At 67.1% G+C, this 57,215-nt stretch carries 50 protein-coding genes (1 of these 50 cut by a window edge); 26 read left to right on the forward strand and 24 right to left on the reverse strand.

All coding sequences use genetic code 11. The features are described from left to right. Nucleotides 1-183, reverse strand: partial view of a DEAD/DEAH box helicase gene (locus UN84_RS12585; RefSeq protein WP_035592930.1) — the 5' portion only. Its footprint begins 1,527 nt before the window's first position; only the first 183 of its 1,710 coding nucleotides appear in the window; the start codon lies at nt 181-183; the stop codon falls past the left edge of the window. Nucleotides 184-581: 398 nt separating this feature from the next. On the opposite strand from UN84_RS12585, the gene UN84_RS12590 reads away from it, so the two are divergent. Continuing rightward, nucleotides 582-1,031 carry a YaiI/YqxD family protein gene (locus UN84_RS12590; RefSeq protein ID WP_035592929.1) on the forward strand — a complete coding sequence of 150 codons (450 nt, stop codon included), beginning with the start codon at nt 582-584 and terminating at the stop codon, nt 1,029-1,031. Nucleotides 1,032-1,087: 56 nt separating this feature from the next. On the opposite strand, the gene UN84_RS12595 is transcribed toward UN84_RS12590, so the two are convergent. Together UN84_RS12595 and UN84_RS12600 are read right to left on the reverse strand one after the other, a co-directional pair. After that, complete coding sequence (locus tag UN84_RS12595) at nt 1,088-2,101, reverse strand: glutathione S-transferase family protein (protein ID WP_046079046.1); 1,014 nt, start codon at nt 2,099-2,101, stop codon at nt 1,088-1,090. Between the two features lie 127 nt (nt 2,102-2,228). Further along, nucleotides 2,229-3,128, reverse strand: coding sequence for a LysR family transcriptional regulator (locus tag UN84_RS12600; RefSeq protein ID WP_046079047.1), 900 nt, complete (start codon nt 3,126-3,128; stop codon nt 2,229-2,231). A gap of 100 nt (nt 3,129-3,228) precedes the next feature. Between UN84_RS12600 and UN84_RS12605 the strand changes: the two genes are divergently transcribed. The 5 genes from UN84_RS12605 (at nt 3,229) to kduD (ending at nt 9,768) form a co-directional block, all read left to right on the forward strand. After that, nucleotides 3,229-4,074, forward strand: coding sequence for a pirin family protein (locus tag UN84_RS12605; protein WP_046079048.1), 846 nt, complete (start codon nt 3,229-3,231; stop codon nt 4,072-4,074). Nucleotides 4,075-4,276: 202 nt separating this feature from the next. Next, nucleotides 4,277-5,953, forward strand: coding sequence for a peptidoglycan DD-metalloendopeptidase family protein (locus tag UN84_RS12610; protein ID WP_237022317.1), 1,677 nt, complete (start codon nt 4,277-4,279; stop codon nt 5,951-5,953). A 178-nt stretch (nt 5,954-6,131) separates the two neighbouring features. Next, complete coding sequence (locus UN84_RS12615; RefSeq protein WP_046080359.1) at nt 6,132-7,931, forward strand: ABC transporter ATP-binding protein; 1,800 nt, start codon at nt 6,132-6,134, stop codon at nt 7,929-7,931. A gap of 222 nt (nt 7,932-8,153) precedes the next feature. Further along, nucleotides 8,154-8,990 (forward strand): 5-dehydro-4-deoxy-D-glucuronate isomerase, encoded by an 837-nt coding sequence (gene kduI / locus UN84_RS12620; protein WP_046079049.1) that lies wholly within the window; start codon nt 8,154-8,156, stop codon nt 8,988-8,990. Nucleotides 8,991-9,006: 16 nt separating this feature from the next. Continuing rightward, entirely contained in the window at nt 9,007-9,768 is a 762-nt protein-coding gene (kduD, locus tag UN84_RS12625) for a 2-dehydro-3-deoxy-D-gluconate 5-dehydrogenase KduD (RefSeq protein ID WP_046079050.1), read from the forward strand. 71 nt (nt 9,769-9,839) lie between these two features. Here kduD and kdgR read toward each other — a convergent pair whose 3' ends face one another. Then, nucleotides 9,840-10,649, reverse strand: a complete 810-nt coding sequence (kdgR, locus tag UN84_RS12630) for a DNA-binding transcriptional regulator KdgR (protein WP_046079051.1) — start codon at nt 10,647-10,649, stop codon at nt 9,840-9,842. 195 nt (nt 10,650-10,844) lie between these two features. On the opposite strand from kdgR, the gene UN84_RS12635 reads away from it, so the two are divergent. From UN84_RS12635 to UN84_RS12660, 6 genes are all read left to right on the forward strand, one after another. Next, the gene (locus UN84_RS12635) at nt 10,845-11,654 is read left to right on the forward strand and encodes an oligogalacturonate-specific porin KdgM family protein (RefSeq protein ID WP_161796808.1); all 810 of its coding nucleotides are present in this window, start codon (nt 10,845-10,847) and stop codon (nt 11,652-11,654) included. A 120-nt stretch (nt 11,655-11,774) separates the two neighbouring features. Continuing rightward, a complete protein-coding gene (locus UN84_RS12640; RefSeq protein ID WP_046079053.1) occupies nt 11,775-12,260 on the forward strand; it encodes a TRAP transporter small permease in 486 nt (161 codons plus the stop codon). 2 nt (nt 12,261-12,262) lie between these two features. Then, nucleotides 12,263-13,561, forward strand: coding sequence for a TRAP transporter large permease (locus UN84_RS12645; protein WP_146908341.1), 1,299 nt, complete (start codon nt 12,263-12,265; stop codon nt 13,559-13,561). Between the two features lie 35 nt (nt 13,562-13,596). Further along, on the forward strand, nt 13,597-14,736 hold the full coding sequence (gene bglB, locus UN84_RS12650; RefSeq protein WP_046079055.1) for a beta-galactosidase BglB: 1,140 nt from the start codon (nt 13,597-13,599) through the stop codon (nt 14,734-14,736). Between the two features lie 62 nt (nt 14,737-14,798). Then, complete coding sequence (locus tag UN84_RS12655) at nt 14,799-15,800, forward strand: TRAP transporter substrate-binding protein (protein WP_046079056.1); 1,002 nt, start codon at nt 14,799-14,801, stop codon at nt 15,798-15,800. 178 nt (nt 15,801-15,978) lie between these two features. After that, nucleotides 15,979-16,821: a sugar phosphate isomerase/epimerase family protein gene (locus tag UN84_RS12660; protein ID WP_046079057.1), complete on the forward strand. Its 843-nt coding sequence runs from the start codon at nt 15,979-15,981 to the stop codon at nt 16,819-16,821. Between the two features lie 113 nt (nt 16,822-16,934). Here the strand turns inward: UN84_RS12660 and UN84_RS12665 are convergent, their stop codons facing one another. The 9 genes from UN84_RS12665 to rhmD all read right to left on the reverse strand — a co-directional run bounded on the left by UN84_RS12665 (nt 16,935) and on the right by rhmD (nt 25,833). Continuing rightward, nucleotides 16,935-18,290: a GntP family permease gene (locus tag UN84_RS12665; protein ID WP_046079058.1), complete on the reverse strand. Its 1,356-nt coding sequence runs from the start codon at nt 18,288-18,290 to the stop codon at nt 16,935-16,937. A gap of 134 nt (nt 18,291-18,424) precedes the next feature. Continuing rightward, nucleotides 18,425-18,628: a hypothetical protein gene (locus UN84_RS12670; RefSeq protein ID WP_046079059.1), complete on the reverse strand. Its 204-nt coding sequence runs from the start codon at nt 18,626-18,628 to the stop codon at nt 18,425-18,427. Between the two features lie 4 nt (nt 18,629-18,632). After that, the gene (locus UN84_RS12675; RefSeq protein WP_202020699.1) at nt 18,633-20,168 is read right to left on the reverse strand and encodes a purine-cytosine permease family protein; all 1,536 of its coding nucleotides are present in this window, start codon (nt 20,166-20,168) and stop codon (nt 18,633-18,635) included. A 37-nt stretch (nt 20,169-20,205) separates the two neighbouring features. Then, nucleotides 20,206-21,645, reverse strand: coding sequence for an aldehyde dehydrogenase (gene aldA / locus UN84_RS12680; RefSeq protein WP_046079060.1), 1,440 nt, complete (start codon nt 21,643-21,645; stop codon nt 20,206-20,208). Nucleotides 21,646-21,692: 47 nt separating this feature from the next. Then, nucleotides 21,693-22,493 (reverse strand): HpcH/HpaI aldolase family protein, encoded by an 801-nt coding sequence (locus UN84_RS12685; RefSeq protein WP_046079061.1) that lies wholly within the window; start codon nt 22,491-22,493, stop codon nt 21,693-21,695. Nucleotides 22,494-22,549: 56 nt separating this feature from the next. Beyond that, the gene (locus UN84_RS12690; RefSeq protein WP_046079062.1) at nt 22,550-23,320 is read right to left on the reverse strand and encodes an SDR family NAD(P)-dependent oxidoreductase; all 771 of its coding nucleotides are present in this window, start codon (nt 23,318-23,320) and stop codon (nt 22,550-22,552) included. 77 nt (nt 23,321-23,397) lie between these two features. Beyond that, entirely contained in the window at nt 23,398-24,288 is an 891-nt protein-coding gene (locus UN84_RS12695) for an amidohydrolase family protein (RefSeq protein ID WP_046079063.1), read from the reverse strand. After that, complete coding sequence (gene rhaM / locus UN84_RS12700; RefSeq protein WP_046079064.1) at nt 24,288-24,614, reverse strand: L-rhamnose mutarotase; 327 nt, start codon at nt 24,612-24,614, stop codon at nt 24,288-24,290. The genes UN84_RS12695 and rhaM overlap by 1 nt, the downstream gene beginning before the upstream one ends. Before the next feature lie 34 nt (nt 24,615-24,648). Next, a complete protein-coding gene (gene rhmD, locus UN84_RS12705) occupies nt 24,649-25,833 on the reverse strand; it encodes an L-rhamnonate dehydratase (protein ID WP_046079065.1) in 1,185 nt (394 codons plus the stop codon). A gap of 245 nt (nt 25,834-26,078) precedes the next feature. Between rhmD and UN84_RS12710 the strand changes: the two genes are divergently transcribed. Next, the gene (locus UN84_RS12710; RefSeq protein ID WP_046079066.1) at nt 26,079-27,029 is read left to right on the forward strand and encodes a LysR family transcriptional regulator; all 951 of its coding nucleotides are present in this window, start codon (nt 26,079-26,081) and stop codon (nt 27,027-27,029) included. Here the strand turns inward: UN84_RS12710 and UN84_RS12715 are convergent. Continuing rightward, nucleotides 27,018-28,670, reverse strand: coding sequence for a L,D-transpeptidase family protein (locus UN84_RS12715; protein ID WP_237022319.1), 1,653 nt, complete (start codon nt 28,668-28,670; stop codon nt 27,018-27,020). The genes UN84_RS12710 and UN84_RS12715 overlap by 12 nt on opposite strands. A 198-nt stretch (nt 28,671-28,868) precedes the next feature. On the opposite strand from UN84_RS12715, the gene UN84_RS12720 reads away from it, so the two are divergent. The 5 genes from UN84_RS12720 (at nt 28,869) to UN84_RS12740 (ending at nt 33,054) form a co-directional block, all read left to right on the forward strand. Next, nucleotides 28,869-29,618, forward strand: coding sequence for a murein L,D-transpeptidase catalytic domain family protein (locus UN84_RS12720; RefSeq protein WP_046079067.1), 750 nt, complete (start codon nt 28,869-28,871; stop codon nt 29,616-29,618). Nucleotides 29,619-29,912: 294 nt separating this feature from the next. Continuing rightward, the gene (locus UN84_RS12725; RefSeq protein ID WP_035592921.1) at nt 29,913-31,262 is read left to right on the forward strand and encodes a NarK family nitrate/nitrite MFS transporter; all 1,350 of its coding nucleotides are present in this window, start codon (nt 29,913-29,915) and stop codon (nt 31,260-31,262) included. Nucleotides 31,263-31,392: 130 nt separating this feature from the next. Further along, nucleotides 31,393-32,082 (forward strand): SDR family oxidoreductase, encoded by a 690-nt coding sequence (locus tag UN84_RS12730; RefSeq protein ID WP_046079068.1) that lies wholly within the window; start codon nt 31,393-31,395, stop codon nt 32,080-32,082. Nucleotides 32,083-32,115: 33 nt separating this feature from the next. Then, a complete protein-coding gene (locus tag UN84_RS12735) occupies nt 32,116-32,604 on the forward strand; it encodes a peroxiredoxin (RefSeq protein ID WP_046079069.1) in 489 nt (162 codons plus the stop codon). A gap of 21 nt (nt 32,605-32,625) precedes the next feature. Beyond that, entirely contained in the window at nt 32,626-33,054 is a 429-nt protein-coding gene (locus UN84_RS12740; RefSeq protein WP_046079070.1) for a GFA family protein, read from the forward strand. A 120-nt stretch (nt 33,055-33,174) separates the two neighbouring features. Here the strand turns inward: UN84_RS12740 and UN84_RS12745 are convergent, their stop codons facing one another. From UN84_RS12745 to UN84_RS12755, 3 genes are all read right to left on the reverse strand, one after another. Next, nucleotides 33,175-35,307, reverse strand: coding sequence for a PhoX family protein (locus UN84_RS12745; protein ID WP_046079071.1), 2,133 nt, complete (start codon nt 35,305-35,307; stop codon nt 33,175-33,177). Nucleotides 35,308-35,386: 79 nt separating this feature from the next. Continuing rightward, complete coding sequence (gene cobA / locus UN84_RS12750; RefSeq protein WP_237022321.1) at nt 35,387-36,382, reverse strand: uroporphyrinogen-III C-methyltransferase; 996 nt, start codon at nt 36,380-36,382, stop codon at nt 35,387-35,389. Beyond that, the gene (locus UN84_RS12755; RefSeq protein ID WP_082090879.1) at nt 36,339-39,149 is read right to left on the reverse strand and encodes a nitrate reductase; all 2,811 of its coding nucleotides are present in this window, start codon (nt 39,147-39,149) and stop codon (nt 36,339-36,341) included. Before UN84_RS12755 ends, cobA begins: the two co-directional genes overlap by 44 nt. A 319-nt stretch (nt 39,150-39,468) precedes the next feature. On the opposite strand from UN84_RS12755, the gene UN84_RS12760 reads away from it, so the two are divergent. The 6 genes from UN84_RS12760 to UN84_RS12785 all read left to right on the forward strand — a co-directional run bounded on the left by UN84_RS12760 (nt 39,469) and on the right by UN84_RS12785 (nt 47,567). Continuing rightward, the gene (locus UN84_RS12760) at nt 39,469-40,104 is read left to right on the forward strand and encodes an ANTAR domain-containing response regulator (RefSeq protein ID WP_307725200.1); all 636 of its coding nucleotides are present in this window, start codon (nt 39,469-39,471) and stop codon (nt 40,102-40,104) included. After that, entirely contained in the window at nt 40,101-41,132 is a 1,032-nt protein-coding gene (locus UN84_RS12765; RefSeq protein ID WP_173835010.1) for a CmpA/NrtA family ABC transporter substrate-binding protein, read from the forward strand. Before UN84_RS12760 ends, UN84_RS12765 begins: the two co-directional genes overlap by 4 nt. A 241-nt stretch (nt 41,133-41,373) precedes the next feature. Beyond that, nucleotides 41,374-42,777 carry an NAD(P)/FAD-dependent oxidoreductase gene (locus UN84_RS12770; protein WP_046079075.1) on the forward strand — a complete coding sequence of 468 codons (1,404 nt, stop codon included), beginning with the start codon at nt 41,374-41,376 and terminating at the stop codon, nt 42,775-42,777. Further along, nucleotides 42,774-45,314: a nitrite reductase large subunit NirB gene (nirB, locus tag UN84_RS12775; protein ID WP_046079076.1), complete on the forward strand. Its 2,541-nt coding sequence runs from the start codon at nt 42,774-42,776 to the stop codon at nt 45,312-45,314. The genes UN84_RS12770 and nirB overlap by 4 nt, the downstream gene beginning before the upstream one ends. 173 nt (nt 45,315-45,487) lie before the next feature. Then, nucleotides 45,488-45,862 carry a nitrite reductase small subunit NirD gene (nirD, locus tag UN84_RS12780; RefSeq protein ID WP_046079077.1) on the forward strand — a complete coding sequence of 125 codons (375 nt, stop codon included), beginning with the start codon at nt 45,488-45,490 and terminating at the stop codon, nt 45,860-45,862. Nucleotides 45,863-46,151: 289 nt separating this feature from the next. Further along, a complete protein-coding gene (locus UN84_RS12785) occupies nt 46,152-47,567 on the forward strand; it encodes a PhoH family protein (protein ID WP_046079078.1) in 1,416 nt (471 codons plus the stop codon). 95 nt (nt 47,568-47,662) lie between these two features. On the opposite strand, the gene UN84_RS12790 is transcribed toward UN84_RS12785, so the two are convergent. From UN84_RS12790 to UN84_RS12815, 6 genes are all read right to left on the reverse strand, one after another. After that, nucleotides 47,663-47,881: a hypothetical protein gene (locus tag UN84_RS12790; protein ID WP_035592910.1), complete on the reverse strand. Its 219-nt coding sequence runs from the start codon at nt 47,879-47,881 to the stop codon at nt 47,663-47,665. A gap of 145 nt (nt 47,882-48,026) precedes the next feature. Further along, nucleotides 48,027-48,695 carry an alpha/beta hydrolase gene (locus tag UN84_RS12795; RefSeq protein ID WP_046079079.1) on the reverse strand — a complete coding sequence of 223 codons (669 nt, stop codon included), beginning with the start codon at nt 48,693-48,695 and terminating at the stop codon, nt 48,027-48,029. Nucleotides 48,696-48,767: 72 nt separating this feature from the next. Then, a complete protein-coding gene (locus UN84_RS12800) occupies nt 48,768-50,537 on the reverse strand; it encodes an SLC13 family permease (protein WP_046079080.1) in 1,770 nt (589 codons plus the stop codon). 145 nt (nt 50,538-50,682) lie between these two features. Continuing rightward, the gene (locus tag UN84_RS12805; RefSeq protein WP_035592907.1) at nt 50,683-50,889 is read right to left on the reverse strand and encodes a cold-shock protein; all 207 of its coding nucleotides are present in this window, start codon (nt 50,887-50,889) and stop codon (nt 50,683-50,685) included. A gap of 121 nt (nt 50,890-51,010) precedes the next feature. Further along, on the reverse strand, nt 51,011-52,666 hold the full coding sequence (locus UN84_RS12810; protein WP_237022322.1) for a GMC family oxidoreductase: 1,656 nt from the start codon (nt 52,664-52,666) through the stop codon (nt 51,011-51,013). 93 nt (nt 52,667-52,759) lie between these two features. Continuing rightward, a complete protein-coding gene (locus UN84_RS12815; protein WP_046079082.1) occupies nt 52,760-53,359 on the reverse strand; it encodes a CBS domain-containing protein in 600 nt (199 codons plus the stop codon). 169 nt (nt 53,360-53,528) lie between these two features. Here UN84_RS12815 and UN84_RS12820 point away from each other — a divergent pair, with 169 nt between their 5' ends. Both UN84_RS12820 and mntP read left to right on the forward strand, forming a co-directional pair. Further along, nucleotides 53,529-55,169 (forward strand): FMN-binding glutamate synthase family protein, encoded by a 1,641-nt coding sequence (locus tag UN84_RS12820; RefSeq protein ID WP_046079083.1) that lies wholly within the window; start codon nt 53,529-53,531, stop codon nt 55,167-55,169. Nucleotides 55,170-55,501: 332 nt separating this feature from the next. After that, nucleotides 55,502-56,080, forward strand: coding sequence for a manganese efflux pump MntP (mntP, locus tag UN84_RS12825; RefSeq protein WP_046079084.1), 579 nt, complete (start codon nt 55,502-55,504; stop codon nt 56,078-56,080). Nucleotides 56,081-56,141: 61 nt separating this feature from the next. On the opposite strand, the gene UN84_RS12830 is transcribed toward mntP, so the two are convergent. Beyond that, nucleotides 56,142-57,098, reverse strand: coding sequence for a cation diffusion facilitator family transporter (locus tag UN84_RS12830; RefSeq protein ID WP_035592902.1), 957 nt, complete (start codon nt 57,096-57,098; stop codon nt 56,142-56,144). Between the last annotated feature and the right edge of the window lie 117 nt (nt 57,099-57,215).

Genomic DNA, 57,215 nt, shown 5'->3' on the forward strand with positions numbered 1-57,215 from the left:
CGCGGTCTTGCCGGTACCGGTCTGGGCCTGGCCCAGCATGTCGCGGCCTTCCAGCAGGGCCGGAATGGTCTGTGCCTGAATCGGAGACGGGGTCTGATAGCCGAGGGTCTCGATGGCGGAGAGAACGGCAGGCAGCAGGGCCAGATCGCCGAAACTCGGCGAGGCGACGGAAGTCGAGGTCATGAATCACACCTTGGTAGGCCGGCATCGCCGGCAAGAAACATCGTGGCGCCCCCGACGCGGTAATACGCTCGGGGATCCTGCACGAGGCAGGTCGTCGTCAACATCGGAGTCGGGGACGCCGGTCGCACCTGGCATCGGTTCGAGCCCGCCATGGCAGGCGAACCGTCGTGGCGACCGTCTGCGCCGAATTCGCCCGGGTGGCGAACTCTCGGCGGCGCTCCATCTTCACAGTCCGAACGCGTTGGGCGGTTGGCCCGGCGTCTTCGCGAGCGTCGCAGTCACGATTCGTGAAGCGGCGCTGAGTATGATGGTGGGGTCAGCACATGCGAGGAAGCGCGCATGCTACCATCGCGGCCCCAGGCTGGCCAGCCTTTTCCGCCTTACCTCCAGGAGCCCCCATGCCGAACCTTTGGGTCGACGCCGATGCCTGCCCGCGGATCGCCCGCGAGATCATCGTGCGCGCCGCCGAACGCACCGCCACCCCGACCACCTTCGTCGCCAACCACCAGGTGCCGCTGCCGCCCTCGAAGTGGGTCAAGGGCATGGCGGTCAGCCACGGCTTCGACGCCGCCGACGACGAGATCGTCGACCGCCTGGCCAGGGGTGACCTGGTGATCACCTCCGACCTGCCGCTGGCCCTGGCCGCCATCGAGCGCGGCGCCAGCGTGATGACCAGCCGCGGCGAGGCGCTGAACGAGAGCAACATCCGCGCCCGGGTTCAGATGAGGGACTTCATGGAGACGTTACGTGCCAGCGGCGAGCACACCGGCGGACCCAAGGGCTACTCGGACGTCGACCGCCGGGAATTCGCCAACGCGCTGGACAGATGGTTGGCGAAACAGCAGTAATGAAGTGAGGTGTGAGGAGGAAGGAGTGAGGCACTCCCCCCTCACTCCTCTTCTCCTCACGCCTTACCGACCTTATCGCGAATCCCGCGCCCCGGCAGACGCTCACGGTCGTGGGGACGCTCGAGGCCGAGCAGCGGTCCGGCCGGCACGATGCCGTTGGGGTTGATGGTCTTGTGGCTCATGTAATAGTGGCGCTGGATATGATCCATGTTCACCGTCTCGGCCACCCCCGGCCATTGGTAGAGCTCGCGCACGTAGTTCGAGAGGTTCGGGTAGTCCTCGATCCGGCGCAGGTTGCACTTGAAGTGACCGTAATAGACGGCGTCGAAGCGCACCAGGGTGGTGAACAGGCGAATGTCGGCCTCGGTAAGCCACTCTCCCGCCAGGTAGCGCCACTCGGACAGCCGCGTTTCCAAGCGGTCGAGCGCGGCGAACAGCGCCTCGACGTGGCGCTCGTACACGTCCTGCTCGGTGGCGAAGCCGGCCTTGTAGACGCCGTTGTTGACGTGGTCGTAGACGTCGGCGTTGACGGCATCGATGGTCTCGCGCAGATCCGTCGGATAGAGGTCCAGTCGATTGCCGGTCAGCCCGTCGAAGGCGTCATTGAAGATGCGTACCAGGTCCGCCGACTCGTTGCTGACGATGCGCTCCTCCTGCCGGTCCCACAGCGCGGGCACCGTGACCCGACCGGTATAGTGCGGGTCGGTCAGGGTATAGAGCTGATGGTGGAAGTCGACGCCGTTGAGCGGATCGCCGCTCGAGCCTTCGTCACGATGATAGGTCCAGCCCTGGTCGAGCATCAGCGGGCTGGTGTGCGAGACACCGACCAGCGGCTCGAGCCCCTTGAGGCGACGCATGATCAGCACGCGATGCGCCCAGGGACAGGCCAGCGACACATAGAGATGGTAGCGGTCGGCCTGGGCGGCGCACGCCGGGCGCCCGTCGGGGCCGGGGCTACCATCGGGCGTGATCCAGTCGCGCAGCTTGGCGGATTCGCGCACGAACTCGCCGCCGTGCGCCTTGGTGTCATACCACTGGTCGTGCCACTGGCCGTCGATCAGCAAGCCCATCTCGATTTCCTCTTTCAGAACTTTTGCACCTAGCCTAAACCGAGTAAATCGAAGCTCAAGCGCAGTTTTTGGCCGTCATTGTTCGTTTTCTTCGAAAGATCAGGCGGCACGGCGACGCTACGCCGCATCATTCCTCACCGCCGCCGACCTCGCGCACGCTGTCACGCAGCTGCTGGGCCATGGCCCGAGTGGCCGGCCCGGCGCGGTCCTGGTCGCGATGGATGAGCTGGATGGGAATCTCGCGCACCCCGCCGGCCGTCAGCGGCAGCGGCTTGAGCCGCCCGGCCTCCAGGCTGTCGCCGAGCCGCGTCTCGGGCACCCAGGCGAAGCCGAGGTTACGCTCCAGCATGCCGATGGAGGTGTCGAGGTGGCTGACCGTCCAGCGCTGCTCGGCCTTGAGCCAGCCGGAATCCTGGGAGCGGCCCTGGGCGGAGTCGCGCACCACCAGCTGACGGTATTGCTCGAGGTCGCGCAGATCGAGCTCGCGCCCCAGCCGATGCAGCTCGTGGTCGGGGTGGGCCACGGCGATGAACCGCACCGTCACCAGCGGCTCGCCCAGGAACCCCTGGGCGCCGAGCCCCGAGATCAGCAGATCGGCCTCGCCGTCCTGGAGCATCTCGACGCCGCCGTTGAGCACCGTCTCGTGGAGCTGCACGCGCACATAGGGAAAGGCCGCGGAGAAGGCATCCAGCGCCCGCGCCAGGGCATCCGGCGGGAAGATCTGGTCGATGGCCAGCACGATCTCGGCCTCCAGGCCTTCGGCCAGGCGAGAGGCCACGTCCTCCAGCGACGCGGCGTTGTCGAGCAACTGACGAGCGCGTCTCAGCAGCATCTCGCCGGCCTCGGTCAACCGCACCTGGCGCCCTATCGGCTCCAGTACCGCCACCCCGAGCTGCTCTTCCAGCTTGTGGACCGCATGATTGAGCGTCGAGGGGCTCTTGTGGATGGCTTCGGCGGCCCGCGAGAAGCCGCCATGATCGACCACCGCGGCCAGCATCTGCCACTGAGCGAGGGTGACACGGGACATGTTCGATTTCCTCGAATGTAATGCGCGAAACGTTGCGCTTAATCTTCGAAAAAATCGGCCTAGAATGCCAGTCATTCCATTCCCCAGGGAGATCGAGACGATGACCCAGCCCATCGACCGCCGCCCCCAGCGTCGCCTGAAGAGCCATCCCAGCCAGGACGGCGACGGCGTCGCCATCCACCGCCTGCACGACTTCGGCGGCGGCCTGGATCCGTTCCTGATGCTCGACGAGCTCGAGGCGGCGCCCCACGACAACGCCATCGGTGGCTTTCCGCCGCATCCCCACCGCGGTATCCAGACCCTGACCTACGTCCTCCACGGCGGCCTGCGCCATGAGGATCACCTCGGCCATCACTCGAGCATCGGCGCCGGCGGCGCCCAGTGGATGCATACCGGCCGCGGCATCATCCACGGCGAGACGCCCTTCGCCGACGCGCATGGCCTGCATGCCTTCCAGCTGTGGCTCAACCTGGCCGCCAGCAACAAGATGAGCGAACCGACCTATCGCGACGTGCCCGGCGACGAGATGCCGCACCTGGCCCGGCCGGGCGCCCGGCTAACGGCCCTCGGCGGGGACTGGGTAGCGGCCGACGGCGAGCGCGTCAGCGGCCCTCTCGATGCCCTGGCCGGCCGGGCCGGCGTGGCCCACGTCACCCTAGAGGCCGGCGGTGACATCGCTCTCGAGGCCGACGCCAGCACCCTGCTGGTGTTCGTCTTCGCCGGCCAACTCGAGATAGCGGGCGATGGCGTCACCCGGGGCGAACTCGTGCGCCTCGGTGATGGCGGACGACTGTCCCTGGCAAGCGACGCCGGTGCCCAGGCCCTGCTGCTGGCGGGCGAACCCCACGGCGAGCCGATCGCCCATTACGGCCCCTTCGTGATGAATCACCGCCACGAGCTCGACCAGGCACTGCGCGACTATCGGGATGGCAGTCTCACCGACTAAGCCGGAAGCAGGGTTGCCGAAGGCGGGTGAAGCATGGCAAGGTCGAATTAATAAACACTGTTCACGGACTCGGCTCGCCCGCTCTCGGGCCGGGTCCGCGCTCTGCTGTATAGGTGTACAGCCTAGGCACCCTAATCGTCATGGGTTAAGGTTCTAGTGCCTTTTTATGCGTTTACACCTATTTCACACGGCTAAAACCATCATGCGAATCCTTCGTTCGCTGCCCCGCACGCACAAGTTGCTGCTGTTGCCCGTTGCCACCATGGTCACCGTGCTGGGCGCCCACAAGATTCTGACTTCCGTCGAGGATGCCCGCCAGGGCCATCAGAATCAGGACACCGTTCTGGTTCCCCTCGGCGAAGACGCCAGCCCCGGCGTTCCCTCCATCGCCCTGGATCGCGCCCCGGTCGCCGAGGCCATCGAACTCGCCTCGCGCGCCCGGGATGCCACCCGGGAAGCCATTCCCCTCTCCGAACTGACCGCCTCCGAGATCGTCGACGTGGACTTCGCCCGCGCCGCGCAGGCCAGCGGCGAGGTCGACGACGCCGAGGTCACCGCCCCGCAGATCGACGACACCGCGCGCCACCTGGCCATCGTGATCGGCACGATCGGCAACGGCATGCTGACCGATGACGAACAGGTGGTCGCCGACGCCACTTCCTACGAGGACGTCTCCTCGGACGAACTCGAACTGTTCGACGATGGCCCCATCGTGCTCGAGGACGAGATCGACGCCGACGAGCCCTATGTGCCCGAGTGGCTGGCCTATACGGTCGAGCCCGGCGATACCTTCGCGATCATGGCGCAGGAAAACCTTGGGCTGGGCTACAGCGAGGTCACCGCCCTGCTCGAGACGCTCCCGGAGCCGCGGATGCTCACCCACTGGCGCGCCGGCGACCGCTTCGAGTACCAGCTCGACGAGCAGGGCAAGCTGCTGTCGATGCGCATGATGAAGAACGCCCGCGACGGCTATCTGGTCAAGCGTGACGACGAGGGCGCGCTGGACGTGGCCACCATCGAACGCACCGGCGAGGCCACCCAGCGGCTCTATGCCGGCACCGTCAGCGGCAGCTTCGCGCGCTCGGCCCAGGCCACCGGCCTGAACAGTGCCGAGGTGGCCGAGCTCTCCCACGTGCTAGAGAAGAAACTCGATTTCCGCCGCGACACCCGTCGCGGTGATCGTTTCAGCGTGCTGGTGGAATCCGACCTGATCGACGGCGAGGACCTCGATCCGCGCGTGCTGGCGGTCAGCTACGAAGGCTCGCGCATGGACCTGACCCTGGTGCGCAACGCCGAGGACAATCGCTTCTACACGCCGGATGGCGAGAGCCTGGACCCGGCCTTCGACCGCTACCCGTTCAGCGGCCACTATCGCATCAGCTCCAACTTCAACCTGCGTCGCCATCATCCGGTGACCGGGCGCATCAGCCCGCACAAAGGCACCGACTTCGCCATGCCGAGCGGCACGCCGGTGGACGCGCCGGCCGACGGTCGCGTCGAGCTGGTGGGCAACCATCCCCTGGCCGGCCGCTACATCGTGATCCGCCACGACAACGGCTACAAGACCCGCTACCTGCACCTCTCCAAGCCGCTGGTCAGCCGCGGCGAGCGGGTGACACGCGGCGAACGCATCGCGCTCTCCGGCAACACCGGACGCAGCACCGGTGCCCACCTGCATTACGAGGTGATGGTCAACAACACCCAGGTGGACGCCATGAAAGTGGAACTGCCGGAGCATCAGGGCCTGAGTGGCGATGCCCTGGTCGCCTTCCAGCGCGAGGCCGAGCCCATGCTGGCGGCCCTGGAGAGCGGCGAGACCGGTACCACGGTGGCCAGTACCGGCACCGAGCCGAGCGACGCCTCCGACGATGGCAGCTGACCGCCAGGCCTTGCCGCCGGCCCCATGACGACGCCCCGCCCCGTGCGGGGCGTCGTCGTATCGTCCCTCTCTATCGTCGGCCGCGGCCTCCGCTAGACTGGGGCTTTCCTGCCGACAACGGAGCCCACCCTTGTCCTCGCGCGCCGCACCGCCCTCCTCCGTCTCTTCCCCCCTGGCCATGCTCGGAGTGTTCCGCTACAGCCACCGGGCGCTGGGCCTGGTGTGGCAGACCTCGCGCCGCCTGACGCTGGGGCTGGCCCTGTGCACCCTGGTCGCCGGCGTGATGCCCGCCGTGGCCGCTTGGGTCGGCCAGCTGATCGTCGACGGCGTGGTCGCCGGCATGGAACGCCACCAGGCCGGCACGCCGCTCCTGCCAGAGCTGTGGCCGGTGCTGCGCTTCGTGCTGCTGGAAGCCGGCGTGGTGGCGCTGATCGCCCTGGCCCAGCGCGGCCTGGCCGCCCAGCAGTCGCTGCTGCGCGCCCTGCTCGGCCAGAAGGTCAACGTCATGATCCTGGAGAAGGCCGGTCGCCTGTCGCTTGCCCAGTTCGAGGACTCCGAGTTCTACGACAAGCTGACCCGGGCCCGGCGCGAAGCCTCGACCCGCCCCCTCGGGCTGGTCAACAAGACCTTCTCGCTGCTTCAGAACGCCATCTCGCTGGCCAGCTTCGGCGTGCTGCTGGTCGGCTTCTCGCCCTGGGCGCTGCTGGTGCTGGTGATCGGCGCCCTGCCGGTGTTTCTCTCCGAGGCACGCTTCTCCGGCGACGCCTTCCGACTGTTCCGCTGGCGTTCGCCGCAGACCCGCATGCAGATGTACCTGGAAACCGTGCTGGCTCGGGAGGACAGCATCAAGGAGGTCAAGCTGTTCGGCCTCGAGCCGCTGCTGCTCGACCGCTACCGGCGCATCTTCGAGACGCTCTATGCCGAGGACCGGCGGCTGACGATCCGCCGCGAGACCTGGGGCTTCCTGCTCGGCCTGCTGGGCACCCTGGCCTTCTACGCCGCCTACGCCTGGGTGGTGGCGGACACCGTGGCCGGCCGGCTGACGCTGGGCGAGATGACCATGTATCTGATGGTCTTCAAGCAGGGCCAGGCGGCGCTATCGGCAAGCCTGACCGCCATCGGCGGCATGTACGAGGACAACCTCTACCTCTCCAACCTCTACGAGTACCTGGAGCAGCCGGTGCCCGAAGAGACCGGGCATCTCACCAAGGGCGTCCGACCCGGCGACGGCATCCGCTTCGAGGGCGTGGGCTTCACCTATCCCGGGGCCGAGACGGCGGCGCTCTCAGGCATCGACCTTCACTTGGTCCCCGGGGGCAGTCTGGCGCTGGTCGGCGTCAACGGTTCGGGCAAGACGACCCTGATCAAGCTACTGACCCGCCTCTACGATCCCACCGAGGGGCGCATCCTGCTCGACGGCAGCGACCTGCGCGACTGGGACCGGGCGACCCTGCGCCGGCGCATCGGGGTGATCTTCCAGGACTTCGTGCGCTACCAGCTCAAGGTCGGCGAGAACCTCGGCGCCGGCGACGTGGCCGCCTTCGAGGACGAGACCCGCTGGCAGGAGGCCGCCCACCGCGGGCTCGCCGAGGACTTCATCGCCGACATGCCGGGCGGCTACCACACCCAGCTGGGGCGCTGGTTCAAGGGCGGGCAGGAGCTCTCCGGCGGTCAGTGGCAGAAGATCGCCCTGGCCCGCGCCTACATGCGCGAGGAGGCCGACATCCTGGTGCTCGACGAGCCCACCGCGGCCATGGACGCCGCCGCCGAAGCCGCGGTTTACGCCGACTTCCGCGACCATGCCCGGGACAAGATGACGGTACTGATCTCGCACCGTTTCTCCACCGTGCGCGCCGCCGACCAGATACTGGTCATCGACGGAGGACGCATCCTCGAGCGCGGCGACCACGCGAGCCTGATGGAACTCGACGGCCGCTATGCCGGGCTGTTCCGGCTGCAGGCTCAGGGGTATCGCTGAGCGGCCTTCTCGGGGTATCAGCCCAGGCTTTCATGGCACCTGTGTCGCCCCCGCCTCCCCCTCCACGCGTCATGTCAGGCCCATTCTGCGACCTGCTACGCCGCCTAGCCGTTTCCGCAAGAAGAACCTTGACGCGTCAGCAGCGCGCTTGAAGCAGACACGTGCAGGTGATATTTTGAACCTTCGTTTTGATTTTATAAAACCAACGGTTCTGGAGGACGCATGGAGATTCGTCAGGCGATTCACAGCGAACATGCCAAGACCCTGGATACCCAGGGCCTGCGCGACCAATTCCTGATCGAGGAGTTGTTCGTCAACAACCAGCTCAAGCTGGTGTACAGCCATATCGACCGCATCATTGTCGGCGGCGCACAGCCCGTCGAGGAGCCGGTGGTAGTGCCCGCTTCGCTGGGCAAGCAGACCGGCACCGACTACTTCCTCGAGCGCCGCGAGCTCGGCACCATCAACATCGGCGGCCCCGGGGCGGTCGTCGTCGACGGCACCCGCCACGAGATCGGCACCCACGAAGGACTCTACATCGGCAAGGAAAGCCGGGATGTCCAGTTCGAGAGCACGGACCCAGCCACCCCGGCGGCCTTCTACATGGCCTGCGCCCCGGCTCACCAGGCTCACCCGACACGCAAGGTGACCCTGGAGGATGCCTCGCCCCAGACCCTCGGCGACACCGCCAACAGCAACAGGCGCACCATCTACAAGTTCCTGGTGCCGGACGTGCTGCCCACCTGCCAGCTGCTGATGGGCATGACTCGGCTCGAGGAAGGCAGCCTGTGGAACACCATGCCTTGCCATACCCATGAGCGGCGCATGGAGGCCTACTTCTACTTCGACATGGCCGACGACAACCTGGTCTTCCACATGATGGGCGAGCCCCAGGAGACCCGGCACCTGGTGGTGCGCAACCGCCAGGCCGTGCTGTCGCCGAGCTGGTCGCTGCACTCCGGCGTCGGCACCGGCAGCTACACCTTCATCTGGGCCATGGTCGGCGAGAACCAGACCTTCCCCGACATGGACCATGTCGCCATGGCGGACCTGCGCTGAACCGCGAGGAGGACCCATGAGTGCATCGCTTTTCGACCTGAGCGGCAAGACCGCCATCATCACCGGCTGCAACACCGGCCTCGGCCAGGGCATGGCGCTGGGACTGGCCGCTGCCGGCTGCAACATCGTCGCGGTCAACCGCCGCGCCCCCGAGGAGACCCAGCGCCGCGTCGAGGCACTGGGCGTGGGCTTCCTGGCCGTGGACGCCGACCTGGCCAGCACGGCACCGATCGACGACATCCTCGCCCAGACCGAGGCGCGCTTCGGCGGCGCCGACATCCTGGTCAACAACGCCGGCATCATCCGCCGCGCCGACAGCCTGGAGTTCACCGAGCAGGACTGGGACGAGGTCCTCGACGTCAACCTCAAGAGCCTGTTCTTCCTCTCCCAGGCCTTCGCCCGCCGCTGCATCGACGGCCGGCGTCGGGGCAAGGTCATCAATATCGCCTCCATGCTGTCATTCCAGGGTGGCATCCGGGTGCCCTCCTACACCGCCTCCAAGAGCGGCGTACTGGGGCTGACCCGTCTGATGGCCAACGAGTGGGCGGCCCGCGGCATCAACGTCAATGCCATCGCCCCCGGCTACATGGCCACCAACAATACCGAGGCCCTGCGCCACGACCCCGAGCGCAGCCGCGAGATCCTGGGTCGCATCCCGGCCGGGCGCTGGGGAGATCCCGAGGACCTGGCCGGCGCCGCGGTCTTCCTGGCCTCCTCCGCCGCGGATTACGTCCATGGCCATACCCTCGCCGTGGACGGCGGCTGGCTGGCACGGTAAACGCCATGCCCCGTCACCAACGCATGACGCGGCCCGAAGGCCGCGTCATGCGTTGCACGGAGGAAGACGACTCAGGCCGTCTCGGCGACACCGGCAAAGGCATAATCGTGGAATCCCAGACCATCGGAGATACGCATGCCAGCCCGGTGCAACAGGCGCACGTATTCCGCCCGTTTCTGCTCGTCATAGCGCACCACCGGGAACGACAGGCTGAGCGCCGCCACCGCATGGCCGAAACGGTCGAACACCGGTACCGACAGGCAGCGTACGCCGAGCTCGGCCTCCTCACGGTCCTCGGCAACCCCTTCCTCACGAATCGACGGCAGCTCGTCCATGACGGCCTCGACGCTGGCCAGAGTGTGCTGGGTATGCGGCACGAAGTCGATCGTCTCCAACACCCCTCTCGCGCGCTCCGGCTCCATCCAGGCCAACAGGGTCTTGCCCATGGCGGTGGAGTAGACAGGGTTACGACGACCGATGCGCGACTGCATGCACAGGTTGTACTGAGAATTGTACTTATGGATGTACATGATCTGCCGGGGATCGTCATCAAGAACCCCCAGGTGGATAGCCTCGTGGGTCGCTTCGGAGAGATTGCGCATCTCAGCATCGGCCAAACGGGTCAGGTCCACATTCTGCAGCGCAGTGGCTCCCAACTCGAAGAGCTTGAGAGTCAGCGCATACTTCTCGGACTCCTCCTCCTGGGTCACATAGCCCAACTCCTTCATGGTCTGCAGAAAGCGATAGGCGGTGCTCTTCGACATGAAGGTGCGCTGGGAAAGCTCCGAAAGACCGATATCTCGCTGCTCGGCCAGCCCCTCGAGGATCGAGAACACCTTCATGACGGCCGCCACATTGTCGGGTTTTTGCGATGTAGCCATAACCCTCAGCACCTCGTTTCATAAAAATCGGAATATCGGTCTAAATTTAACGCAAAACGTCTTCCCTCGCTACTCCCTCCCATGCTTCGGCCCCCAAGACACCAAACGACTATCGACCAAAGTCTATTAGGAACGGCGTTTCAATTTTATTGGCACTTCGATACATTTTATTTGGAGCAACATGCCGAAAAGAAGATGGCGCCCACGCTGGTACGCCAGGAGCGCCTGCTCGGACAACCCACAAGAAACAACAATGGAGACGACATGCGAGCCACCCACACGTCGAAACGCGTCACCGGTGCCGCCGCGACCTGTTTGGCACTAACCATGACGGGGCCTGCCGTAGCCGCCGAGAACATCCTGACGATGAAACTCGAGCACACGACCAATGACCATGCGCTGACCTTGCCCAAGATCGCCATAACTCGCGTGTTCGACGACACTTCGTCGCTTACCCTGGAAAAATCCTGGTTCTGGCAGGAAGACGTTCACGAGAGCGGCTGGCCTAAGCATGATGAAGGTTTCGTCAACTATTCCCTGCCCCGATGGACATTTGGCAGCCAGGAGCAATGGTCGCTGACGCCACAGATTGGCGCCAAGTTTCGCTCCAACGTGACACGCGCCCTGGCCGCTCTCAAGCTCGGCTATCGGGGAGAGGGCTGGAGCCTGTCGGGCCGATACCGTTACGAGCACGAGACGACTCACGAAACAGCCGTCGAAGGACGCGCTGGGCGTATCGACCTCTACGCCAGTTATGCTATCGCTGACGACTGGACGCTGCTCTATAACCCCCACTACCACTTCAAGCAGGAAAGCGACTCTCCCGATTTCGGCAGCGGTGACCGCGATTATATGGAACACGAGTTCCTGGCCTTTCATAAGCTGAATGACCACAACACCGTCTTCGGTGGCTATATTCGTCGCGCCCGGAACAGCAGCCAGTCCGCCACCGACCCTAACCAGCGAGTCAACTCATGGCTAATCGGCTACCAATACAAGTTCTGATCTCAATCGAGCCAGGGAAGGGGTATCCCCTTCCCTGAAATTCATGAGATGGACGAGAGGAAGGTGACATGATACGAGACATGAATCACTTTAAATCCTCCGCTCAATGAGGAAGTCAGAATGGTACACATGCGCAGCCTTCTTGACAGGTTCATTCAGGCCGTTTGCTGTGGACTTTTTATCGTCATGGTGGTAGCGGCAAGCTGGCAAGTCATCAGCCGTTATGCCCTCAACAGTCCCAGCACGATATCGGAAGCCTTCCTTCGCTTCTCGCTGGTATGGCTATCAATGATCGCCATCGCGTATGTAGCGGGGCGACGTGAGCATGTGAGCCTGACCTTGCTGACGGATAGGCTAAGTGGAATCTGGAAAGCCACTCTGGATATGTCCATCGAGATCCTGTTCATCGCGTTCGCCGGTTTGGTGATGATATATGGCGGTGCACAGGCGGCCTCCAACACCATGAGCCAAATCTATCCCATGCTGGAAATACCCAAAGGTTTCCTCTATCTATCGCTACCAGCTTCTGGCTCCATTATCGTGACTTACTGCCTGATGAACTGCCTTGATCTTTTTCACGCCTGCCACCTATCCAGGAGTCAATAATCATGATCTTGGATGCCGGTTTAGTATTGATCTTATCGTTTCTCGGACTCCTGATCGCCGGAGTTCCCATCGGAATCTGCATCGCTGCCTCATCAGCGGTAACGGTTCTCCTGGCACTTCCTGTCGATGTCGCCATCTTCACCACGGCACAGAAGATGGTCTCCAGCCTCGACAGCTTCACCTTGCTGGCGGTGCCCTTCTTCATACTCTCGGGTGTGCTGATGAATAATGGTGGCATAGCCCTAAGACTGGTCAATTTCGCCAAGTTGTTTAGTGGAAGAATTCCTGGCTCACTGGCCCATACCAATATCGTGGGCAACATGATGTTCGGGGCCATCTCTGGCTCGGCAATCGCCGCCTCGACATCCATCGGTGGCGTCATGGTTCCCATGGGGGAGAAAGAAGGCTATAGCCGGCCCTTCTCGGCATCTGCCAATATCGCCTCGGCACCGACAGGCATGTTAATTCCCCCGACGACCGCCTTCATTCTTTACGCCCTGGCCAGCGGTGGCACCTCTATATCCGCCCTTTTTGCCGGGGGACTCGTCGCGGGTTGTCTATGGGGTGGTGGTTGTATCCTGGTGGCCTACCTGATCGCCAAGTCCCGGAATTATACGACGAAGCTGAACCTGCGGGATAGCTCGGTGCAGGCGGTTATCGCTCAGGCCATGCCCAGTCTGATGCTGATCGCAATCATCATCGGCGGCATCGTCTTCGGCATCTTCACCGCGGTCGAGGCATCGGCCATCTCGGTCATCTACACCATGTTTCTGACGATGGTCGTCTATCGGACCATCGACCTCAGAGGCCTCCTGGTCTCGTTGATCAAGGCAACCGAGACTACCGGCGTCATCATGTTTCTTCTCGCCGCGTCCTCCGCGATGTCGTTCGCCATGTCCATCACCGGCCTACCCGCCGCCCTGAGCGACGCGATCCTTGGACTCTCCGACAACCCGGTCATCGTCCTGCTAATCATCACGGCCATGTTGCTGATCATCGGCTGCTTCATGGACATCGGGCCGGCGATATTGATCTTCACGCCAATCCTGCTGCCGATCACCTCGGCAATCGGCATCGACCCGATACACTTCGGCATCATCATGGTATTCAACCTCTGCATCGGCACCATCACCCCACCCGTGGGAACGGGACTCTTCATCGGCGCCGGAATCGCCAAAGAAAAAGTCGAAAATTTATTACTCCCACTTCTTCCATTCTATTTGGTGATCCTGGTGACGCTGCTACTGATCACCTACATCCCATCGATCACGATGTTCCTTCCCCGCGCCATGGGGCTTTGAAACACATCAAATCCACACCCATACGTGAGAAAGACATGAAAACATTCAGCGTTAGCCATAGCCCACTGCTCAGGCAGGAAGAACGCTTCATCAGTCAAGGTGACGTAAAAAGACTGATCAAGCGGACCATCGACAACTTGGTCAACATCCAAGATGACACAGGAGAATTCCTGCTCCACCTTGACGATGGGCGTACGATCGATACCAAGGGGTGGGCCGGCTGGGAGTGGACTCATGGCATCGGCCTGTATGGCATCTACAGATACTATGAGCAGACCGGCGACACCGAGGCATTATCCATCATCGACGACTGGTTCCATGACCGGTTCCAGGAGCGCTTGGCTACCAAAAACGTCAATACTGTGTGCCCATTTCTGACCCTCGCCTACCGATACGAGGAAACGGGTCGCAAGGAGTGGTTGCCGTACCTGCAAGCCTGGGCCGACTGGGTCATGCATGATATGCCTCGCACCGACAAGGGTGGCCTTCAACACGTCGTCTACAACAGCGAAAACCACCAGCAGCTGTGGGATGACACCCTGATGATGAGCGTGCTTCCCCTGGCCAAGATTGGACGACTGCTCGGCCGTGAAGACTACGTCGAGGAGGCAAAGTACCAGTTCCTGATCCATGTGCAGTATCTGATGGATCGCGAGACAGGAGCCTGGTTCCATGGCTGGACATTCGACGGTCACCATAATTTCGCCAAAGCCCGTTGGGCGCGTGGCAATAGCTGGCTGACCATCGTCATCCCCGAGTTCCTTGAGCTCCTCGATCTACCGGCCCGAGATCCCTTTCGTCGCTACCTGATTCAGGTCCTGGAATCACAGGTCGAATCGCTCGCCACATGGCAAGCAGATTCTGGTCTCTGGCACACACTGCTCGATGACCCCTCCTCTTATCAGGAGGCGTCGGCCACGGCCGGTTTCGCCTACGGCATCCTCAAGGGTATTCGGATAAGATACCTCGATGCCACCTACTACGAAATGGCGGAAAAGGCCGTTCAAGGGGTAATCGACAACGTCAATGAGGACGGGGAGATAGCGCAGGTCTCGTTCGGCACTGCCATGGGCGACGACCTTGACTACTACCGGGATATCCCACTGACATCCATGCCCTACGGACAGGCCATGGCCATCCTATGCCTTTCCGAATACATGAGAACGTATCTCTGATTTTCTCTTCGATTGGAGAGAAATGATGCTCGAACCAACAAGACAAAACCAAGGAGTCGACCATGAACACGCCACATCACGCCAAGACCATCCTGGCTGCAGCCATCGCTACCCTGTCGCTGGTGTCCGTCTCGTCACAGGCCGATGACAACGTCAATCTCAAGCTGGCCTATTCTCAGAACTCTCAACCTGTCAAGGATGCCTTGGCCAGGTTCGGCGAACTCGTGGAGGAGAAATCGGATGGCTCTATCACGGTCACTTATTTCCCGGACAGCCAGCTTGGGGGAGAGAGCGAACTGGTCGAGATGTTACAGACGGGCGCCATCGATATGACCAAGGTATCTGGGGGCCTGATGGGAAGTTTCTCTCCTCTCTATGAGGTCTTCTCCATGCCTTACTTGTTCGATGACCAGGATCACTTCTACAGAGTCATGAAGAGAGAGGCCATCATGGGTGACGTCTATCAGTCCACCCAGGACCAAGGCTTCGTCGGTGTGGGCTGGTACGACTCTGGCCAGCGCAACTTCTACACCGCGGAGACCCCGGTCGATGAAGTTTCGGATCTAGCGGGCAAGAAGATACGGGTGATGCAGAGCCAGACCGCGGTCGACACCATGGAGCTGCTGGGAGCCTCACCTGTCGTGATGGCTCAGGAAGAAGTTTATACGGCCCTCCAGCAGGGCATTCTGGATGGTGCCGAAAACAACGAATTCGCTCTTACCACGGCGCGTCATGGCGAGGTAGTCGGTCATTACTCCCTGGATGGTCACACCCGTATTCCCGATATCATCCTGTTCAACAGCAACACTCTCTCCAGGCTGTCGGATACCCAGCGTGCCGCCGTCATGGAGGCTATCGAGGCATCGACCGAGTTCCAGACCGAGCGCTGGTCGGAGGCCGTCGCGGCGGCGCGTGATCGGATCCGCAACGACTTCGGCGTCGAAATCAATGACGTCGATATTGCACCCTTCCAGGAGGCCGTTCAACCGATGTACGACCGTCTTCAGGATGAGCCAGAGAAATATGCGCTCTATCAACAGATCAAAGAGTTGAGCGACAAGTAACCCCACGACCGAGGGCGGCCCGTTCCATTCGGCAGCCCTCGGTCACTTTCCATGGCATGGGCTCACTTTGAGTCATGCATAGCTGTCGAGAATGCCGTCAGTCGATGCGACAACGTATGGGCTCACTTCGACCGCAGGCATCGCTAGCCACCTAGTCACAAGCCAACAGGAGGAAAACGTGAACATTGGCATTAGGGCACACGATCTGGAGACACAGCCCCTTGACGATCTGGTCGCGGACATCGCGCGACGCGGGCTCGGTTCGGTCCAGTTGGCGCCGAGCAAGTCATTCGACATTCCCACCCCACCCGGCAGCCTCACCCCCGGCCTGGCTCATCGTATCGCCAGTGCTTTTCGTCGCCAAGATGTGCAGATCGCCGTGCTGGGATGTTATGTCAATATCATTCATCCCGACCCGGATGAGAGACGCAGCGCCTTGACTCGCTTCAAGGAACACCTGCGCCACGCCCGTGACTTCGGCTGCGGCATAGTGGGCACGGAGACCGGCAACGTCAATGCCGATATCGTCTATACCGAGGACAATTTTCGCGAGGCTCCCTTGCAAGCGGTCATCGAGAGTGTCAGGGAGCTGGTCGAGGAGGCGGAACGCTTCGGCGTGATCGTCGGCATCGAGCCTGGGGTCAACCACCCCGTCTACTCTCCCGAGACCGTGACGCGACTGCTGGACAGCGTGGATTCTCCCAACCTGCAGATCATCTTCGATCCGGTCAACTTCCTCACCATCGATAACTACGCACGGCAGCGGGATATCTTCCGCGAGGCGCTCGACTCATGGGGGGATAGAATTGCCGTGATGCATGCCAAGGACGTTCGCATATCGGATGGCGCTCTACGACCCGCTGCCGTCGGCCAGGGCTTGCTCGATTATGCCTTCCTGTTCGAGTGGCTGGCCCCTCGCAAGCCGAATCTCAACGTCATCCTGGATGAGGTCGAGCTTGTCGATCTCGAGGACGTCATGGCTTTCCTGAATCGCTTCCAACCCGACTTCGCCCGACTGTAATCGAAGGTGGAGGCGGCCACTGTCTTGTCATTGCCCCCTGACGCGACGCCAAGGGAGCCCCAGACTGGAGCACTTCTGCGCCCCAGTCTGGGCTCGACGACGGTCGGGCAGGCTCAAGACCAGAGCGTGGCGCCGACCAGCGTCAACGCCAGGATCATCAGCGAGACCAGCGCCTCGCCCAGGGTGTAGGTCTTGAAGCCACCGCGGACGCTGAAACCGGCAAGCTGGGTGGTGATCCAGAAGCCACTGTCGTTGACGTGGCCGATGCTGATGCCACCGGACAAGGCAGCCAGCGCGATCCACAACGGGTCAACGACGCCCGTCGATGCCGCGCCAGCCATGATGGTCATGGCGGTGATGCCGGCGACGGTCCCCGATCCCTGGGCGATGCGGAAAATGGCGGCAAGGGCGTAGGTCAGCAGGACCATCCCGAGCGCCGACTGGGTCTCCTGGAAGAGGCTGTCGACCAGCATCTGGCCGATCTGGGTGGTCTCGATCACCTTGCCCAGAGAGCCGCCCGCGCCGGTGACCAGCAACACGACGCCGGCGGTCTGCAGACCGCGCGAGGCCGAATCGTCCCGGGCCTGACGTCCCATGTCTCGCGCCGCAACCGCATAGGCCGCCAGGGCGCCGGCCATCAGGGCGACGATACGGTCACTCAGAAAGGCGATGAACGCGGGCAGTTCGTCGCCCGCCACCAGGCCCAGTTGCTGACAGTAGTCGTAGACGGTGCCACTGAGGATCAACAGGATGGGCAGGGCCACCGGCGTGAGGGCCATCCACAGCGGGATATCGGGGATCTCCCGACGGCTGTCGTCTTCCGGCGCCTGCTGGGCCACGCCCATCTCATCCTTGCGCTGATTCCAGATCCCGCAGTCCAGCAGCAGGAAATAGAGTTTCATCACGATCAACGAGGTGATGAGTCCAACGCCCAGGCCGGCGAAGGTCATGACCCCGATATCGAAGTCCAGGATCGTGGCGGCGGCAAGAGGGTTGGGCGTGGGCGGCACGATGGTATGCGACGTCGCGGCCCCGATGACCAGGGCACCGATGGCATAAGGCAGCGGCTTGCCCAGCGTTCGGGCCAATGCCACCCCGAGCGGTACCAGGATCACGAAGGTGACGTCGAAGAATACCGGGATCGACAGCAGGAAGCCCGTCAGCCCCAGCACATAGAGCCCCGCACTGCGCGGCGCACTCGCCACCAGAGTGTGGGCGATCTTGTGGGCCGAGCCCGAGTCGCTCATCAGCTGGCCGATGATCACGCCGAAGCCGATCGGTAGCCCGATTCCGGCCATGATGCCGCCGAAACCACTGCTGATGGCATCGACCGTGCCGGTCATGCCCAGCTGCATGGCGAGCCCCAGATAAAGGCTGCCGATGATCAGGCTGATGGCGGCATTCAGCCTGAGGTAAAGGATCAGTAGCAGGATCAGGGCGATGGCGATCGCCAAATGCAATATTTCCATATCCGTGGTGCTCCAGTGATGCGTTATTGGCGTCCCATGGCAACAGGGAATCCCGCCCTCGCCGGACTGGCGAGGGCATGAGAACGTGTATCGAGTGATCGGGAAGTGCCGCGATGCCGGCGATCCCGGGGCGGTTATTCTGCGGTAGGCGCTCCGGCCGCGGCGGCGTGGTCTTCCCTGCCCATCCACAGCGGCGTGACCGCGAACCAGACGACCGTGACCACCAGCATGGCCCACTTCATCGCCGTTTCACCCATGGCGTCGACCAGGTAGAGCACGGGGAACAACACGGTCAATACCAGCATCGCGATCGAGATGGTCTGAAGCAGCTTGCGCATGGGGTTACTCCTTGCTCGAGGCGTTCGTGGCGATGGGAGACGCGCTGCCGGCCACCCGGATTCCCTCGCTGGCAGGGTGAGCGCTCGATCGCTGAGCCATCAGGCTCAGGCCGATGAACAGCGCCGCGGCGATGAACCAGCCCGGCAGGGCGACGAAGAAGATCTCGATCTCGGCGAACTTCACCAAGAACAGGCAGATCGCCAGGGTGATCAGCCAGGTGCCTAGCACCGGATAGGTGATCCGGCGACCGGCATACTCGGCATAGAAGCTCTTGAGCCCCAGCTTCGGCAGCACCCAGAAGTCGATGAAGATCACCGCGCCGATCGGCATCAGCAGCAGGCCATAGAGCGCCACGAACCCCAGCAGCTGCATCGCCACGCCCGGGAACATCGCCACGAAGGTGGTCAACAGGCCGGTGCCGATGGTCACCTTGAAGCGGGAGACCCGGGGAATCACCGCCTGGAAGGCCAGCCCGGCGCGGTAGATGGTCGGGTTGGCGGTGGTCCAACCGGCGATGATCACGCAGATCAGTCCCGCAACGCCCAACGCCTGATCGGCCAGGGGCCCGGGCAACGGATTGGGGATCTGCCCGGCCTCTGCCGCGGCGATCATGGCGCTGTCGGAGGTCAGCCCCGCCTCATACATCTGGAACGCGAACAGCATGGAAGCGGCCAGCCAGGCCATGAAGTGGCCGACGTACATACCCGCCGCCGAGGCGATGCTGTACCAGCTCTTGCGGGCGAAGCGCAGCACCGAGAGGTCGGACATGCCGACGTGCATGGCCATGTTGGCGAACCAGGCGAAGAAGATCACATGCCAGATCGAGAAATCCGGCTGCCCGGGCACCTGCACCCCGGTCCAGATCGCCGTCTCGGCCAGCGCCCACAGGTCGGCGGGAGATCCCCCCCCGGTGCCCGTGGCATCGATGAACCACTTCAGCGAGACGATGCCGAAGCCCAGGAAGATCAGCACCATCCAGGGTGCGGCGATATTGGCGAACCAGGAGACGAAACGATAGCCGTAAGCGGCCACCAGGGTGATGACGATGCCTACACCGAGCACGCTCAGCACCCAGCCGACGCTGTTGGGCATCAGATCCGAGAGCGTCGGCAGCGGGAAGCCGAACCACACCCCCACGGCCGTGGCGGACACCGTGATCATGGCCCCGGCCAGGAAGCAGAAGGCCAGGCCGTTGGCCAGGTTGTAGAGGATCACGGTATAGCGACCGGCGATCTTCTCGAGCTGATAGTAGAGCGTCAGGCGTACTCGCGTGGCGATGGGTGCGGTAAGCAGCAGCCAGCTCAGCACCGCCAGGGCATTGCCGATCAGCAGCCCCATGACCACGTCGAAGGCGGCCACGCCCGCCAGCACGAACAGCGGCCCGATCATCAGCTCGGTGCCGGCGGTATGCTCGCCGGCGTACATGCCGAGAAAGCTCTTGAAGCCCATCCGCGCCTGGCCGGGGACGGGATGTCGTTCGTATTCGCCGCCGACGGCGGGGGTCTCCCCCGCCGCCGACGCCTGCATGTCGTCACTCATGGCGTGCACCTCTCGTTATTGTTGGGAAGGCGGGCCCTCAGGCCTCGAGGTAGACCACATGGCTGTGGGTGTACTCGTAGAGGCCGTGCTTGCCGTCGGCACCGCCGATGCCCGACTTGCGCACCCCGGCGTGGAAGCCCTGCATGGCCTCGAAGTTCTCGCGGTTGATGTAGGTCTCGCCGTAGTCGATCTCGCGGCAGGCTCGCATGGCACTGGCCAGGTTCCGGGTGTAGATCGACGAGGTCAGGCCGTAGTCGGAGTCGTTGGCCAGGGCGATGGCCTCGTCCATGTCCTCGACCACCTGGATCGGCAGCACCGGGCCGAACACCTCCTGGCGCATGATCTGCATGTCCTGCCGGCAGCCGGTCAGCACGGTGGGCTGGTAGTGGTAGCCGCGGGGTTGGTCGCCGAGGCCGCCGCCGGTGACCAGCTCGGCGCCGTCGGCCAGCGCGGTCTTGACCATGGCACCGACCTTGTCGAGGCCTGCCTGGTTGATCAGCGGGCCCATCTCGACGTCGGGCTGGGCCAGCGGATCGCCATAGGTGGTCGCCCCCATCGCCTTGGCCATGCGTTCGATGAACTCGTCGGCGACGCCGCGCTGCACGTAGACCCGCTCGGCACAGTTGCAGACCTGGCCGCTGTTGATGATGCGCGAGCCACGGATCGCTCGGACCGCCTGGCCGATATCGGCATCGTCGAGGACGATGGCCGGCGCCTTGCCGCCCAGCTCGAGATTGAGCTTGGTGATGTTGTCGGCGGCGCTGGTCATGATCCGCGAACCGGTGGTGACGCTGCCGGTGAAGCTGATCATGTCGACCTCGGGGCTGGCGGTCAGGGCATTGCCGGTGGTGGCACCGCTGCCGCTGACCACGTTGAACACCCCCGCCGGCAGGCCGACCGTGTCGAGCAGCCTGGCGAACTCGAAGCAGTTGTTGGGGGTTTCCTCGCTGGGCTTGATGACGATGGTGTTGCCGGTCACCAGCGCCGGCGCCATCTTGCGGGCGATGAGGAAGAACGGGAAGTTCCAGGGCAGGATGCCGGCCACCACGCCGAGCGGCTTGCGGAACAGGAAGATGTTCTCGTTGGGGCGATCGCTCTCGATGATCTCGCCCTCGATGCGCCGCGCCCATTCGGCCATGTAGTCGAGGTAGTCGGCGGTGAAGTTGACCTCGGTCTCGGCCAGCGCCGTGACCTTGCCCTGCTCCTGGGTGATGATGCGCGCCAGGCGCGGCACGTCCTCGCGTATCTTCGCGGCGATCTGGCGCAGGTAGGCGGCGCGCTCGACGGCGGGCCTGGCCGCCCAGGCCTTCTGGGCGCCACGGGCCGCGGCCAGGGCACGCTCGACGTCCTCACCGCGCGACTCGGGTACCCGCGACAGCGTCTCGCCGGTCGCGGGGTTGAGGACCTCGAGGTGCTCGCTGGCCGACTCGAAGGTGCCGTTGATGTAGTTCTGGTAGACCGGTTGCTGGCTGGACATGACGGAGTCTCCGTTGGCGTTGTTGGCGGATGTGATGCGTGTCGGCCTCAGTACAGGCGCGAAGGCGCAGCGGCCTCGCCCTGCTCCCGGTAGCGTCCCAGGTTGGCGATGGCGGCCTGGCGCAGCAGGCTGATGTCGATGCCCACGGCGATGAAACGACAGCCCTGAGAGGCGTAGTGGCGAGCGTCGTCCTCCTGGGGCGCCAGGATGCCCACCGCCTTGCCGGCGGCCTGGCCCACGCGAATGACATGGGCGATCTGCTCCTGCACCGCCGGATGCCCCGGATCACCGGGATAACCGAGGTTGATGGACAGGTCGGCGGGACCGACGAACACCGCGTCGACGCCCTCCACGGCGGCGATCGCCTCGGCGTTCTCGACGCCGAGCCGCGACTCCACCTGGACGATCAGGCACAGCTCCTCGTGGGCGGTGGCCAGGTAGTCGGCGACCCCGTCCCAGCGTGTCGCCCGCGCCAGGCCGCCGCCGACGCCGCGGATGCCGTGGGGCGGGTAGCGCATGGCGCGCACCAGCGCCTCGGCCTGCTCGGCGCTCTCGACCATCGGCACCATCAGGGTCTGGGCCCCGATGTCGAGCAGTTGCTTGATCAGCGCGGGATCCTGGCTGACGGTCCGCACCACCGGCGACGTGTCATAGGGCGCCACGGCCTGCAGCTGGGCGAGGACGGACGGCACGCTGTTGGGGGCATGTTCGCCGTCGATCAGCAGCCAGTCGTAGCCGGTGGTGGCACAGATCTCGGCGGCATAGCCGGTGCCGAAACCGGCCCACAGGCCGAACTGGGTGTCCGCCCGGGTCAGGGCGGCCTTGAAAGCGTTGGGGGGCATCTGCATCGGGTGTCCTCGGCGCGCGGCCAGCGAATGAGCAAAGGTAAGACGTGTCGACAGGCTTACTGCAGGTTGACGAACATCCCGCCGTCGACCAGCAGCGAGGCGCCGGTGACGTACTGCGACATGTCGGAGGCCAGGAAGACGATGGGCCCGGCCAGGTCGTCCGGGCGCCCCAGGCGCCCCAGCGGGGTGCGGCTGGCCATGTACTCGCGCTTCTCGACGTCGGCCAGGTCGTCCTTGTTGATGTCGGTCTCGATGGTGCCGGGCAGCAGCGCGTTGCAGCGGATGCCGTAGGGCCCCAGGGCGATGGCGCAGGATTGCATCAGCGACAGCAGGCCGGCCTTGGTCGGCGTGTAATGCGTCTGCATGCCGCCGCCCACCAGGGCGCTGATCGAGCTCACGGCGATGATCGCGCCACCGCGCCCCTGTCGCTTCATCTGGTTGGCGGCCGCCTGAACGGCGAAGAAGGCGCCGTTGAGGTTGGTGTTGACCGTCTCCAGGTAGAGTTCCTTCGGCATGTCGAGAAAGGCGTGGAAGGGGCAGATGCCGGCGTTGTTGACGAAGACGTCGACGCCGCCGAAGTGCTCCACCGCCGCCTCGACGAGCCTGTCGCCGGTATCCGGATCGCCGGCCGGAGCACCGACGGCACAGGCGCGGCGGCCCAGCGCCTCGATCTCGGCGATCAGTTCCTCGACGGCAGGACGGCTGGAGGCGCTGCCGCTGTAGCCGATGACCACGTTGGCGCCCTGGCGGGCGCACTCCAGGGCGGCGGCCCGCCCGATGCCACGTGAGGCGCCGGTGATGATGACGGATTTATCGTTGAGCAGCATGACGGGCTCCTGAAACTGGCGGTTGAGGCCGGTCCCGCCCCTCGGGGACAGAACCGGATGCAAGGGGGTTGTCGTTCCTACAGGCGATAGAGGCGTCGGGCGTTGTCCACGAACAGGGCCCGCTTCTCGTCCGGCGAGCCATCGGCGACGATCTCGGCATAGGCCCGCCAGATCGCCGGATAGCGGGCATAGAGGCCGTCCACCGGAAAGTTGGAAGCGAACATGCAGCGCTCCACCCCGAAGGCATCGAGCGCCTCGAGGATCAGCGGGCGGATGCTGCCCTCCGTCCAGTGGTGATCGAGCATGCCGAAACCGCTGAGCTTGAGACTGACGTGATCGTGCTCAGCCAGCCGGCGCAGGCCGTCGCGCCACTCGCGCCAGCCGGCCACTCCATGGCGATCCACGTACATGCCGGCATGATTGATCACCAGCGGGATCTCGGGATGGGTTTCGGCCAGGCGCGCCGCCTGCGGCATCTGCGAAGGGTAGAGCTGCAGGTCGAAGGACAGCTCATGACGCGCCAGCAGGGCGAAGTTGTCGCGCCAGGTCGACTCGCCCATATAGTGGCGGCCAACATAGTCATACAGCGGGTCGGCATGGACGTTGAGGATCTGGCGCACGCCGCGCACCCGCTCGGACGCCAGACACTGGGCCGCGAGCCGTTCGCCGGCGTCCGGCCGGGACAGGTCGGCCCCCACCACCAGGGCGTTGGGCAGCCCCGGCGCGGTGCCCTCGTCGGCCAGCCCGGCCAGCCAGCGGGTCTCGGCCAGCGGATCGACGGCATCGGCCTCGACGTGAACGGCGCCGAGCAGCTCGATGTCGCCGGCGTCGGCCAGCAGCTCCCGCAGGCCATAGTCACGGGCCATGGGCGAGTAGTCACCGAGCAGGTTGGGAGACGGATGCTCGAGCCAGGGCTGGTTGCCCTGGGCAAGGTCCCAGAAGTGCACATGGGGGTCGATCACTTGCATCATTGGTCTCCGGGCCGGAACGCGAACAGCTCGTCGAGCGGCACGCTGACGGGGGCGTTGTCCTCATGAGTGTCCATGATGTCGGCCATGTAGTCCCACCAGCGGCGCATCACCGGCAGCGCCTGCAGCGACTCGACACGGTGATCCTCGCGCAGCACCATGATGGCGAACAGTCGGTGCGTCTCGGCATCGAGGAAGATGCGATAGTCCTCGATGCCGGCGTCGCCCAGCGCCGCGGCGAGCTCCGGCCACAGGGCATCATGCCGACGCCGGTACTCGGCTTCCTGGCCGGGATGCAGGGTCATGCGAAAGGCGTGGATCGGCATGTCGTCCTCTCCTGCTCGTCGTTGTCATGGCGGCTCAGTGGGTGTAGGGCCGCGCCAGCTCGCAGTCGGGGTTCAGGCGCACGCCGAAGCCGGGCTTGTCGAGCTTCGAGGCCGCCATTCGGCCGTTCTCGGGCACCGGCTCGTCGAGCAGCAGCGGATTGAACATCGGCACCACCTCGTCCGCCTTGGGCGCCATCATCAGGAACTCGGCGAAGGGGCTGTTGTGGCGGGTGATCACGAAGTGGTAGCTGTAGACCGAGGAGCCGTGCGGCACCACCAGCTTGTTGTGGGCATCCGCCAGCGCCGAGATCTTGATCAGCTCGGTGATGCCCCCGCACCAGCCGACGTCGGGCTGGATGACGTCGCAGCAGTCCATCTCCATCAGCAACCGGAAGCCCCAACGCGTCGCCTCGTGCTCGCCGGTGTTGACCAGCATGCCCTTGGGCACGTCCCGCTTGAGCTGGGCATAGCCCCAGTAGTCATCGGGCGGCAGCGCCTCCTCGATCCACTTCAGGCCGTACTCCCGGGCGCCCTGGGCCAGGCGGGTCGCGTAGTTCACATCGAGACTCATCCAGCAGTCGTACATCAGCCAGAAGTCATCGCCCACGGCGCTGCGCATCTCGGCCAGGTGCTCGAGGTTGCGGCGGAGCCCCTCCTCGCCCTCGGCGGGGCCATGGACCAGCGGCATCTTGCCGCCGATGAAGCCCATGTCCTTGGCCAGATCGGGCCGCGCCCCGGTGGCATAGAAGGTCAGCTCGTCGCGCACCGGGCCGCCCAGCAACTGGTGCACCGGCTCGCCGCGCACCTTGCCCAGCAGGTCCCACAGCGCCAAGTCGACGCAGGAGATGGTGTTGATCACCACCCCCTTGCGGCCGTAGAACAGCGTGGCATTGAACATCTGGTCCCAGATCTTCTCGATGTCGGTGACCCGCTGACCCTCGATGAAGCGCGTCAGGTGCTTCTCGACGATCCAGGCACCGATCTCGCCGCCGGTGGTCACCGCGAAGCCGGTGGTCCCGTCGCTGGCCTCCAGCTCCACCACCAGGGTGCCGAGCACGTTGAGGCCGAAGCTACGGCGATTCATGCGGTACTCCGGATACTTGCTCATCGGCGTGGCGATCTGGGAGTCGATCCAGTGGCCCTCGGCCTGGTCGTGGTAGTCCGCCCCGCCACCGCGAACGGTGTAGGCGCGAACCTGCTTGATGGTGACCTCGCTCATGGGCTTCCCCTCTGGAGTTGGACGCAAGTAGGTGCTGGGGGAAGTTCTACCCAAGGGTGTCGAGGGCGACCAATGAGAATCACGGCCCTTTTGATACCTTTTCGTTATCGGAAAGCCGTAGCCCGCATGCTAGGCTGGCTGAGGCTGATTGCCACAAGACTCCGCTTTATTCGGCATTCGACCAATGTCGTAGCCGAAAAGACGAGTGACACTCCATAATTTCCAGGTATCGAAGAGGTCGCACGATGGAGGGCTATCAGGCGCTATTGAGCCGCCTGCGCTACAAACACCTGCTGCTGGTGGCGACGCTGGGGCGGTTGCGCAACCTGCACCAGACCTCGGCGGCCATGCACATGTCGCAGCCGGCGGCCACGCGCATGCTGGGAGAGATCGAGAAGGTGTTCGGCTGCCGGCTGTTCGAGCGCACCGCCCGCGGCATGACGCCCACCACCGTGGGCGAGATGCTCATCGACTTCGCCGACAATGCCCTGACCCGCCTCGACCGCTGCGCCGAGGAGATCCACCGCTACCAGCTCGGCGGCCGCGGCCAGTTGACCGTGGGCACCATCATGGGCGCGGCCCCCGATCTGGTCGCCCAGGCGGTGATCCAGCTGAAGCGCGAGCGCCCGATGCTGCAGATCCGCCTGATGGGCGAGACCAGCGACCAGCTCGTCGAGCTGCTCGAACAGGGCAAGATCGACATCGCCATCGCCCGCTACGCTACCTCTATCCAGCACAACCAGTTCGACTTCGAACCGCTGGGTAACGAGACCCTGGTCACCGTGGTGCGTCGCGATCATCCGCTGTGCCAAGCACCGCTGCCGCCGCTGGCACAACTGCTGGAGGAATGGCCCTGGCTATTGCAGCCCATGGCCACGCCGGCCCGCCAGGCGCTGGAGAAGGAGTTCGAGTCGGCGGGGCTGGTCTCGCCCCGCGACATCATCGAGTGCGGCTCGATCTTCGCCGCCCTGCAGCTGGTGCAGCAGAGCGACTGCCTGATGGTGATGGCGGAAACCGTGCTGCGCGACCACCTCGATGCAGGCCTGATCACCCCCCTGCCGCTGTCGTTGGGACGCGCCCTGGCCCCCTTCGGCCTACTGACCCGCAAGGACACGTTCCAGGGCGAGCCAGTCAGTGGCTTCTGCGAGATCCTGCGCCGCACCGCCGCCGACTGGCATCGCGGATCAGCGGTCTGACGGATCGACGACTCGCCGTGCCGTCGGCGGCCCGGCCAGAGCGGCGATCAGCGCCGGGTCGCGATCGTAGATGTCCGGCCGGAAGCTCGCCAGGCCGCTCGCGTCGCCCTGGACGGTCCGGTAGTGGAGGGCCAGCGGCACCGGCCGGGCCAGGGAGACATTGCGGGTCTCGCCGGTGGCGAGCAGCCCGCCAAGGTCGATCGCGGAGCGGCTGTCGGCGATCAGCAGCCGGGTCAGGTCGGCGACGCCTTCCACGCGGATGCAGCCGGAACTCAGCGCCCGCCGGGGTTCGCCGAACAGGTACGGCGACGGGGTGTCGTGCAGGTAGACCAGATGGTCGTTGGGGAAGCGCAGCACCAGCCGACCCAGCGGATTGCGCGGGCCGGCGCGCTGGCGCAGCATCACCGCGCCCGGCCGCTGCCAGTCGATGGCCTCGGGGTCCAGGCGTCGGCCCTGCGGATCGATCGCCTCCATGTCGTGCTCGGCCAGATAGTCGAGGTCCCGACGCACCGCGGGCAGCACGTCCTCGCGCATGATGGTCGGTGGCACCGTCCAGGTGGGGTTCAGGGTCAGGTAGGTGATCTCGGAGCGCAGCACCGGCGAGGCGCGGCCGGGCTGGCCGACGATGACCCGCGCGCCCCAGCGCTCGCCATTCGGGCGATGGTAGTCGAGACGCTGTCCGGCCAGATCGACCTCCAGCCGCCACCCGGAGCGCTCGCCGGAGAGCCAGCGGGCCCGCTCCAGATTGGCACGCAGGGCCTCGATCCGCACCCGGGCCGGCACGTTGAGCGCCGCCCGGGTATTCGGCCCGATCACGCCGTCCTCCGCCAGCATGTGCCGGCGCTGGAAACGCCTCACCGCCGCCGCCAGGGTATCGTCGTAGCGATGCTGGCCCGGCGACTCCAGGGCGATGTCGGGATGGTTGGGCAGATAGTGCGTGACATCGGCGGCCATCACCTCGAGCTCGCCGATCATCGCCAGGCGTCGGCGCAGCAGGGCCACGTCCTCGTCGACGTGGCCCGGACGCAGCGGCGCCTGGCGCGCCGGCAGCATCGGCCAGCCGCCCAGCCCGGCGATATGGCGATAGCGCGTCAGCGCCCGCTTGAGGCCGGCGTACTCCTCCCCTTCGGGGCGCGCCAGGGCCAGCACCGTCTCCACGTCGCCATCGGCGATGGCCCGTTCGATGCCGACCAGGTCCAGGCGCGGCGGGGCCACCGGAATCTCCCAGTCGGGGTAGACATCGCGCGGGTCGAGGCGCCCACGCTGCAGCTGGGTCAGGGCGTCAAGCAGGGTGCGGCTGGCGTCCAGATCGAAGCGCATCCGGGCAGCTTCCGAGGCCGCCGGGTCGAGCGCGGCCTCGGCCTCGCGCGCCAGGCGCTCGGGGCGGTAGTCGGCGGGGTCGAGACCGTCGCCCTCGAGGGCCTCGAGCAGCGCGACCAGGGTGGTCACCGCCGCACGATCTTGCCAGGCTGGCAGCCCGCCGTGCAGCGCATAGAAACGCGCCAGCCGCGGCGAAGCCGCTTCGAGACGCTCGTCCAGCAGAGACGCCGGGGCGGCCGACTCGTCGACGGCATCGGCGTCAGCCTCCGACGCCGTCTCCGCGTTCGCCGTGATCGGCAACAACGCCACCAGCATGATCATGCCGCCTCGGCGTAGATATCGTGGTAGGACGTTCGCGACTCGCATGATGTGGCCTCCTGGCATTCGGCTGACGAGACTGGTCTTCCTGACCGCCTTGTCCATAATACGACAAACTGACGCCTCTACGCCCGACAAGACCGATCGGCGAGGCCCCGAACACCGACAGATGAGCTTTCACCTTACGACATGAGACGCCGTATGCCCTTGCCGCGTTCAAGGGGCCGACGCCTGGCCCCGCTGCTGGCCGCCGCCCCGCTGCTGGCCGCCGCCCTGCTGCTGGCCACGCCCGCCTCGGCGCGGGACTTCCTCTCCCGGGCGGTCACGCCGCTGGCACCGCCTTCCCCGCTGGCGAACCGCCTGACGCACCTCGCCCCCACCGCCGACCCGCAGGTCCTGCGCCTGGCGGCCCAGGCCCTCTCCTGCGCCGATCCCGGCGCCGAGCGGCTGGCGGTGATCGACTTCTCGCTGCCCTCCACCGAGCAGCGGCTGTGGGTCTTCGACCTGGTCCGCGACCGGCTGATGTTCCGCGAGCTGGTCTCCCACGGCCAGGGCTCCGGTGACGCCATGGCCAGCGAGTTCTCCAACGTGCCGGAGAGCCATCAATCGAGCATCGGCCTGTTCCGCACCCTCAACAGCTACGAGGGCAGCAACGGCTACTCGCTGCGCCTCGAGGGCCTGGAGCCCGGCATCAACGACCAGGCCTTCCAGCGCGCCATCGTCATGCACGGCGCCGACTACGTCAGCGAGGCATTCATCGAGCGCACCGGCCGCCTGGGGCGCAGCCACGGCTGTCCGGCGGTGCGCGAGGAGATCGCCGTACCGCTGATCGACAGCCTCAAGGAAAGCCAGTACCTCTTCACCTACTACCCCGATCCCGAGTGGCTGGCCGACTCGGCCTTCCTGCGCTGCCCCCGAGACGACCGTCAGCTGGCGTCCGTGACGCGCTGACGTCTCCCAGCCACGTCTCGCTGCCACAAGCACCACATCGGCGCATGACCGGGCCAGACCGGCCCGGTCATGCGCCATACCGCGCCGTCCTCGGCGCCCCCGCTCTCCCGGAAAAATATCTAACGTGCTGAATAAGCGGAATTCCCGACACCCTGGCAATGCTTATGCATAAGTATCGGCAGTAAGCGCCAGACGTGGACCAGGCCCCTCGGGGTACGAGTGCGTCGGACCCGACCTTCAACGGCGAAGGCCCAAGAGATCGCGTGTTCGAACGTCATTCGACGAGGTACCCCCATGGAAATCCGCAACAAGGCCAACAGGATCCGTCTGCTCAACGGGAAGATGCCGCAGATGCGTGCCTTCCACTTCTCGTGGTTCGCCTTCCACCTCTGCTTCTTCGGCTGGTTCGGCATCGCCCCGCTGATGGCGGTGGTGCGAGACGACCTCGGGCTGACCAAGACCCAGATCGGCAACACCATCATCGCCTCGGTGGCCATCACCATCGTGGTGCGCCTGGTCATCGGCGTACTGTGCGACCGCATCGGCCCGCGCCGCGCCTATACCTGGCTGCTGTGCCTGGGGGCGCTGCCGGTGATGAGCATCGGCCTGGCCGACAGCTTCGAGACCTTCCTGCTGGCGCGCCTGGCCATCGGCGCCATCGGCGCCTCCTTCGTGATCACCCAGTACCACACCTCGGTGATGTTCGCCCCCAACGTGGTGGGCACCGCCAACGCCACCTCCGCCGGCTGGGGCAACCTCGGCGGCGGCACCACCCAGATCGTGATGCCGCTGATCTTCTCCGGCATCCTGATGCTCGGCGTCAGCGAGACCCTCGGCTGGCGCCTGGCGATGGTCGTGCCGGGGATCGTGATGCTGCTCACCGGCATCGCCTACTACCGCTTCACCCAGGATGCCCCGGACGGCAACTTCGATGAGCTGCGCGCCCGCGGCGAGCTGCCGCCGGCCAGCGGCGAGCACGGCATGGGCGCCAGCTTCAAGGCCGCCGCCAAGGACGTGCGCGTCTGGGCCCTGTTCGTGGTCTACGCCGCCTGCTTCGGCGTCGAGCTGACCATCAACAACATCGCCGCCATCTATTACTTCGACAACTTCGACCTGAGCCTGGCCACCGCCGGCATGATCGCCGGCCTGTTCGGGCTGATGAATCTCTTCGCGCGCACCCTGGGCGGCATCTTCTCCGACCTGTTCGCCCGCCAGGGCGGGCTCAAGGGCCGGGTCCGCTGGCTGTTCATCGCCATGCTGTGCGAAGGCGTGGCACTGATGTTCTTCTCGCAGATGCATGTGCTGGCGCTGGCCATCGGCATCATGCTGGTGTTCAGCCTGTTCGTGCAGATGGCCGAGGGCGCGACCTTCGGCGTGGTGCCCTTCATCAACAAGAAGGCGCTGGGCGCGGTGGCAGGCATCGTCGGCGCCGGCGGCAACGCCGGAGCGGTCGCCGCCGGTTTCCTGTTCCGCGCCGAGTCGCTCTCCTACCAGCAGGGGCTGTTCTATCTCGGCATCGCCGTGATCCTCGCCTCCCTGTGCGCCCTGGTGGTGCGCTTCTCGCCCGAGGTCGAGGCCGAGGAACAGGCCGCCTACCGCGAGGCCGCCAGCGGTGCGGAAGAAGGCGCGCTGTCGCTGCGCTGAGCCCTGTCTCGTCCCGCCGGCGCCCCCGTCGTTCCGCGACGGGGGCGTCATCGTTGGCAGGCCACGGGTTTGCAGACCCCGAGGGATATGGCCATTCTGGAAGACACTGTGCCCCGGCAAGGAGAGCGGAATGGAACAGGTACTGTTGATCACCGGCGCCTCCAGCGGCATCGGTGCGGCCACGGCCCGCGCGGCATCGCGCGAGGGCTACAAGCTGGTGCTGACGGCCCGGGCGCGCGAGCGCCTCGAGCCCCTGACCCAGGAGCTGGGGCCGGAGAACGTGCTGAGCGTGGCCCTGGACGTGACCGACATGGCCGCCCAGCAGGCCATGGTGGAACAGATCCTCGAGCGCTTCGGACGCCTCGACGCAGTCTTCGCCAATGCCGGCCGCGGCGGCTCGCCCGGCGGCTTCAGCGGCGCCGATCACGAGGCCTGGCGAGAGATGCTGCTGACCAACGTCTATGGCCTGGGGCTCACCGTGCAGGCCACCCTGCCGGCGCTGCGAAGGACGCGCGGCCACATGCTGCTCACCGGCTCGGCCGCGGGTCGCGCCACCATCCCAGGCTCGATGTACAGCGCCACCAAGTGGGCGGTGACAGGTCTCGGCTATAACCTGCGGGAAGAGTTGCGTGGCAGCGGCATTCGCGTGACCCTGATCGAGCCGGGCATGGTCGACACGCCCTTCTTCGACGAGCCCCCCGAGCATGCCCTGGCGGCCCGCGATATCGCGGCGGCCGCGCTCTATGCACTCGGCCAGCCGGCACACGTGGACGTCAACGAGATCCTGGTTCGCCCCACGCCGCCGCTGTCCGACGCGTGATCCCGATTTCCCCTCATCACAAGGAGCTACCCCATGACGATCGCCACCGGTGACCGCCTCCCCGACGTCACGATCAAGACCAACGGTCCCAAGGGCCCCGAGGACCTCGCCATCGGCGACTTCTTCGCCGGCCGCAAGGTCGTGCTGTTCGCCGTGCCCGGCGCCTTCACCCCGGGCTGCTCCAACACCCACATGCCGGGCTTCGTGGTGCACGCCGATGACATCCTCGCCGCCGGCGCCGATGCCATCGCCTGCATGGCGGTCAATGACGCCTTCGTGATGGATGCCTGGCAGAAGGACCAGAACGCCCAGGCGATGACCATGCTGGCCGACGGCAACGCCGAGTTCACCCGCGCCCTGGGCCTCGACATGGACGCCAGCGGCGGCGGCATGGGCACGCGCAGCAAGCGCTTCGCGCTGGTCGCCAACGACGGCGTGGTGGAATATCTGGGCGTCGACACCCAGAAGGGCGTGATCGAGGCCAGCAGCGCCGACGCCATCCTGGCCCATCTCAAGGGCTGAGCCGGCCCGAGGAGGCATGCCATGCACGACGCCATGACCCTGACCGGAAGCTGCCTGTGCGGCGCCGTGGCCCTCAAGGTGCAGGCCTCGCGCCAGAACATCGGCGCCTGCCACTGCCAGATGTGTCGCACCTGGGGCGGCGGGCCGCTGCTGGCGCTGGAATCAGTCTCGAGCGTCCATCTCGAGGGCGAGGACAACGTCACCGTCTTCGCCTCCTCGGACTGGGCCGAACGCGCCTTCTGCCGCCACTGCGGCACGCATCTGTTCTATCGCCTCAAGACCGGCGAGCACTATGCGGTGCCGGCGGGGCTGGTCGATGTAGGCCAGGCCTGGACCTTCGACAGCCAGATCTTCATCGACGAGAAGCCCCCCTGGTACGCCTTCGCCAACGACACCCGCGACCTCACCGGTCGCGAGGTGTTCGAGGCCTTCGAGCGAGGCGACGACTGAAGCCGTGCCTCGGCTAGGTTTCGGCCCCAGCCGCCTGCTCGACGAAACGAAGCGCCCCCGGCAGATGCCGGGGGCGCTTCGCATTGGGACAAGGAAAGGGGCATGGAAGAGGCGGCGCGATCAGACGCCGATGCGGCCACCGTCCTCGCGCTGGATCACCACCGTGGAGGCCCGCGGCCGCACGCTGCCCTGGGTCTCGGCGGTGGCGTCATCGCCGGCTGGCCAGTTCCCGGGGTGCTGGATGTTGATGAACATCGCCGTCTTGTCCGGCGTGAAGCAGATGCCGGTCACCTCGCAGCCGTTGGGACCGACCGCGAAGCGCTTGAGCCGGGCCTGGTCACCGCCGCCGATCACCGAGGCATCGCCCTCGGCCTGGCTGACGTTCTGAGGCACCACCGCCAGCACCTGATCGTTGGTGTAGTCCGCCACGCCCGCGTAGCCGTTGTCGGTCTCGATCCACAGGATGCCCTGGCCGTCGCCGCGGTCGTCATAGTGCAGACCGTCGGGGCTGGCGAACTGGTTGAGCTCGGTCAGCCCGGAGAGGTTATCGGCATCGCCGGCCGCCGCCCCGAACACGAACACCTCCCAGTCGAAGCGCGTCGAGCCGGCATGCTCGCGCCAGCGAATCACCTGGCCACCCTCGTTCTCGGCCCGCGGGTTGGCGGCGTTGGTCGGCGCCGTGGCATAGCCCACACCCGTTTCCTGAATATCGTCGCCGTCGTTGGTGTAGGTCGCGGCAGTACCTTCCTCGGTGCGCTGGGAGTTGTTGGTCAGGGTCATGTAGACCTCGCCGGAGGCCGGGTCCACCGCGCCCCACTCCGGGCGGTCCATGGGCGTAGCGCCCATCAGGTCGGCGGCGTCGCAGGTGTGGATGATCACGCCGGCCTGATCGTCCGCGGCCAGGCCCAGGGCCTCGGCCAGGGTGCGCCCGTCGCGGGTCTCGGCGTCCGGGGTCAGCGGCAACCACTCGCCGGAGCCGTCGGCATCGAAGCGGGCCACGTAGAGGGTGCCCGCGTCCATATACTTGGCGCCGAGCGCCAGGCGATCGACGTCGGCGCCCGGGCGGTTGGCATCCGCCGGGTCCCAGAGGTCCTCGGAGACGAACTTGTAGATGTACTCGTTGCGCGAGTCGTGACCGGTGTAGAACACCACTGGCTCGCCGGCGACCAGCTTGCCCGGCCAGCAGCCCTCGTGACGGAAGCGCCCCAGGGCGGTGCGCTTGACGGCGCGTTCGCCGGTGTAGGGATCGATCTCGACGATGTAGCCGAAGGTGCGCGGCTCGTTGCGATAGTCGTCGAGGGCCGAGTCGCCCGTCGGGGTGGCATTGAAGCGAGCGAACTCGTCGTTGCGCTCGCTGGCATCGCCGGCGGCGGTTTCCCAGCCGTAGCGGCCACGCCCGGTGGAAATCCCGAGGCGATCGTCGTCGAGCTGGCGGTCGGTATTCTTTACGAAGTAGCCCGGCCAGTTTTCCTCGCAGGTCAGGTAGGTCCCCCAGGGGGTATAGCCGTTGGCGCAGTTGTTGTTGGTACCGCGCGTCAGGGTGCCGTCAGGGGAGTACTTGGTCTTGACGTAGTCGCTGCCCGCCACCGGGCCACTCAGCGCCATCTCGGTGGCGCTGGTATAGCGGCGGTTATAGGAGGAATCCGCCACGTGGCCCCAGCGACCGCCGTCCATCTTCTGCAGCTCGACCACGGTCACGCCATGGGCGTTGATCTCGGTGCGCACCTCCTCGGCCGGACGCTTGCCTTGCTCGGCGTTGGTGGGCCCGCCCTTGGGCGCCCAGAGGGCGGCCTGGTCGATGTACTCGTTGTTCATCGCCAGCAGGAAGCGGCGCGAGGCAGAGCCCTCGTCCAGGGCGAAGTTGTGCATGCCGTCGTGGTGCATGCCGACGCTGTTGGCCTGGATGTCGGCGGTAAAGGCCAGGTCCTCGCGCCAGGCCGGGGCCTGGCCGTTGAGCGGCGTCCCCCAGGGAATCAGGACCTGGGCGGTATAGCCGGCCGGCACGACCACGGCGTCGGTACGTGAACCACGAATGGCCTCGAAGGCCAGCGACAGCGGCGTCTTCTCGGCGCCCGCGGCCTCGGCACGCCCGGCCAGACCGCCCATGCCGAAGCCGCCCAGCATCGCCATGGCCGCCATGCCGAGTCCGCCCTGCATCACGCGACGGCGCGAGACATGCTTCTCCAGCACCGAGGAGAACGGCTCGTTGCTGCTCGGGTTCAACAGGCGATGATCTTCGATTTCCTTGCTCATCCTGGTCTCCTCACGGTCAGACGTCTTCTTATCCGGCCGACGATGAGACGCCTTCCTGCACCGCATCGTCGGCATCGAGTCAGACTCGGGATGATGCGCCACGGGCGTGACAGGAAGATGACGCACGCTGGGCCAGCGGCGAGGCCCACGCCGGCGGCCACGGGGCCGGCGTCCAATCGGCCATGCGCACCACGCTGCCCACCACGATCAGGCAGGGGGACGGCAGCGGCGTCTCGGCGAGGCGCGCCGGCATGTCGCCCAGGGTGCCGACCAGCGCGGCCTGCTCGGGCTGGCTGGCGTTGGCCACCAGCATGATCGGCCAGTCGTCGGGCAGCCCGGCGCCACGTAGCCCGGCACAGATCGCCTCGACCTTGGCCAGGCCCATGTAGAACACCAGGGTCTCGTCACGGCGGGCCAGCGCCTGCCAATCCGGCGCCCCGCCCTCGCGGCACAGCTGCGCGGTGATGAAGCGCAGCTGCTGGGCATGGGCGCGATCGGTCAGCGGGATGCCCATCGAGGCGCAGGCCGCCGAGGCGGCGGTGATGCCGGGGACGATCTCCGCCGAGACGCCGGCCTCGGCCAGGGCGGCGAGCTCCTCGCCCATGCGGCCGAACACCCCGGGATCGCCGCCCTTGAGACGCACCACCGACTTGCCCTGCCCCGCCAGCGTCACCAGCAGCGCGCCGATCTCGTCCTGGGGCACGCTGTGGTGGCCGCTGGCCTTGCCGACATAGTAGCGCTCGCGGCCGGCGGGAATCAGCGCCAGCACCTCCTCGCCGACCAGCCGGTCGTAGACCACGGCATCGGCCTGAGCCAGCAGCCGCGCGGCCTTCAGCGTCAGCAGCTCGACGTCGCCGCTGCCGGCGCCGACCAGATAGACCCGCCCGGGGCGACACTCGCCGCGCAGCGAGAGACGCGCGGCATCATCCTCCGCTTCGCCGACGCGACCGGACCTCCAGCGGGGCGACAGGCCCAGCCCCAACCTAGCCGAGCCCAGCCGTGCCAGGGCAGAGAAACCGCGGCGCAGGGCGTCAGGCGACGCGAACGGGGGTCTTGGCTTGCTCGGAGCGCGCATGGCCACTCTCCTCTTGTGTATTGGCATCGGGCGTCTGGGAATCGGTATCGGCGCCGGCGTCGACGGTGTCCGAAGCATGCTCCTCTAGCAGCGACTTGAGCTCGGGAATGCAGCTGCCGCACTGGGTGCCGCAGGCGAGCCGCGCACCCAGCGCCTCGACGCTGGCGTCGCCGGCGCGGATGGCCTCGACGATGGTCGTCTGGCCCACCTGATGGCAGCTGCACACCAGCGGGCCGACATCGGCCTCGCCGGCGTCGCAGCCGGCCAGCAGCCGACGGCGCGCGTCGCCCTCGAGCGCGTCCTCGGCGAAGCGCGCGTCGAGCCAGGCCAGACCCGGCAGTTCGGCGGGCGGCGCCACCATCAGCCACCAGCGCAGCCGGCCGCCCTCGAGGCCCGCGGCGCGCAGCCGGCCGCCGGCCGGATCGTCGCTCCACAGGGTCGGCGCCGTAGGCAGCCAATGGCGTGCCCAGGCCAGCCAGTCTCTCTGGTCGCCAGGCTCGCCCCCGGCCAGCTGCCAGCGCTGGCAGTGGGCCAGCGGGATGCGCGCCCAGTAGGCGCCGTCGTCGCGGCCCTCAAAGTCGCCGGCCTCGCCGGATTCGCCGGGGGCGATCAGCAGGGTCGCCTCCCAGCCCACCGCCAGCGGCGCCAGGCTCACCGCGCCGTGCTTCGATTCAGGCTGGCCGGAGATCGGGTCGAGATGGGCGGCGAGCAGGCTGCCGGTGCGCGCCGCGCCGCTGAAGCGGTCGGTCCAGTGCATGGGCACGAAGGCCTCGCCGCGGCGCTGGCCCTTGGTCAGTCTTACCCGGGCGCTATACTCGCCGCCGGCGCCGGTCAGCTTCGCCAGCTGCTGGTCGCCCACGCCGAACGCCGCCGCGTCTTCCGGAGTGATCTCGATGAAGGGCTCGGCGCGGTGATTCATCAGCCGCGGCGCCCGGGCGGTGCGGGTCATGGTGTGCCACTGGTCGCGCACCCGGCCGGTGTTGAGGCGCAGCGGGCGCTCGGCGCTGAGCGCCTGCTCGGGGCCGCGCGGTCGCACCGGCAGCAGTCGTGCCCGGCCGTCCGCGGTGGCGAAGCGGCCGTCCTCGAACAGCCGTGCGGTGCCACGGGGCGATGCGGCGGTCACCGGCCACTGGATCGGCGCCAGGGCGTCATAACCGGCGCGGTCGAGCTCCGCCAGCGCCGAGATGTCGAACAGCCGCGCCTCGCTGCCCGGGACGCCGGGGGCGTTCTCGAAGCCGGAGAGCCGCGCGTGCTCGGCGAAGATATCGCCGGGGTGGCTGTAGTCGAAGGCCTCGCCGAAGCCCAGCCGGCGCGCCGCCTCGCAGACGATCCACCAGTCGTGGCGCGCCTCCCCGGGCGGCGGCAGCATGCCGCGCTGGCGCGAGATGCGCCGCTCGGAGTTGGTCACGGTGCCATCCTTCTCCGACCACGACGACGCCGGCAGCACGATATCGGCATAGGGCAGCAGGTCGGTGTCGGCCATGCATTCGGAGACGATCACCAGCGGGCACTTCTCGAGCGCCGCCCGCACCCGATTGGCGTCGGGCAGGCTGACCGCAGGATTGGTGGCCATCACCCACAGCGCCTGGATCTCGCCGCGCTCGATGGCCTCGAACAGCGCCACCGCCTTGTGCCCCGGCGCCTCGGGCAGGCTCGGCGTCAGATGCTCGGTGGCCCAGAAGCGCGTCACGCGGTCGGGGGCGCCGACCGAGTCGTAGTCCATGTGGGCGGCGAGCTGGTTGGCCAGCCCGCCCACCTCGCGGCCGCCCATGGCGTTGGGCTGGCCGGTGATCGAGAAGGGCCCGGCGCCGGGCAGGCCGATCTTGCCGCCGGCCAGGTGGCAGTTGATGATCGCCTGGCACTTGTCGGTGCCGCTGGACGACTGGTTGATGCCCTGGGAATAGAGGGTCACCACGTGCAGCTGGCTGGCGAACCAGTAGAAGAAGGTCTCCAGGCGCTCGGCGTCGACGTCGCAGTCGGCGGCGATGGCTGAGATGGACACGTCGTCCTCGCGGGCCGCGGCCAGGGCCTCGTCGAGCCCGGCGGTATGCTGCACCAGATAGACGTCGTCGAGCCGGCCCTTGTCGGCCATCCACGCCAGCAGGCCGGTGAACAGCCGGGCATCAGTGCCGGGCCTGAGTCCCAGATACAGGTCGGCGATCTCGCAGCTGTCGGTGACCCGCGGGTCGATCACCACCACCCGCATCAGCGGGTTGCGGCTCTTGGCGGTGCGCAGCCGCTGGTAGAGCACCGGGTGGTTCCAGGCCAGGTTGGAGCCCACCAGCACCACCAGCTCGGCCTCCTCCAGGTCCTCGTAGCTGCACGGCACGGCATCGGCGCCCAGCGAACGCTTGTAGGCGGCCACCGACGAAGCCATGCACAGCCGCGAGTTGGTATCCAGGTGCGGCGTGCCGAGAAAGCCCTTGAACAGCTTGTTGGCGACGTAATAGTCCTCGGTCAGCAGCTGGCCGGAGAGATAGGCCGCCACGGCGTGATCGCCGGCGGATGCTCGGGTGGCCTGGAGGCGGCTGGCCACCGCATCGAGCGCGGTGTCCCAATCGACCTCGACGCCATCGACCCGTGGCCGCGTCAGGCGGCCATGATCGCCCAGGGTCTCGGCCAGCGCCGCCCCCTTGACGCACAACCGCCCGTGGTTGGCCGGGTGGTCGCCGTCGCCCTCCACGTCGGTGATTCGTCCGCCCTCGATGTCGGCGGTCACGCCGCAGCCGACGCCGCAGTAGGGGCAAGTGGTGCGCGCCTGTTGCATGGTGCTCTCCTCGATCGCGATCGCAGGTCCCGAAACGACGACGCCCACCGCCGCGCCGGGTAAGCGCGGGGGTGGGCGTCGTTGCCGTGGATCGCCGCCATGGCGATCCGGGAGTCTCTTTCCCCGATAGAAGCAATCGGTGTGCCAGACGGACGAAAAGCGCCGCTTCTCAGACCGGCGCGTCCGGGGTATCGACGTCGCCTGCACCAGACTGCCGCGTTTTCCACCGCACTCCGCGCCCTCATGGTGCAGGATTCGACACAACGCGGATGCCTCGCCGCCCGGGCATTGGCGACGCAGATGCTGGAACGTCTCTTGCATGACCAGGGTTGACCGTTTCCGCCATCACGAGCCCTATGCCATGCCCCAGCCCTTGCGAATCCTGCTGGTCGACGACGAGAGCGTCCGCGCCGCCATGGTCGAGGAGGCCCTCGGCCAGGAGGGGCACGAAGTGATCTGCCACCTGCAGAGCCCGGCCAGCCTCAACGACATGGTCGAGCGCCACGCCCCCGACGTGGTGATCATCGACATGGAATCCCCCGACCGCGACACCCTCGACAGCATGTCGCAGCTGCACCGCCAGAACCCGCGGCCGGTGGTGTTCTTCGCCGACCAGCACGACCCCGACTCCATGCAGGCCGCCCTCAAGGCCGGCGTCAGCGCCTACGTCGTCGACGGCCTGGTGCCGACCCGGGTCCGGGCGATCCTCGAGGTCGCCGTGGCCCGCTTCGACGCCTTCCAGTCGATGCGCCAGGAGCTCGACCGCACCCGCACCCAGCTGGCCGACCGCAAGCGCATCGAGAAGGCCAAGGGAATGTTGATGAAGCACCAGGACTGCGACGAGCCCCAGGCCTATCAGACGCTGCGCAAGCTGGCCATGGACCGGGGCCAGCGCATCGGCGAGGTGGCCGGCAACGTGATCGATATCCTCGAAGGACTGGAGAAAGGCCTATGAGCATGTCCCAAGCCCCCGAGCTTTCCCGCCTGACCCTGGGCATCGTGCCACTGCTGGACGCCGCCCTGCCGATCGTCGCCCGGGAAGGCGGCTTCTTCGCCGCCGAGGGGCTCGAGGTCACGCTGTCGCGGGAGAGCGCCTGGTCGACCCTGCGCGACAAGCTCGCCGCCGGGCTGCTCGACGGTGCCCAGCTGCTGGCCCCGCTGCCGCTGGCCATGAGCCTCGGCGCCTCCGGCACGCCCTGCGACGTCCTGGCGCCGCTGGTACTCGGCCGCCACGGCAATACGCTGGTGCTGTCCCCCTACTGGTCGGAGGGCATGGCCGCGCCCCTGGACGACTCCCCCGGCGGCCGGGATCCGGCCGTCAACGCCCGCGACTTCGCCGAACGGCTGCGCCGGCGCGGCACCACACGCCCACGGCTGGCCATGGTGCATCCCTTCTCCAGCCACCACTACCAGCTGCGCGACTGGCTGGCCCTGGGTGGCCTCGACCCCGACACCGACGTCGAACTGGTCGCCCTGCCGCCGTCGCGCATGGTCGAAGCCCTCGAACAGGGCCGCATCGACGGCTTCTGCGTCGGCGAGCCCTGGGGCAGTCAGGCCGCACAGCGCGGCGGCGGGCGCATCGTCGCCACCGGCGCCGCGCTGTGGCCGGGCCATCCCGAGAAGGTGCTCGGCGTGACCCATGACTGGGCCGAGCGCCACCCGGCCACCCTCGCGGCCCTGATCCGCGCCCTGATCGCCGCCGCCGGCTGGCTGACCGAGGCGCCCGAGCACCGGCGCCTGGCGCGCGACTGGCTGGCCCTGCCGCCCTACCTGGACCGCGCCATGGATCATCTGCCGACGCTGCCGCTGGACGAGCCGCCGATCGAGCAGCGCCTCACCGGGCTGCGCCCCGGGGCCGACGAGCTGGCCCGGGTGGTGGAGCATCTGGCCCGCCAGCTCGGCGAGCCGCTCGACCGTGCCGCGGTCGAGACCTGCTACAGCCCCGTGCATATCGATGCCGCGACGCACCAGGAGCGTGCATGACGACCGCGACTTCATCCGTCCCGCGCCGGCCATCGCCCGGGAGATTTCACCCAACTCACTGACATTGCAGTTCTTTACTGGCGACTGGCCCGATCCTTGATAGGAACAGGTCAGAACGGCGGGCCCAGGCCCCCGGCGGTCAACGGCGATCGCACCTCGAAGTATCAGACGAAGACGTCTCCACGCTCCCCAATGCCGGGGAGCGTCGAGGCGTCTTCTGCGTTTATGGAGGGAGTCCGTGATGCACTCCGATGACCCGACACCCGATGCCCCGTCGCGCGACGAGGGGCCGCCGACCATCGATCACCTGGTGATCGTCGGCAGCGGCATGGCCGGCCAGCGGCTGGTCGAGGCGCTGGTCCAGCGCGAGAGCGCGCCGCGCCGCATCACCCTGATCGGCGCGGAGGCCTGCCCCGCCTACAACCGCATCCTGCTGTCGCCGCTGCTGGCCGGCGAGATGGAACGCGAGGCGCTGACTCTGCGCGACGCCGACTGGTACGCCGAGCACGGCGTCGAGCTGGTGCTCGGCGAGCGGGTCGAGCGCATCGACCGCGCCGCGCGCCGCCTGACCACCGCCGGCGGCCGCGAGATCGCCTACGACCGCCTGGTGCTGGCCACCGGCTCCACCCCCGCTCTGCCGCCGGTCGACGGCCTTGAGCTCGACGGCGTCCACGCCTTTCGCGATCTGGACGACGCCGCCGCCCTGACCCGCGTCGCCGAGCGGGGTGGCCGCGCGGTGGTGATCGGCGGCGGCCTGCTGGGCCTGGAGGCCGCCGAGGGATTACGTAAAAGAGCGCTTCACAAGCGCGCCCGAGAACAGGACGGCATGTCGGTGAACGTGCTCCAGCGCGCCTCGCGGCTGATGAACCGCCAGCTCGACGCCACCGCCGCCGGCCTGCTCCAGGCCGAGCTCGAGGGCCGCGGGCTCGAGATCGTCACCGGCGCCGACCTGGAAGGCCTGGAGGACGACGGCCGGGGCCGCGTCTGCGCCGTGCGCCTGGCCGACGGCCGGCGGCTGGCCGCCGACTGCGTGGTGCTGGCCATCGGCATCGCGCCCAGCGTCGAACTGGGTCGCCGGGCCGGTCTCGAGGTCCACCGCGGCATCGTCGTCGACGACAGCCTGACCAGCAGCGACCCGGCCATCCACGCGCTGGGTGAATGCTGCGAGTTCGAGGGTCGGACCTATGGCCTGGTCGAGCCGATCTGGCGTCAGGTCGAGGTGCTGGCCGCCCACCTGTCACCTCATTCCAGCAACACGGCGGCCGGCGACACGACGCCGCGCTACGTCGAGCGGCCCACCGCCACCAGGCTCAAGATCAGTGGCATCTCGCTGTACGCCTTCGGCCCCATCGAGCCCGACGCCACCCACGAGGTACTGACCTACCACGACCCGCAGCATGGCGACTATCGCCGGCTGCTGCTGCGCGACGGCCGCCTCGAGGGCGCCGTGCTCTACGGCGATACCGCGGCCGGCCCCTGGTACTTCGAGCAGTCGCTGGCCGGCCGCGACCTCGGCGCCTGTCGCCAGACGCTGCTGTTCGGCCCGGCCGATGCCAGGGCCCTGCTCGACGCCACGCATTCCGCGACACCGAATCCCGCCACGCCCCACGCCCAGGACCGCTCCCCGCAGGAGGAAGCCGCATGAACACGTCCAGCCAAGCGAATCCCCCGCTGATCATCATCGGCAACGGCATGGTCGGCCATCACCTGGTCGAGCAGCTCATCGAACGCGGCGCCACCGAGCACTACCGCATCACGGTGTTCGGCGAGGAGCGCCATCGCGCCTACGACCGCGTTCATCTCTCCGAGTACTTCGCCGGCCGCGATGCCCAGTCCCTGGCCCTGTGCGACGCCGACTTCTACGCCGAGCACGGCATCGAGCTGCGCCTCGCCGAGGAGGTCACCGCCATCGACCGCGACGCGAGCGAGGTGATCACCGACCGGGGCCGCTATCCCTATGCGCGACTGGTGCTGGCCACCGGCTCCTTCCCCTTCGTGCCGCCGATTCCCGGCCACGAGCGCGACCACTGCCTGGTCTACCGCACCCTGGACGATCTCGACGCCATCCGCGCGGCCGCCGCGGACGCCACCACCGGCGTGGTGGTCGGCGGCGGCCTGCTGGGCCTGGAGGCCGCCAACGCCCTGCGCGGCCTGGATCTCGACACCGCCGTGGTCGAGTTCGCCCCCAGGCTGATGCCGATGCAGGTCGACACCGAGGGCGGCGAGCTGCTGCGCGAGAAGATCGAGGCGCTGGGCGTGCAGGTGCTCACCGACCGCGCCACCCAGCGCATCGAGGACGGCCAGGCCAGCTTCCACCGCATGGTGTTCCAGGACGACAAGGTGCTGGAGACCGACCTGATCGTGTTTTCCGCCGGCATCCGTCCCCGCGACCAGCTGGCCCGCGACTGCGCGCTGGACATCGGCGAGCGCGGCGGCGTGGTGATCGACGACCGCTGCCTGACCAGCGACCCGGCGATCCTCGCCGTCGGCGAGGTGGCGCTGTGGCAGAACAGCATCTTCGGCCTGGTGGCCCCCGGCTATCAGATGGCCAAGGCGGCCGCCGATACCCTGCTGGGCGGCGAGCTGACCTTCGACGGCGCCGACATGAGCACGAAGCTCAAGCTGCTCGGCGTCGACGTGGGCGCCATCGGCGACGCCCACGGCAACCGGAATCCCGGCGCCCGGACCTTCCGCTACCTCGACGAGCTCAAGCAGGAATACCGCAAGCTGGTGGTCTCCGGTGACGGCAGGAAGCTGCTCGGCGCCATGCTGGTGGGCAACAACGACGCCTACGACACCCTGATGCAGGTCTACGCCAACGGCCTCGAGCTGCCCGAGGATCCGGCGGCGCTGATCGTGCCGTCCTCCGAGGGCGCGCCGACGCTGGGTGCCGACGCCCTGCCCGACGAAGCCACCATCTGCTCGTGTCACAACGTCACCAAGGCCGCGATCTGCGAGAGCCTCGACGCCGGCGCCATGGACCTCGGCGCGGTCAAGGCCGAGACGAAGGCCAGCACCGGCTGCGGCGGCTGTGCGGCGCTGCTCAAGAACGTGGTCGACCACGAGCTCGAGGCCCGCGGCGTGGAGGTCGATCAGTCGATCTGCGAACACTTCGCCCACACCCGCCAGGCGCTCTACGACATCGTGCGGGTCGAGGGCATCCGGACCTTCGGCGAGCTGATCGACAAGCACGGCGTTTCGGAAACCCCGGGCCTGGGCGCTTCATCAGCCCCGACACTCGGCTGCGACATCTGCAAGCCGGCGGTGGCCTCGATCCTGGCCTCCTGCTTCAACGAGCCGATCACCGACGCCGCGCACATCCCGCTGCAGGACACCAACGACACCTTCATGGCCAACATGCAGAAGAACGGCACCTACTCGGTGGTGCCGCGGGTGCCGGGCGGCGAGATCACCCCGGACAAGCTGATGGTGCTGGGCCAGGTGGCGCAGAAGTACGCGCTCTACACCAAGGTCACCGGCGGCCAGCGCATCGACCTGTTCGGCGCCCGGCTGGAGGACCTGCCCGACATCTGGGGCGAGCTGATCGCGGCCGGCTTCGAGACCGGCCACGCCTACGGCAAGTCGCTGCGCACCGTGAAGTCCTGCGTCGGCAGCACCTGGTGCCGCTTCGGGGTGCAGGACAGCGTGGGCATGGCGATCCGGCTCGAGCATCGCTACAAGGGCCTGCGCTCGCCGCACAAGCTCAAGTTCGCGGTCTCCGGCTGCACCCGCGAGTGCGCCGAGGCCCAGAGCAAGGACATCGGCGTGATCGCCACCGAGCACGGCTGGAACCTGTACGTCTGCGGCAACGGCGGCATGCGTCCGCGCCACGCCGAGCTCTTCGCCACCGATCTCGACGACGCGCAGCTGATCACGATCATCGACCGCCTGCTGATGTTCTACGTGCGCACCGCCGACCGCCTGCAGCGCACCTCGGTGTGGCGTGAGAACCTGGAGGGTGGCCTGGACTACCTCAAGGCCGTGGTGCTCGAAGACAGCCTGGGGATCAATGAGGAGCTCGAGGCGCAGATGCAGACCGTGATCGACAACTATGAGTGCGAATGGGCGGGCGCCATCAACGACCCGGAGAAGCTCAAGCGCTTCCGCAGCTTCGTCAACGATGCACGGCCCGATCCGGACATCATCGTCACCGAAGAGCGCGGCCAGCTGAGACCCGCGTAAGGCATCGCGCTTCCGATAGCTGGATCGACGCCGGGGACAAGCCCAAGCGAGGGGTTTTTGGCCATGGATGGCCAAAGTAGCGCCCAGGGATGGGTTCATAGCGCCCTCGCGTGGCTTGTCGCCGGAGAGTCGACCGCCATTGATACCTGGCCATTCGCTCCCGAGGAATATCCATGACCACCGCAACCGCAGCAGCCCCGACCATGACCCAGACCTGGCAGACCCTGTGCACCCGAGCCGACCTGGTGGCCCACTCCGGCGTCGCCGCCTGGATCGAGACCACCGTGGGAACGGCCCAGGTGGCCCTCTTCTACCTTCCCGGCCACGCCACCGAGCTCTACGCCGTGGATCACCGCGATCCCTTCTCCGGCGCCAACGTCATCGCCCGCGGCATCGTCGGCGATGCACGGGGCGAGCCGGTGGTGGCCTCGCCGCTCTACAAGCAGCACTTCCGTCTCAAGGACGGCCAGTGCCTGGAGGACGAAACGGTCCGCCTGCGCACCTGGCCGTTGCGCCTCGAAGGCGACGCGGTGCAGATCCTGGCCTGACGCTGACCGCACGAATGACGACGACCGGCGCCGGGGGCGCCGGTCGTTCTCGTTGGTACGTTGAGAAAACGTCGATTGTGCAAAGCAGCAGATTTGACCCATGCTGGAATCGAAACCCGCCTATGACGGTCTGATGAAGAGATCGCTGCCATCAAACGAGGAGGTGAGCCCGGAGCCCAGGCCTGCACGTCGCGTCTGTCACGGAACCGACATCCCGCGCTGACAGTGTCGACATCGAGGCGTCATCTGTTGTGACGTCGTCCCGGTGACAATCAGGAGAGCCGCGCCGATGGTACGCATCGACAAGAAAGCCACCCGGCTTTACGTGCTGGACACCAATGTCCTGATCCACGACCCCGCCGCCCTCTACCAGTTCGATGAGCACGAAGTGGTCATCCCCATGACCGTGCTCGAGGAGCTCGACAAGCACAAGAACGGCATCCGCGAGATCGCCCGCACCGCCCGGCAGGTCAGCCGGACCCTCTCGGACCTCACCGCCAACGTCGATCTCAGCCAGATCCGCGAAGGCATTCCCATCCCGCGTCTCAACGGCCCCGAAGGCCGGCTGCGGCTGCTCTGCTACGACGACCTCGAAACCCCGGATCACCTGGAGAACAGCCCCGACAACCGCCTGCTCACCGAGACCTGCCGGCTGCGTGATGAGCGCGCCGACGCCTCGGTGATCCTGGTCACCAAGGACATCAACCTGCGGGTCAAGGCCGCCGCGGTGGGCGTGCCGGTAGAGGACTACCTCACCGATCGCGCCTTCGACGACAGCGACGCCATGCTCGGCGGCGCCCGCGTCTATCCCGAGGCGGGCCACGACGGCCGCGGCCTGTGGGAGAGCCTCAAGGCCGACGTCAAGGTCGAGCGCGACGACAGCGGCCAGGTGGTGTATCGCCTGAGCGGCGAGATCCCCGCCGACTGGCACCTGGGCATGCTGGTTTCCGACAGTGACGACGAGGCCAGCTTCGAGGCTATCGTGCGCGACCTGGGGCCAAAGCACGCGCATCTGGAGCTGCTCACCAACTATCGGCACGGCGCCAGCGTGTGGGGCGTTCATGCCCACGACAGCCGCCAGAACTTCACCCTCAACCTGCTGATGGACGACGAGGTCGACCTGGTCACCATCGCCGGCAGCGCCGGCACCGGCAAGACCTTCATGACGCTCGCCGCCGCCTTCCAGCAGACCCTCGACTCCAAGCGCTTCGAGCGCATCGTGTTCACCCGGGCACCGATCTCGATGAGCGAGGACATCGGCTACCTGCCCGGCACCGAGGAGGAGAAGATGTCGCCCTGGATGGGCGCCTTCCACGACAACATGGACAACCTGCTGCGCGACGAGCACGACGGCAGCACCACCTGGAACCAGGAGGCCACGCGCCAGCTGCTGGGATCGCGGGTGCAGATCCGCGCCCCCGGCTTCATGCGCGGCCGCACCCTCAACGACACCTTCCTGATCATCGACGAGGCACAGAACTTCACGCCCAAGCAGCTCAAGTCACTGCTGACCCGGGCCGGGCGCAACACCAAGATCGTCTGCCTGGGCAACGTGGGCCAGATCGACACGCCCTACCTCACCGCCAACACCTGCGGCATGGCGGCGGTGGTGCAACGCTTCCGCGACTGGCCTCACGCCGGCCACGTCACCCTGAAGAGCGTCGAGCGCTCGCGTCTGGCCCTGGCCGGCGAGGAGCTGCTCTGACCCCCGAACGTCTCGCCTGAACGACCCGGGCCGGCACCTCTCGGTGCCGGCCCGTTGTCATGCAGACGGCGTCTGGCGCCGCGACGAGAGCCGCATCAGTGCCCGCGGTTGAAGGCCTTCTCGATCAGCGCCTCGCTCTCGCTGCCGGCCCCCTTCCGGAGCACCGTGCAGGCCTCGTGATAGAGGCAGACGAAACGCTGGCAGGATGCGCAGTGAACGCGATCGTCAGGGTTCTTGATGCTGGACACCCTCATCACATGGCTACCACAGGCCGGGCAGGCCACCGGTAGGCGAAGGTCTTCGGACAGGGTCATCGGCTTCTCCTTTCCTCGGGATTCCGTGAACGACATCCTGACGCACTCGCCGCGCGTGTGCCACAGGTTCAGAGTCCGATCACGCGATTGAACACGCCGCTCGGCAAGGCGCCGCGGTGGCGACGCCGAACGCGCCGCCCCACTTTCAGCGGCCCAGCCGGGCGGCGATCCAGGGACCGATATCGGCTACCTGCTGCGGGCAGACGGCATGGGGCATCGGGTACTGACGGTAGCGGACCGGGTAGCCCAACGCCTCGAGACGGTCGCGGGCGGCCTGACCCAGCGCCTCCGGCACCACCGGGTCGGCGTTGCCGTGGTGGATCTCGATGGGCAGGTCTCGGTTGGCCGCGGCGGGCTCGAGGCTGTCGACGGTGGCCAGGTAGGTGGACATGGCCAGCAGGCCGCCCAGCCGCTCGGGAAAGGTCAGCGCTGCCTGATAGGCCACGGCGCCCCCCTGGGAGAAGCCGGCGACGATGATGCGCTCGGCGGGTACGCCCTGGGCGATCTGCTCGTGCATCAGGCCCTGAATGCGCTCGGCGGAGGCCTTGAGCTGCGCCTCATCCACGCGGCGATCGAGACTGGCCTCGAGAATGTCGTACCAGGCCGGCATGGTCATGCCGCCGTTGATGGTCACCGGCAGGCGCGGCGCGTGGGGCAGGATGAAGCGGACGTCGAGATCGTCCGGCAGCCCCAGGGCCGGCACCAGGGGCTCGAAGTCGTGGCCGTCGGCGCCGAGGCCGTGGAGGATGAACACGCAGGCTTCGGCGGGTCGTCCGCTGCGTGGCTCGATGATCAGCTCGTCGGGTGCGCTCATGGCTCGTCTCCAGCACAAAAGCGCCACCCTAGCGCAAAGCGTCCGCGTCGGCGAGAGGCGTCAGGCGGCGAACTAGAACGGCCAGATGAGGGGAATCAGCCCCAGCGCCACCGCCGCGGTCAGCAGGTTGAGGGGCGCGCCCACCCGCAGGTAGTCACTGACCCGGTAGCCACCGGGGCCGTAGACCATCAGGTTGGTCTGATAGCCGACCGGGGTCAGGAAGCTGGCCGAGGCGGCGAACATCACCGCCACCACGAAGGGCATCGGGCTCACGCCCAGGTGCTCGGCCGCGGCAACCACCACCGGGAAGCTGATCACCGCCGCGGCGTTGTTGGTCACCAGCTCGGTCAGCAGCGCCACCAGCAGGTAGGTGCCGATCAGCAGCCACCAGGGATTGCCGTCGGCCCAGCCCAGCGCCGTCTGGGCCAGCGCCGAGGCCGCGCCGTTGGCCTCCAGCGCGTGGCCAAGGCCGAAAGAGGCGGCGATGGTCAGCAGCACCTGGGTGTCCATGCCGCGCTTGGCGGCACCGATCGAGCAGCAGCCGGAGAGCACCGCGGCCGCCGCCCCCAGCATGGCCGCGCTGAGCAGGCTGGTGATACCGGTGGCGGCGAGCAGCACCACCAGGGCAAGGATGCTCCAGGCCAGCCAGGCGCGCTCGTGGACCGGCCGCGCCGAACCGTTGACCTGGCTGATCAGCAGGAAGTCCCGGGACTGGCGGTGGCGCTCGATGAACGGTGGGCGTGCCTCCAGCAGCAGCACGTCGGCCGGCTGCAGGCGGATCTGCCCCAGGTTCCCCGCCACCCGTTCGCCGCCGCGGCAGACCGCCAGCACCGCGGCGCCGTAGAGGGTGCGGAAGTGGCCGTCGCGGATGCGCTGGCCGATGAACTGGCACTGATCCGAGACCACCGCCTCCACCAGGCGGCGCTCCTTGAAGTCCTTCTGCAGGCTCGACTCGGCGGGATGCGAGGGCACCAGCCCGCGGATCTGCTGCAGCTCAACGGCGCCCGCCGAGGTGCCGGCGAACACCAGCCGGTCGCCGCCCTTGAGGCGCTCGCCTGGACCGACCACGCTGACCACGTTGCCGTCGCGCTCGATCTCGACCAGGAACAGCTCCTGCAGGTGGCGAAGCCCGGCCTCCTCGACGCTCTTGTCGACCAGCGGGCCGCTCGGGGCCACCTCCATCTCGATGGTGAACTCGCGGGGGTTCTCGAACACGTCGCCGGCGCCGATGCGCGGCGGCAGCAGACGCCGCCCCACCAGCAGCAGATAGGCCAGGCCGACCGCCGCCACGGGCACGCCGACCCAGGCAATGTCGAACAGCTCCATGGACAACGAGGGATAGCGCTCGATCATCAGGCCGTGCACCACCAGGTTGGTGCTGGTGCCCATCAGGGTGATGGTGCCGCCGAGGATGGAGGCGAAGCTGAGCGGCATCAGCAGGCGATGGGCCGGCAGGCCGAGGCGTCGGCTCCAGCTCAGCACCGCGGGAATGAAGGTGGCCACCACGGGAGTGTTGTTGAGAAAGCCGCTCAGCCCGGCCACGGGCAGCACCAGCCGCGCCAGGGCACGTTGCTCGCCCTTGGGACGTCCCAGCACGTAGCGGATGATCAGATCGATGCCGCCGGTCTCGCGAATGCTCGCGACCAGCACGTACATGAAGGCGACGGTGAACAGTCCACTGCTGGAGAAGCCGGCCAGCGCCTGGTCGGGGGAGACCGCGCCGAGGCCGATCAGCAAGACCAGCGCCCCCATCAGCACCATGTCGGGGCCGATGCGGGTCAACGCCATCATCGGAAAGACGGCGGCGACGACGATGAGCGAGATCCAGGCGTCCGGGGACATGGCGGGCATTCCAGGGAGAGTACGAACTGCCCTATTGTGCCGGTCGCCACATATTCTAAAAAGTTATTTTTAGAAATTCACTTAGATGAAAAGTGAATGATGGCTCGCCCCGCCTCGGCGACGGGGCCAACCGTTACGCAACGTCTCAGCCGATGGCCTTGATGTTGGACGCCTGCAGGCCTTTCTTGCCCTGGGTGACGTCGAAGGAGACCTTCTGGCCTTCCTGGAGAGACTTGAAGCCATCGGCCTGGATCTCGGAGAAGTGGGCGAACAGGTCGTCCCCGCCGTCGTCCGGAGAAATGAAGCCGAAGCCCTTGGTGTCGTTAAACCACTTGACGGTACCGGTCGCCATTTTGCATGCCTCGCATTGCCTGTTGAATCCGCGCGGTGAAGGCGTTTCGCCGCTCCACGGCACGCGGCCTGCGCCCCGATGAGCGCAGACCTGACACTATACCTCAGTCATGACGGCCCCGTTACAACGTTTTGTCGCGCAGCCAGGCGGCGGCCTTCTCGGCGATCATCAGCGTCGGTGAATTGGTGTTGCCGCTGGTGATGGTCGGCATGACGCCGGCATCCACCACCCTGAGGCCGTCCACGCCGCGCACCCGCAGGCGCGAATCGACCACCGCCATGGGGTCGTCGTCACGCCCCATGGCGGTGGTGCCCACCAGATGGAAGATGGTCGTGCCGATCTCGCCGGCCAGCCGCGCCAGGTCCTCGTCGCTCCGGTAGTGCGCGCCGGGCTTGACCTCCTCCGGTGCATAGCGGGCGAAGGCCGGCTGGGCAACGATCCGCCGGGTCAGGCGCAGCGAGTCGGCGGCCACACGGCGATCCTCCTCGGTATCCAGGTAGTTCGGCGCGATGCGCGGCGCCGTGGCCGGATTATCGGCGGCGATGCGTACCGAGCCGCGACTGGTGGGATTGAGGTTGCACACGCTGGCGGTGATCGCCGGGAAGTCGTGCAGCGGCTGGCCGAAGGCTTCGAGGCTCAACGGCTGGACATGGTACTGAAGGTTCGGATGAGGACGCTCCGGCGAACTGCGGGCGAAGGCGCCGAGCTGGGAGGGCGCCATGCTCATCGGCCCCGAACGCTTCAGCAGGTACTCCAGACCGATGCGGGCCTTGCCGCCCCAGCTGGCGGCCAGGGTATTGAGCGTGCTGGCCCCGGTGACCCGATAGACGGCTCGGATCTGCAGGTGGTCCTGCAGGTTCTCGCCCACGCCCGGCAGCGCGTGAATCCTCGGGATGCCGTGCTCGGCGAGCAGTCCCGCCGGCCCGATGCCGGAGAGCTGCAGCAGCTGCGGCGAGCCGACGGCCCCGGCGCACAGCACCACGCTGTGGCGTGCCCGGGCCTCGACGAGCTCGCCCTGGCGGGCGACCCGCACGCCCTCGCAGCGCGGCCGCCCGCCCTGCCCCGCGCCGAAGGTCAGCCGCTGTACCTGGCTGGAGTGCCACAGGGTCAGGCCGTCGCGCGCCTCGGCCTCGCGCAGGAAGGCCTTGGCGGTGTTCCAGCGCCAGCCCCCGCGCTGGTTGACCTCGAAGTAGTCGACGCCGGCGTTGCAGCCACGATTGAAGTCGTCGGTGCGGGGAATGCCGGCCTGCACGGCGGCTTCGGCGAAGTCGTCCAGCACCGGCCACTTGAGGCGCTGGCGTTCCACCCGCCATTCGCCGCCGTGGCCGTGGAAGTCGCGATGCGCGGCGTCGCCATCGCCGCCGGGGTCCAGCCGGTAGTGATCCTCGTGACGCATGAAGTCCGGCAGGCAGCGCTCCCAGCGCCAGGCGTCGTCGCCGGTATGCTCGGCCCAGTGGTCGTAGTCCCGGGCCTGGCCGCGCATGTAGATCATGCCGTTGATGCTCGAGCAGCCGCCCAGGGTCCGACCGCGGGGATAGATCAGCGAGCGGCCGTTGAGCCCCGGCGCCGGCTCGGTGCGAAAGCACCAGTCGGTGCGCGGGTTGTCGATGCAATAGAGATACCCCACCGGAATGTGGATCCAGGGGTGGCGATCGCGACCGCCGGCCTCGATCAGCAGCACCCTGACCCCGGGATCGGCGCTCAGGCGATTGGCGAGCAGGCAGCCGGCGGTACCGGCCCCCACGATGATGTAATCGAAGGTCGCGACGACGCTCACAGGCAACGTTCTCCTTGTCGAGTCCGGCATCCAGCGTCGCGCGACCTCCGGCAGCTGTCACTGCGGCCTTGGTCGAGGGAGCGGATCGAGGCCTCAGAGCTCGTGACCCAGCACCACGCGGCAGATATCGGAGAAGCTGCGCGCCTCCGGCAGCGTGGCCACGTCGGTACCCAGCGCGCGACCGATGTCGGCGGCCGAGATCACGCCGCGGATGCGCTGCTGGCCCAGGCGGTCGGCTTCGGTCACCAGCAGGTGCTGATCGCCATAGGCTTCCAGCTCGCGCACCAGCTGACCGATGGACAGGGCCGCCAGGCGCTCCATCGACAGCGCGTGCAGCTCGGCGCAGGGGGTGTGCACCATGCGCACGGTCACGTCCTCGCGGTCGATGCCGCGACGCTGCATGGCCTGGGTGATGAGGCGGCCGCCGATCACGTCACGGGCGTTGAGCACGCCGACGCAATCGCCGTCGTTGTCGACCACCAGCAGCAGGCGTACGCCACCGTGCTCCATGACCTTGCGGGCATCGACGATGGAAGTATCGGCGGGCACGCTCAGCGGCACGACATGCTGGAAGTCGGTCAGCACCGTCAGCGCCGGGCTGTCGGGGGAGAGCCTCGGCGGCATCGGCTTGACGATCGGGGTGTGGGCCGGCAGCACGTCGAGGCGATCGGGAGTGGCGGTCAGGGTAGGCATGGGGAGTGGTCTCCTTTTCTGGTCGAGCCGGCGATCGACGCCGGATGCCTCCACCCTGCGCCCGCCCGGATTAAGAGAACCTTAAGGGATGTCCCGCGGCGGCCCGGCGTTGACACTCGCCCGGCCGCGGCTTGCAATAGGCTTTTCCCCATCGCAATGGAGTGCGAAGATGTCTCGACCGCCCCGCCGTTTTCTCGTCTACGGGCTGACGCTTGCCGGCCTCGCCGCCTGCCTGCTCGGCCTGGCGCTGGCCCCGGGCTGGGGCTGGGCACTGGGTGCCCTGATCCTTGCCGTGCTGGCGGCGATGGGCACCCACGACATCCTTCAGCGCCGACACACCGTCAGCCGCAACTATCCGGTCACCGCCCACCTGCGCTATCTGCTGGAGTCCTTCGGCCCCGAGATCCGCCAGTACTTCATCCAGCGCGACACCGAGGAGGTCCCCTTCTCCCGCGAGCAGCGCAGCCTGGTCTATCGGCGCGCCAAGGGCACCGTCGACAAGCAGCCCTTCGGCTCCCTCGAGGACATGCAGGCCCCCGGCTACGAATGGATGAACCCATCGCTGGCCCCGACGACCATCGACGACGACGATTTCCGCGTGACCGTCGGCGCCGGCCGGGCACGGCCCTATGACGTCAGCGTGCTCAACGTCTCGGCGATGAGCTTCGGTGCCCTGTCGCCCAACGCCATCAGCGCGCTCAACGACGGCGCCCGTCGCGGCGGCTTCTACCACGACACCGGCGAGGGCGGCATCTCGCCCTACCATCGCCGCGGCGGCGACCTGGTGTGGGAGATCGGCTCCGGCTACTTCGGCTGCCGCGACGCCGAGGGGCGCTTCGACCCCGACCGCTTCGCCGAGCGCGCCGGCGATGACGCCGTGAAGATGATCGAGATCAAGCTCTCCCAGGGCGCCAAACCGGGGCACGGCGGCATCCTGCCGGCGGCCAAGGTCACCGCCGAGATCGCCGCGACCCGCGACGTGCCCGAGGGCGAGAGCGTGGTCTCGCCACCCGCCCACAGCGCCTTCTCCACGCCCCGGGAGCTGATCGGCTTCATCTGCCGGCTGCGCGAGCTCTCCGGCGGCAAGCCGGTGGGCATCAAGCTGGCCATCGGCCATCCCTGGGAGTGGTTCGCGCTGGTCAAGGCGATGCGCGAGGAAGGCGAACACCCCGACTTCGTGGTGGTGGACGGCGGCCAGGGCGGCACCGGCGCCGCGCCGCTGGAGTTCGCCAATCGGCTGGGCATGCCTCTCACCGACGCCCTGCTGCTGGTGCACAACGCCCTGGTCGGCGCGGGCCTGCGCGAGCGAGTGCGCATCGCCGCCGCGGGCAAGGTGGTCAGCGCCTTCGACATCGCCCGCACCATCGCGCTGGGCGCCGACTGGTGCAACTCGGCGCGAGGCTTCATGTTCTCGCTGGGCTGCATCCAGGCCCGAAGCTGCCACAACGATCGCTGCCCCAGTGGCGTGGCGACCCAGAACCCGCTGCGCGGCAGCCGGCTCGACGTGCCGCTCAAGGCCGACCGGGTCGCGCGCTTCCAGGCCGGTACCCGCGAGGCCCTGGCCGAGATGCTGGCCGCCGCCGGACTCCGCCACCCCGGAGAGCTGGGCCCGGAGCACATCATCCGCCGCGTCTCGCGCCACGAGGTTCGCACCCTGGCGACCCTGTTCGACTTCGTGGCCCCCGATGCCCTGATCGAGGGCGATGCGGCTCGCCATGCGATCTTCGCCGACTACTGGGACTTCGCCAGCGCCGACAGCTGGTCGGCGCCGGCCAGCCTGCTGCGGCTGCGCGAGAGCAAGCTGGTGTGAGCGACGCCCGGGCATTCCTCGACGACGCCCGGGATGCAACCGCCCCACGACGATGATAGGCTACGTCGATCCCGGTCATGGGCGGACGCTATCGTCGCCCCATCATCGCGACCGGACGACCCTCGCTGGGGAGTAGCTGGCTCGCGCCCACCGCGCGAGATCGCCTGTCAACATAGTCGGCCAACGCCGTGGCAGGTGAGCCGGCGCGTCGTTCCACACGCCTGTCGTGTGAGCGCCACGCGCCAGGTCGGCGAGACCATCGACGGTACGGCGCCCAAGGCCGGGCGTGTCGTATCGTCGTGGTGAATCGCCCGGCCGGTATGATCGTTGCCATGACCCCGCTGTCCACCACCCTGCTGGCCTTCTCGATGTCCACCGACGCCTTCGCCGCCGCCATCGGCAAGGGTGCCGCCGTCGACCATCCGCGTTTCCGCGAAGCCCTGCGCACCGGCCTGATCTTCGGCGTGATCGAAGGCCTGACCCCGCTGATCGGCTGGGCCCTGGGCCAGAGCGCCCATGAGTACATCTCCCGCTGGGACCACTGGATCGTCTTCGTGCTGCTGTCCGTCCTCGGCGTGCGCATGATCCGCGCCGGCCTCGAGACCCCCGACCCCGACGAGGACGCCCCCGCCGCCAAGCCGGGGTGTCAGGCCTGGTGGCTGATCGCCGCCACCGCCGTGATCACCAGCCTCGACGCCCTCACCGTGGGGATCGGCCTGGCCTTCATGGACGTCAATATCCTGCTGACCGCCCTGGCGATCGGCGCCGCCACCACCCTGATGGCCACCCTGGGCGTGATGCTGGGTCGCCGCCTCGGCGTGATGATCGGCCAGCGCGCCGAAGTGCTCGGCGGGGTGATCCTGATCGGCATCGGCACCGCCATCCTCACCGAACACCTGGGACTGTGGTAAGGATCTGCGGCAGGGGATCTGTGGCAAGAGATCTGCGACAAGAGGACCGTGACGAGCCGCCTCAGTGGCGATGATCGTCAGCCGCCGCGGGGCCCGGGGCGTCGGCACAGCGGCCGCGAGACTCGAGCTGGATGGTCGCATGGGCCACGTCGAAGCGCTCGAGCAGCACCGCCTTGATCGCCACCAGGGTCGCCTCGCGGTCGGCCTCCTCCTCCACGGCGGCGTGCAGCGACAGCAGATGGCGCCCCGGCGTCATCGACCAGGCGTGGACGTGGTGCACGTCATGCACGCCGTCCAGCCGCTCGGGGAGCTCCTGCTCGATGCGCGCCACGTCCAGCGAGGCCGGCGCGCCCTCCAGCAGGATATGCCCGGACTCGCGAGTCAGCCGCCAGGCGCTGCGCAGGATCAGCGCCGCCACCAGCAACGACAGCAACGGGTCGATCGGTGTCCAGCCGGTGGCCAGGATCACCAGCGCGGCGACGACGGCCGCCACCGAGCCCAGCAGATCGCCCAGCACGTGCAACGCCGCCCCGCGGACGTTGAGGTTGTCGCGGTCGCCCAGGTGGAGGATGGCGAACACCGCCAGGTTGACCACGAATCCCAGCGCGGCGATGACCAGCATCGGGGTGCCGGCTACCTCGACCGGCGAGAGGAAGCGTCGCACCGCCTCGATGGCGATCCAGACCACGATGGCGATCAGCGTCAGGCCGTTGACGAAGGCGGCCAGGATCTGCACCCGGTCGTAGCCGTAGGTGCGGCGGTGATCCGCCGGGCGCCGGCTGAGCCGGGCGGCGAACCAGGCCAGGGCCAGCGCCGCGGTGTCGGTGAGCATATGACCGGCATCGGCCAGCAGCGCCAATGAGCCGGACAGGATACCGCCGGCCACCTCGGCGACCATGAAGCCGCCGGTGAGCGCCACCGCCCAGGCCAGGCGACGCTGGCTGTCGGCCCCGGCGTGATGATGGCCGTGCCCATGGGGGTGGGCATGCGAGTGAGCATGGTCGTGATGGTGAGCCATCGGGCCTATCTCCTGGTCGTCCTTGAATGCGCCCTTCCAGCATAACCCGAGGCCCGTCGCGCGGGCGCACCTTTACCTTTCTGGTGCATTTTGGCACCTTAATGCGCCCTTTTTGTG

Source organism: Halomonas sp. HG01 (assembly GCF_000968715.2).
GTDB classification, from domain to species: domain Bacteria; phylum Pseudomonadota; class Gammaproteobacteria; order Pseudomonadales; family Halomonadaceae; genus Halomonas; species Halomonas halophila.

Coding starts and splice junctions, on each gene's coding strand:
- UN84_RS12590 (WP_035592929.1), top strand. CDS start 582: ATGCCGAACCTTTGGGTCGACGCCGATGCCTGCCCGCGGATCGCCCGC.
- UN84_RS12595 (WP_046079046.1), bottom strand. CDS start 2,101: ATGGGCTTGCTGATCGACGGCCAGTGGCACGACCAGTGGTATGACACC.
- UN84_RS12600 (WP_046079047.1), bottom strand. CDS start 3,128: ATGTCCCGTGTCACCCTCGCTCAGTGGCAGATGCTGGCCGCGGTGGTC.
- UN84_RS12605 (WP_046079048.1), top strand. CDS start 3,229: ATGACCCAGCCCATCGACCGCCGCCCCCAGCGTCGCCTGAAGAGCCAT.
- UN84_RS12610 (WP_237022317.1), top strand. CDS start 4,277: ATGCGAATCCTTCGTTCGCTGCCCCGCACGCACAAGTTGCTGCTGTTG.
- UN84_RS12615 (WP_046080359.1), top strand. CDS start 6,132: ATGCTCGGAGTGTTCCGCTACAGCCACCGGGCGCTGGGCCTGGTGTGG.
- kduI (WP_046079049.1), top strand. CDS start 8,154: ATGGAGATTCGTCAGGCGATTCACAGCGAACATGCCAAGACCCTGGAT.
- kduD (WP_046079050.1), top strand. CDS start 9,007: ATGAGTGCATCGCTTTTCGACCTGAGCGGCAAGACCGCCATCATCACC.
- kdgR (WP_046079051.1), bottom strand. CDS start 10,649: ATGGCTACATCGCAAAAACCCGACAATGTGGCGGCCGTCATGAAGGTG.
- UN84_RS12635 (WP_161796808.1), top strand. CDS start 10,845: ATGGCGCCCACGCTGGTACGCCAGGAGCGCCTGCTCGGACAACCCACA.
- UN84_RS12640 (WP_046079053.1), top strand. CDS start 11,775: ATGGTACACATGCGCAGCCTTCTTGACAGGTTCATTCAGGCCGTTTGC.
- UN84_RS12645 (WP_146908341.1), top strand. CDS start 12,263: ATGATCTTGGATGCCGGTTTAGTATTGATCTTATCGTTTCTCGGACTC.
- bglB (WP_046079055.1), top strand. CDS start 13,597: ATGAAAACATTCAGCGTTAGCCATAGCCCACTGCTCAGGCAGGAAGAA.
- UN84_RS12655 (WP_046079056.1), top strand. CDS start 14,799: ATGAACACGCCACATCACGCCAAGACCATCCTGGCTGCAGCCATCGCT.
- UN84_RS12665 (WP_046079058.1), bottom strand. CDS start 18,290: ATGGAAATATTGCATTTGGCGATCGCCATCGCCCTGATCCTGCTACTG.
- UN84_RS12670 (WP_046079059.1), bottom strand. CDS start 18,628: ATGCGCAAGCTGCTTCAGACCATCTCGATCGCGATGCTGGTATTGACC.
- UN84_RS12675 (WP_202020699.1), bottom strand. CDS start 20,168: ATGAGTGACGACATGCAGGCGTCGGCGGCGGGGGAGACCCCCGCCGTC.
- aldA (WP_046079060.1), bottom strand. CDS start 21,645: ATGTCCAGCCAGCAACCGGTCTACCAGAACTACATCAACGGCACCTTC.
- UN84_RS12685 (WP_046079061.1), bottom strand. CDS start 22,493: ATGCAGATGCCCCCCAACGCTTTCAAGGCCGCCCTGACCCGGGCGGAC.
- UN84_RS12690 (WP_046079062.1), bottom strand. CDS start 23,320: ATGCTGCTCAACGATAAATCCGTCATCATCACCGGCGCCTCACGTGGC.
- UN84_RS12695 (WP_046079063.1), bottom strand. CDS start 24,288: ATGCAAGTGATCGACCCCCATGTGCACTTCTGGGACCTTGCCCAGGGC.
- rhaM (WP_046079064.1), bottom strand. CDS start 24,614: ATGCCGATCCACGCCTTTCGCATGACCCTGCATCCCGGCCAGGAAGCC.
- rhmD (WP_046079065.1), bottom strand. CDS start 25,833: ATGAGCGAGGTCACCATCAAGCAGGTTCGCGCCTACACCGTTCGCGGT.
- UN84_RS12710 (WP_046079066.1), top strand. CDS start 26,079: ATGGAGGGCTATCAGGCGCTATTGAGCCGCCTGCGCTACAAACACCTG.
- UN84_RS12715 (WP_237022319.1), bottom strand. CDS start 28,670: ATGATCATGCTGGTGGCGTTGTTGCCGATCACGGCGAACGCGGAGACG.
- UN84_RS12720 (WP_046079067.1), top strand. CDS start 28,869: ATGCCCTTGCCGCGTTCAAGGGGCCGACGCCTGGCCCCGCTGCTGGCC.
- UN84_RS12725 (WP_035592921.1), top strand. CDS start 29,913: ATGGAAATCCGCAACAAGGCCAACAGGATCCGTCTGCTCAACGGGAAG.
- UN84_RS12730 (WP_046079068.1), top strand. CDS start 31,393: ATGGAACAGGTACTGTTGATCACCGGCGCCTCCAGCGGCATCGGTGCG.
- UN84_RS12735 (WP_046079069.1), top strand. CDS start 32,116: ATGACGATCGCCACCGGTGACCGCCTCCCCGACGTCACGATCAAGACC.
- UN84_RS12740 (WP_046079070.1), top strand. CDS start 32,626: ATGCACGACGCCATGACCCTGACCGGAAGCTGCCTGTGCGGCGCCGTG.
- UN84_RS12745 (WP_046079071.1), bottom strand. CDS start 35,307: ATGAGCAAGGAAATCGAAGATCATCGCCTGTTGAACCCGAGCAGCAAC.
- cobA (WP_237022321.1), bottom strand. CDS start 36,382: ATGCGCGCTCCGAGCAAGCCAAGACCCCCGTTCGCGTCGCCTGACGCC.
- UN84_RS12755 (WP_082090879.1), bottom strand. CDS start 39,149: ATGCAACAGGCGCGCACCACTTGCCCCTACTGCGGCGTCGGCTGCGGC.
- UN84_RS12760 (WP_307725200.1), top strand. CDS start 39,469: ATGACCAGGGTTGACCGTTTCCGCCATCACGAGCCCTATGCCATGCCC.
- UN84_RS12765 (WP_173835010.1), top strand. CDS start 40,101: ATGAGCATGTCCCAAGCCCCCGAGCTTTCCCGCCTGACCCTGGGCATC.
- UN84_RS12770 (WP_046079075.1), top strand. CDS start 41,374: ATGCACTCCGATGACCCGACACCCGATGCCCCGTCGCGCGACGAGGGG.
- nirB (WP_046079076.1), top strand. CDS start 42,774: ATGAACACGTCCAGCCAAGCGAATCCCCCGCTGATCATCATCGGCAAC.
- nirD (WP_046079077.1), top strand. CDS start 45,488: ATGACCACCGCAACCGCAGCAGCCCCGACCATGACCCAGACCTGGCAG.
- UN84_RS12785 (WP_046079078.1), top strand. CDS start 46,152: ATGGTACGCATCGACAAGAAAGCCACCCGGCTTTACGTGCTGGACACC.
- UN84_RS12790 (WP_035592910.1), bottom strand. CDS start 47,881: ATGACCCTGTCCGAAGACCTTCGCCTACCGGTGGCCTGCCCGGCCTGT.
- UN84_RS12795 (WP_046079079.1), bottom strand. CDS start 48,695: ATGAGCGCACCCGACGAGCTGATCATCGAGCCACGCAGCGGACGACCC.
- UN84_RS12800 (WP_046079080.1), bottom strand. CDS start 50,537: ATGTCCCCGGACGCCTGGATCTCGCTCATCGTCGTCGCCGCCGTCTTT.
- UN84_RS12805 (WP_035592907.1), bottom strand. CDS start 50,889: ATGGCGACCGGTACCGTCAAGTGGTTTAACGACACCAAGGGCTTCGGC.
- UN84_RS12815 (WP_046079082.1), bottom strand. CDS start 53,359: ATGCCTACCCTGACCGCCACTCCCGATCGCCTCGACGTGCTGCCGGCC.
- UN84_RS12820 (WP_046079083.1), top strand. CDS start 53,529: ATGTCTCGACCGCCCCGCCGTTTTCTCGTCTACGGGCTGACGCTTGCC.
- mntP (WP_046079084.1), top strand. CDS start 55,502: ATGACCCCGCTGTCCACCACCCTGCTGGCCTTCTCGATGTCCACCGAC.
- UN84_RS12830 (WP_035592902.1), bottom strand. CDS start 57,098: ATGGCTCACCATCACGACCATGCTCACTCGCATGCCCACCCCCATGGG.